Raw genomic sequence first — 57,671 nt, 5'->3', positions numbered from 1 at the left:
AAATGATCTTCAAAGTAACTTGTTGAACCTTCTGCGATCCAAAGTAGTTTAGAGTAATTCATATTCGTGTAATCGTACGGCACTAACCCCTGTGGGCGGTATGCTTTTACATTCCATGTATGAATAAATTCGTGTGCGGCTGTGCTTATAAAACCTAAGTAATCTTCTCGGCTACCAAATCGATCGCGTGGGCGTTGTATAATAGTAGAGTTTAAATGCTCAGTTGCACCACCCGCTCCCGACGTTGCATGTACCATAAATACATAACGTTCATACGGATAGCCATCCCAAATTACATTACCTGTCGCTACTAGCTTTTTCAGATCTGTAAGCATTAAATCTACATCGTAGTTACCATCGCCCCATACAACTAAGTCATATTCGCGGTCATCTACTTCAAATGTGTGTAATTGATTTATACCTGTTTCTATTGGCGAATCAACAAGCACATCGTAGTTAGCTGCTTTGAATGAATTTTTACCCTCTAAATTATCCATACCTGATACAGAACGCCATTTTTTAGGTATATCTAAATTGACTGTTACTGGCTCTTGACGAAACGACTCGCTAAACATAAAAAAGCCTGATGCATCAATAAATGCATGGCTGTCGTCAATATGACGGGCGCGTTTGCCTAGTTCATTTGCATACACTTGATAATCAACATTAACTTCTGTTGGCTTATTAAGATGTACACGCCATGTACTATGGTCAATTTTTTCCCACGTTAACTCTTTGCCATCTTCATCTTTTGCATTGAAGTAACGTACGCCATTGGCTAAGTTTAAAATTTCGTATCGCCCGGTACGCCAAGCAGGAAGTTTTACATCGATATGAGATTGTGCTGATTTTGGAAATTCAACACTTACATTACCCAAATGATGCTGTGGTTCAGATATTTTTAATTCGTAATTTACATCAGCAAAAGCTGAAGTAGAACATGCAGCTACAATCGATAAAGCTAATAACTTTTTCATAAAAACTCTTAATAGAAACTTAATTATTAGCTAGATTAACAAGCTCGGATTTAAATGTGAATTAAATACGATAAAGAGTCTTGTACATGAGTTTATACGCATTAGCTTACTAAAATTACTAAGTTTTTAGTTAGATAACTACACATAACAAAAATTTGTTGTAAACTGAAGATAATATAACTAATACGATGGCGGTAAGCTTAGGTGTCTGATAAATCTAACGCTACAGATAAGAAACTAAAACAAGCAATTGACGCCCGAATGGCTGTTGAAGACGCGCGTAAATATCAGGTGGACACTCTTTCTGATTTCTCAGCTAAATTATCATTGAGTTGTAAAGGCCTTGATACTGAATTAGACAATAGGCTTGCTAAGTTCAGGGCTGCACTCATTAAAGGTGTCAGCTTTGAAGATCTATCGCCATTGATAAGTGAAACAATTGTTTTATTAAAAAACCAAGAATCAGTGCAACTCTCCCAACAACGAGATTTGTATAGCAGCGTACAGAATGCTGGTAAACAACTGCAAAAAACAAAAGGGTTACCAGAGGATACACGTAGAACACTTCGCCATTTATTAGATCACGAAATTAATCAAGTGCACTCTACCCATGATTTTATACCTTTACTTGACCAACTAATTTCTTTTTATCATCAAACATTAAGTCTCAAACTAGAACCTGCGTCTGACGATGAATGTACTGCAACACCTGAGCTTGCACAAGAATTACTAAAATTAGCTAACGAATTAGTGTTGGAAGACGAAGCAACTGAAGAAATTAAATACATAAAAAATTGTATTACAGAAAGCGACACGTTAGATGCACTGTTAAAGGCTTCTATTAATATAATTAGTGTTATTGTAAAGAATATTAATAAAGAGCGTAAATCGGCACAAAGCTTTTTATCTTCTTTAAACCAAACACTTGAAGATTTACATCATTCGATTGTATCAACAAGTAAACACTCAAAATCGATGGGAGTTGAGTTTGATATTTTAAATAAAAACATTGAAAGTAAAATTAAAAATCTTAATGTGCAAACACAAAATGCAACTTCTATATCATCTTTAAAAGAGTTGGTTGATAACGAATTAAAATCGCTTAGTAAAGACTTTATTGCAAAAGAAAAACTTGAACGCACTGACAGAGAAATGCTGGTTTCTAGCTTTGATGAAATTAATGGTCGTATTGGTAGCCTTGAAAGCAAACTAACAAAATATAAAAAACGCTTAAACGAACAACGTTTTAAAAGTCTATTGGATAGTTTAACAAAACTGCCTAATCGTGCTGCATTTGATGAACGTTACAACCATGAAATACACCTATTTAATGTTCAGTCATCGGATGTCACTCTTGCGGTGATTGATGTTGACCATTTTAAATCCATTAATGATAGATTTGGTCATACTGCTGGGGATATAACACTACAAGTTATAGCCAAAGCACTACAAAAATCTGTTAGAAAATCAGATTTTATTGCCCGTTATGGCGGTGAAGAGTTTGTTTTACTTATGCCTAGTACTTCGCTCATAAATGCTACGGCCCCTCTTGATAAACTGAGGAAGATAATTAAAAGTATTCCTTTTAAATTTAAAGATAAACAAATTGAAATAACTATTTCTCTAGGTGTTACTCAGTTAAAGAAAGGCGATACACCTATAATCGCTTTTGACCGAGCAGATGATGCTCTTTATGAAGCGAAAAATACAGGTCGGGATCGTCTTTGTATAAGTAAATAATGTGATATTTTTATTTTAAATAAAAGATATCACGAAGTGGTAATTTACATAAAAGAATAGTAAGGAGAACGCCGATGCTAATACAATTAAACCCAACTGGGGTTTTAGATTTATTGTCACAACTAGAAGTTGATTTATTAGAGCAATCATCCACTAGCGAGCGCTATAAACTATTTAGAAATTGTGCACTTGCTGTGCTAAACGTAGGGAGTCATACGGACGCCAGCAACGAAATTTATGATAAGTATCAAGATTTTGATATACGCCTATTGAGCCGTGAACGCGGGATTAAAATTGAGCTTGAAAATCCACCCTTAACTGCTTTTGTAGATGGTGAGATCATCACCGGTATTCACGAACATATTTTCTCTGTTATCCGCGATATTTTATTTATATGTCAAAAATACGAAAAAAATCTTAAAGAACAAAAAGCCATTACTCATATGGTGTTTGACATGCTAAGAAATGCCGATGCATTGCGCGTAAATAGCGAGCCTAGCATGGTAGTTTGTTGGGGCGGACATTCTATTAATGAAGTAGAATACAAATATACTAAGCAAGTGGGATACGAATTAGGCTTACGCGGTTTAAATATTTGCACAGGCTGTGGACCTGGCGCAATGAAAGGCCCTATGAAAGGAGCCACCATTGGCCACGCGAAACAACGCATTAAAGATAATCGTTACTTAGGCTTGACTGAACCAAGTATTATTGCTGCTGAACCACCGAACCCAATTGTAAATGAGCTGGTAATTTTACCTGATATAGAAAAGCGTTTAGAGGCATTTATACGCACCGCTCACGCTATAATTATTTTTCCTGGTGGAGCTGGCACCGCAGAAGAGCTTTTGTATTTATTAGGTATATTGTTACATCCTGACAACGCAAAACAATGCATGCCTGTGATTTTAACGGGCCCAAAAGAAAGCGAAGCTTATTTTAAAGAACTGTGCGAATTTGTTGAAATGACATTAGGTAAAGAAGCGCTCAACAAATTTGAAGTAATTATTGATGACCCTAAATTAGTTGGACAAACATTAAAGTCAGCAATGACTGATGTACGCAATTATCGTAAAAGCGAAGGTGATGCGTATTACTTTAACTGGACGCTAAAGATTGATAACGATTTTCAGCAACCTTTTGCACCAACCCATGAAAATATGGCTGGTCTTGATTTACACCTTAATCAACCAAAACAGTTATTAGCAGCTAATTTACGACGAGCATTTTCAGGAATTGTTGCCGGCAATGTAAAAGACGAAGGTATAAAAGCGATTAAACAAAATGGCCGTTATATTTTAAGCGGTGAACCCGCTTTGATGAAAGATATGGATAAACTGCTTCAGGCATTTGTTGACCAAGGACGTATGAAACTCCCTGGTAGTAAGTACACTCCATGTTATGAAATAAAAGCATGAGTTTAATAATTTGAAACCACATTTACTTCTTATAGATGCGCTTAATCTAATTAGGCGCATTTACGCGGTTGACGTAAACCAAAAACACCACAGTGATGATCAAATGATCGAAGCATGTTGTGCTAGAGTAGCTCATGCATGCAAAAAACTACTAAACACTACCAACGCCACGCATGCTATTGCTGTGTTTGATGGTGACAGAAGTTGGCGTTACCATTTCTATAAAAATTACAAACATTCACGCTCGCCAATGCCACAAATTTTGAAAGATGCATTAATACATTTCAAAACAGCCATTGAAGAAACAGGTATTGTAGTATTTGAACCGATTAATGACGAAGCTGACGACATTATTACCACCCTTGCGTGCAAAGCTGCAACGAATAATGTAAGCAACACAATTGTATCTACTGACAAAGGTTTCTTACCTCATTTAGGTCAATACATAACTATTTATGATTACTTTAAAAAGCAATATCTTGATGAGCACAGTATAAAAGAACGTTTTGGAGTTCAACAAAGTAGGTTAGTAGACTTTTGGGCACTCGCTGGTGATAAAACCAATGATATTCCAGGCGTAAAAGGCATAGGGATAAAGTCGGCTCAACAACTTATTAATAATTATAATACTGTTGAGCAAGCGCTAGAAGATAAATTACTAAGCCCAAGTATTCATAAAAAGCTAGAAGCAAATATGGATATGTATGTAATCTCAAAACAACTGGTTAGTTTACGCACGGATATAAACTTGGGTTTTAGTTTAAAGCAATTAAGGCTTAGTTAGTCGCATGTTTATAGCGTGTGCTAATTACAATACGTATACTATTATTAGATTCTGTGACCAGAGTAAATAATGTTGAAAAAGTTTTTTAGGTATTTAATTCTAGGTTTAGGGCTATATGCGCTAATAGCAACATTGGTGATCACTTTTTATAAAGATGACCCCCAAGCGATGATTTGGCAAGACCGCGAAGCATTTAATAAACGTTATATCGAAAAGCTTTCACTAGAGCAGCCTACTACTATTAATAGTGTACTTGACTACTTAGGCAGCCCAGATCTTACTTTTGCAAAACGCAATAGTGATGAAGTACTTCAAATCATTTTTTATCGCACGCAACATAAAACGTCCGATGGCATAACAACCATAGATGAATGTACCGGACTGTTATTTAAAAATGGTCAACTTATTTTGTGGGGGCCTAGTGCTTATAAAAAATATCAGGATTAAAACTAGGTGAAGGCATAATGAATGAGCCTATTTCTGTCAAACTAAACCAATTACTTGAAAATACAAAACTATTTTTAACTTTATATAATGTAAAAAAACAATGGCAGACAGTCTACCCTGCAGTATGTAAACTTTCTGAGCAATACAGAGAATTATATGAGCAATACCCTGTAGCTTTACAAGCTAGGTGTGCTGTATTTAACCCTAAATATAGTTATTCTGTTAATTTGGTTATCAATCAATGTGTTTTAACCGCTGCTTTGTGTAAAAGCCAGCAATACAATAATCAGCTTAGTGAATTATATATCTGTGCTGCACTTGTTGATCACTTATGTGTGGGTGAGCAACTAAACAAGCTTTCCAAACAGTTAAAGTTTAGTGATAGTGATAAAAGAATATGGCAATTACGCCACCAGCTCACCGCTAAAATAATCTTAACTGGCGGTGATTCAGCAAAACCAATAACGCAAGTTCTTGCAAAACTAACTAAGTACAAGCAAGCATTAGTCACTACACCAAAAATAATGCTTTATGATGGTGGCATTACGCTTGTTGCTATCGCTAATATAATTGCAATGAACATTACTTATAGCCCTCCTAAACAACATATTAGTCTTTTTAAAGCTCTTGGCGATTTATATATACGTACACCTAACCTATTTGCGCAACAGCTAATAAAATTTTTAATCGCACATATAGGCCCATTATTACCGGGTAGCCGAGTTATATATAATGATCAATTAATGGTGTATTTGGCCAGCGACAATCAGCAGCGTCATATACTAATAAACGTCGAGAATAAAAATAAAATAGCGTGGTATAGAGTCAAGGCATTGCTAAACAGCAACGCTATCCAGTGGCAATCAAATGATTCACGTATCCAAATTAGTGTATGGGACAGTGAGCATATAACTTCCACTGCCAATATACTAAATAATGGGTCGCTAGCTTTGATAGAGTTAATTAGTCGTCTTAAGTTGCAGCATGAATACAGCTACAAAGCGTTAAGCCAAATTATGGCGCCTTATCCTAATGTAATAGAAAATCTATGTGAGGCTGTAAAACCTTATAATAATGAACATCAAGCGGCTAAAAGTTTGAAACATAGTCTATCTATGGTTGGTTATTTTAACGCCCCTGCAATTATTCAGCGAGTTATATTTGAGCAACTGGTTAAGGTAACTCCTCACCCTTTACAACAATTTGTTTTAACGCGACTAGAGTGCATAGTAGAAATTATTGCTCTATTGGTTAGTAAAAATAAAATGATTCAATTTGAACATATCGCACTTCCTCTCTATGGCTATGCTTATTTTTTATTAACACAATGCAGTACACATATATCTAGAAAAATAATGATTGATGAAACACCTAACACCACATTGAATACGCCTATTAGTGCCTTTTTTGGTGTTAGTTCATTAGAAACTGAGCAGCTAAAAGCACAACTTACATTACTATTAAGTGATAACCCTTGGGCAATCGCATTATTGGAAGCTGAACATCTTCCAAAAAAGCAGCTCAACGAACGCAGTAAACTATGGGTAGCAATAAAGGCGCTTACACAAACCGTATTTAAACCGCAGCTAAAGCTAAGCACTTGGCAACAGCAAATATTAGATCAGCAATTAACTACTCAAAAATGGGAAAACCATCACTTATTTAATGAACAGCTCCAAGAGCTTGCCTTATCTAATACTATTTAATACCAATCCGTAATAATACTTAATCAATTTGAGGGATTAAACCTGACGCTAACTGCGTTTAATCTACTTGCAATAAGCAAGCTAATGACGCGCAAATTCGCCTTTTTTCATTGAAAATCTCTGGCTAGAAAAATAATTTTAAATATCATTATGGTTCAATATGTTAGTAAATATCTTATATCTGTGTTCAGGTTATTTAGTCTTTTTATTTCCATTATAAATACAATTTATACCCAGTATTTGTAGTATAAACTGGCAAAATGGGCGATAAGTTGGTATAAATGCGCCCTTACAATTTTCAATCCCATTCACATAAATGACCTAACAAGCTGTTACTCTCTCAGAGTAATAATTTATGTGCAAATCAAAATCTTTAAAGGAAAAGTCAATGGCCAAACAAACCATCACAGTGATCAAAGGCGACGGCATCGGTCCGAGCATTATCGACTCAGCACTTGAAATATTAAAAGCCGCAGGTTGCGACTTTGATTATGAATTTGTTGATGCAGGCCTTGCAGCACTTGAAAAAACAGGTGAGTTACTTCCGCAAGAAACGGTTGATACCATTGCTAGAAATAAAATCACATTAAAAGGTCCTTTAACTACGCCTGTAGGTGAAGGTTTTACGTCTATTAACGTAACGCTTCGTAAGCAATTTGGTTTATACGCTAACGTACGCCCAGTTAAATCATTTGTTGGTACTAAAGCGCGTTACGACGATATTGATATCATTACTATTCGTGAAAACACCCAAGGTATGTACTCAGGTGCTGGCCAAGTAGTAAGTGAAGACGGAAATGAAGCACAAGCAAAATCGATAATTACGCGTGAAGGCGCAGAAAAAATCGTAACTTTTGCATACGAGCTAGCGGTACGCGAAGGTCGTAAAAAAGTAACTGCCGTTCATAAAGCTAACATTTTAAAATCAACATCTGGTTTGTTTTTAAAAGTAGCACGTGAAGTAGCAGAGCGTTACCCACAAATTGAATCAAATGAAATGATTGTTGATGCAACATGTATGAAGCTGGTAATGACACCTGAAGAGTTTGACGTAATTGTTACGACTAACTTATTTGGTGATATTTTATCTGACCTTTGTGCTGGTTTAGTTGGCGGTTTAGGTATGGCACCTGGTGCTAACATTGGTGAAGACGCAGCAATTTTTGAAGCTGTACATGGTAGCGCGCCTGATATTGCAGGCAAAAATCTAGCTAACCCAACATCTGTAATTTTAGCATCTATTCAAATGCTTGAGCATTTAAATATGGGCGATACAGCAGAGCGTATTCGTAGTGCTGTTGCTGATGTAATTAAATCAGGCGACCGTACAACTCGCGATTTAGGTGGCAGCCACGGTACAACTGATTTCACTCAATCAGTAATTGACCGTTTATAATTAATATTTGTTATTAATTTAAAAAGCCCGCTAATTTAGCGGGCTTTTTTATGTTTGCTAACTACGTTTATACTAACCTAGTGTATTTATGCAAGTTAGTATTAAACCTAAATAAGCCCAAAAGTAGTAATCCTAATAAACCTGAAAGTGATCCGCCACTTGACCCCGAACTACTTTGTTGTTTTTGCACAGTAGCAGATAACTCTTTAGTAAAAGTATCATTGGTTTGAGTATCAGTAACATTCAACGTTACGTTGTATGTCCCGTCAGTTTGATAAGTATGTATTGGGTTTTGTAAATTTGATAACGCACTGCCATCACCAAAATCCCAACTGTAAGTATAACTATTAAAGCCGCCGGTTACTTGGGCATTAAATTGTGCGCTTAAATCACTAACGGTAGCGTTTGCGTTTATGCTAAGCGGAACAGTTGCAGTTACATCAATCGCTTTAGTTTGCTCCGTGCCTTCGTTATCCGTCACTGTAAGCGTTACTTGGTAATCACCAGAGTATAAATAATTATAAGTAAGCGATTGCGTCGTTAAAGTACTTCCATCCCCTAGCTGCCAATTATAAGTATACGGTGCGACCCCACCTGTAAGCGAAGCCTCAGCTGTTAAAGTTCCTTGGTTTATTTCATATTCAATTTCATTTACAGATAATGGTTCAGCTAGTGTAACTTGAACTACAGCTACTTGATCTGAAGTACCATTACTTGCCATAAACTCAACGTTGTAAGTGCCATAGTCTTGGTATTCATGAGTAGGGGTTAACTCTATGCTTGAGCTACCATCATCAAAATTCCACGTAAATGTATCCGAAGGCGTGAGTGCAAAACCTTCTACATTAAAATTAACGGTTAAACCTGTTTTGGTAAAATTAATACCCTTAGTGACATCGTAATTAAGCTCTACTTCTATGTCTTCACTATCAGCTGACTGATTTATAATATTAAACCCAAAACCAACCTGTGGAAGCATAACACCCGATGGTTTTTGCGCTGAAAAGCTATAATCGTTTTTATCAGTGAACTGGGTGATAGCTGATAAATCATCATCACCTAACCCTGCCCTTTGTTGGTATAGACTAAAAGCAGCATCACGTATTTGAATTGCTGAAGCAGCCGGAGTTTGCGTACTGCCTTTATTTATTGAGCGCTGATCGGCATCTACCACTAATGCAAAACCACTGCCTGGATGCTCGGTAGTATTATTATCTGCTTGAGATTCATTGCTGTACCACAATAATAACCCCGGTGAGTACTGCTCTGCTTGTAAGCTACTGTCAACGTCTGTGTATGAACGCAATTGTAAATAGTAATGTGATGGTGATGCATATGTGTAATTACCAATTTTTTCAAAGCCATTAAACTCAGTGTTAACTTGATCTTGTGCATTATTTTGCCAAATTAAAGTATCACTTTGCTCAATGCGCATATCATCAACAACAAAACCATAATAATGTGTGTTCGCATCTGTTATGTATTCAATTTTTAAATCAATTGTTTGCCCAGCATAAGCTGATAAATCAAATTTATGGGTTAAATAGCCGTTAGGTTGCTTAGCATCACTATTAAGAAATGAATCACCTGAGATATATGGGCCAATATCACCGTAGTATGGATTAAGCGCTTGCGTATAATTACTCGCGATTGGCTCGCCATTTACTTTTACTTGAACTAAATCGTAATCGCGCTCAATACTGTAATAAGCAATAAAGCTTAAAGTAAGTGTCTCAGTTGTGCTTGGTAGCGCTATTGTATTCGCTAAGCTGTTGCTAATATTGTCGCCCGTATTTGAATAGTATTGAAAATCACCTTCTACTGGAGCCCTAAATTTTTCGAGCCTTGGTGGCAGTGTTATTTTTATTTGATTTTGCAGTTGTGAAATACTCGCAGTATTAATTAATGTTTGCTGTGAGTTAGCCTCTATCTCATCCATATCAAGCGTAAGCTGGTTAACCCAGTTACCCCGGTATCGTTTTTGTAAATACTCAAGCGCATAAGGACTAAACATAACCGGCTCTGAGCCTCTTGGCGAACCAGCCCAACTTCCTGTCGACATAACTGACCAAGACGCGACGGGTTCACCTACCGTGTTAGATTGCAAGTCGTATTCATCCAATAATCCTAAGTCATGTCCAAACTCATGCACTACCACACCAATCCCTGCATCAATAGGGTTAATGGTATAACCAAAGAGCTTAATATTGCTGCCTGCAATCTCGCTCGGCCCGCTATTTTCATCAAACACATAGTAGCGGTGCGACCAAATAGCATCGGTGCTTAGGTAACCGCCACCTGCTTCCTCACCAATACTTGAATGAAAAATCATTACATGGTCAATGATGCCATTAGGTTCATTAACAATACCGTCGCCATCAATATCATCTAAATCGGTTAAATCATAATCCGCTAAATTAATATTAAACTTTGCAACCGCCTTCTCCACAGCCTCTTTAATTAAAGCGGGTGCATTTATATCCCGTGTACTGCCTTGGCGCTCACCATATATTTTTGCATTGCTATCAGCGGTTACCCAGCCATATACCTGTCCGTTAAAGTTTAAGCTGTTCCCCGAAGCCACTTTATAATAATCAGCAGCCGTTTTTAAGCTTTGTCCATCAGGGCCCGTATAACCTTGAGTATTAAAAAGCATTTGCTGATAGTGCTCAGTTGAATATTCAGCGTAAAACATGTCGGTGTCTTGCTCTACAAGCTGATTGTCGTCATGTTTTAGATCAGGAAAATCAATTAAGATAGCTAACACTTTTACATCATTAACACTTTGATCTGGCACTAGTGACGTTGAAAAAGCAACCTGCTGTTTATTTGTGTTTGAAAAAACGTTAGAGGAGGATTTAAATTGCCTAAAGCCATTTTTAATTGAGTGACTGGCAGCTTCTTTATTACTCATATATGACTTAAATGAACTATCTAACTCACTTGAGGATATTTGGTCTCTTTTTTTAAGCCAATATAAAATACGTTCTTCGTTAGTTATACCAACATCATGCGGACTTATATTATTAGCTGCCACTATTGGGCTTAATAGCGTAGTTAAAAGCGCAATTAACATCACTTTTTTCACTGTGTTTTCCTCAAACATAATTATGTAGTAATCATACCTAATAATAGGAATTTAAACAGGCGATAAAAACATATAGTTAACATATGCAATAAAAGTTAATGGTCTCTCACTATTTTTATATCTAAAATCGAACCCACAACCTAAAGTGCATAATTTCTGCTAGTAAACTCAGTTAAACACAGAGTTTCTGCAGATTTAAATTAAAAAAAGCCACAAAACGAATTTAAAATGCAAAAAACCGCTTTCAAGGTTGACATAAAGGCTCAAAACCCTTAAAAATAAACCTATACAGAATTTTTAATTTAAAAGCAGTGTTTTGCTAAGTAGAGTAAAAACTATGAACACACACATTAATCTTTTAGTCGTACTCGTACTGGTCTTAGTTATAAGCCCAGCGGGGATGTATTAAAAGGTGATACTGCTTTTTAAAAACCCTCGCACTACGCGGGGGTTTTTTTATGCATAAAAAGCGCACAGAGGAATGAGGATGAGGATGAGCAAACAAGAATATAATGGTTCTGAACTAGTTGTTCAGGCATTAAAAGATTTAAAGGTTAAATACATATTTGGCTACCCCGGTGGTTCAGTATTAGATTTATACGATGCACTTTTTCAACAAGATGATATTGAACACATACTCGTGCGTCACGAGCAAGCTGCTACGCATATGGCCGACGGCTATGCACGAGCAACTGGTGACGTGGGTGTTGTGCTTGCAACCTCAGGCCCTGGCGCTACAAACTGTATTACAGGTATTGCAACGGCCTACATGGATTCAATTCCTATGGTTGTATTATCAGGCCAAGTACCTACAAATTTAATTGGTGACGATGCATTCCAAGAAACTGATATTGTTGGCTGTTCTCGCCCTATAGTTAAACACAGCTTTAATTGTAGAAGTGCTAAAGACATCCCTGCAATACTCGCTAAAGCCTTTTATATAGCCAGTACAGGTCGTCCAGGCCCAGTTGTAGTTGAACTCCCTAAAGACATGCTAAACCCTGCGATTAAGTTTGAATACGAATTTCCTCAAACAACAGAACTTAGAACCTACAGTCCTAATACTAAAGGTCACTCTAAGCAAATTCGAAAAGCTGTTACTGCCATTTTAGAAGCTAAAAAGCTTGTTATTTATTCGGGTGGCGGCATTGTTATTTCAAACACGTCAGAGCAATTAACACACTTAGTTGAATCGTTAAATGCGCCAATTACAAACACACTAATGGGATTGGGTGGTATTTCAGGTGTGCACCCTAACTTTGTCGGTATGTTAGGCATGCACGGTACACTAGAAGCAAACAAAGCAATGGCTAACGCCGATGTTATTTTGGCATTAGGTGCCCGATTTGATGACAGGGTAACTAATAATGTTCAAAAGTTTTGCCCTAATGCCACAATTGTACATGTAGATGTAGACCCAACCTCTATTTCTAAAACAATCAAAGCGCATATTCCCGTTGTGGGTTGCTTAGCAACGGTGCTGGAGCAACTACAAGCAGGTATCGATAAAAGCCCAATTAAAATCGACCGCAGCGCACAAGAAGATTGGTGGCGTCAAATTATCAGCTGGCGCGAACAAAAATGTTTAAGCTACAACACTGATAGCGAAAAAATTAAACCACAAGCCGTTATAGAAGCTGTTTATAAAGCCACTAATGGCGATGCTTACGTAAGTTCTGACGTTGGTCAGCACCAAATGTTTGCAGCGCAATACTACCCATTTAAACATCCTCGTCAGTGGATAAATTCAGGCGGCCTAGGCACTATGGGCTTTGGTTTACCTGCTGCAATGGGTGTAAAGCTAGCCTTTGCGGATAAAGAATCTGTATGTATTACAGGTGATGGCTCTATTCAAATGAATATCCAAGAACTATCTACCTGTTTACAGTACAACCTTGCGGTAAAAGTTGTATCACTTAATAACCGCTCTTTAGGTATGGTACGTCAATGGCAAGATATGGTTTACGGCGGACGCCATTCATCATCTTACATGGATTCCCTCCCTGATTTTGTTAAGTTAGTTGAAAGCTACGGACATGTAGGTATTCAAGTAAATACGCTTGATGAACTACAACCTGCAATTGACAGGGCGATGAGCATAAACGACCGCTTAGTCTTTTTAGATATTCTTGTCGACGAAAAAGAGCATGTATATCCAATGCAAATTAAATTAGGTGGCATTGATGAGATGTGGTTACGTAAAGGAGTAAAAGCATAATGCGTCGTATTTTATCTATATTATTAGAAAATGAACCCGGTGCTCTATCACGTATTGTTGGGCTTTTTTCACAACGTGCATACAATATTGATAGCCTGACTGTAGGTACAACTGATGATCAATCATTATCGCGTATCACTATTACCACCATGGGTGATGACCGTGTTGTTGAGCAAATAACAAAGCAAGTTAATAAACTTGTTGATGTATTAAAGATTATAGATTTAACCGAGATGAGTCACATCGAACGCGAGCTTTTATTAGTTAAAGTATTCGCGCAAGATGAATCAACCCGTGCTGCAGTAACCCGTGTGGTCGATGTTTTCCAAGGCGCTATTTTAGATATGGGACGTCAAAGTTACAGCCTACAACTTGTTAGTAGCACAGATAAGATAGAATCATTTTTAGATACGTTGCGACATGAAACTGACATTATTGAAGTTGTGCGCTCAGGTGCTGTAGGCATAGGAAGAGGCGATAAAGCCTTAAAAGCATAACTTACCTATAATTAAGCCATTGAAATTTGGCTTTTTAATAGATAAAAAAAAAGGGCTAATTAGCCCTTTTTTTATTTAATTTGTTAAACCTATTAAGGGTTTACTTGGTCTTTAAGACCTTTACCTGCTTTAAAGCTTGGGATAGTTGCTGCTGCGATTTGGATCTCAGCACCCGTTTGTGGGTTACGGCCAGTGCGAGCTGCACGTTCTTTTACTGAGAAAGTACCAAAACCAACTAACGCTACTGAATCACCTTCTTTTAAAGAAGAAGTTACAGCACCGGTAAACGCGTCAAGAGCACGAGTAGCGGCAGCTTTAGAGATTTCTGCATCAGTAGCAATTTTTTCAACTAATTGAGCTTTATTCATTGTTAGATTCCTATTCGTTATTATTTTGCCTTCGCAAATCCTATCTTTATGCATTTTTAAACAGTTAGCAACAGCAAATTGCATTTTTTGTTTAAAATCTTCAAAAACACATAAAATTTAAATAATTCTCGGTAAAATACAGCATGTTGAGTTAACAACAACTTAATTTAAGTACAATTTTGGTGCAACTTAGGCAACATAATAAACTATATTTTTTCGATAACTAAGGTCACTTCCCCGACCTCGACACCAAACTTAACAATAGATGTGCGGTTTATCAAGCGCGTTTGTGTAACCAAGTACATCCAATCGTCAAAATTAACGTTTAAAGTGCTGTCATCATATGCAAGTTCAACATTATAGTTCCAATGAAATACACTGCCATTACTTTTCCCTTTAGCTACACCAATAACATCATCAGCAGTGCCCGTTAGGCTGTTATCGTTATTAAGCGTTACTTTCCAAATACGTTTTTGTGTTTCACCATCATCGTAAACAAAATCTTCCTCAATAACGCCCTGGTTACCATCCCACGTTGCATTCATATCAACAACCAGCTTGCGGGTCAATTCGCCCTTAAAGTCTTGTACAACGCCATAGGCTTTTAAATTTCCACTAAAAAATGTTTTAAAGTCGAAATTTGGCGATGTGTTTTTATAATGTTCAACATTTGGCGCTGAACAGCTAATTAAAAGTAGAGCTGATGAGCAGATCAATGCTGTTTTTAACGTGTTTAATATATTCATATTAATTCCCTAATAGTTGCTTTCGTAGTTTTGGCTCAGAGGTTTTTTCATCAAGCCAAATAGCTAAAAAGTCACTCGAAAATTGAGGTTCATCAATTTCACCCATTTTTTCATCATTATGATAAAAAGTGCTCATACCTTGCTCATTTGTCACTAATGTTAGTGAGTCACCCTTTTTTATATCAGGCCAAATAGACAATAATTTACTGTCATATTTATCAGCTAGCTCTTTTTTTCCAAGATGTTCCCACTGCTCATTTGTTGCTTTAACTATTCCTTTAGCTTCAAAGTCGCGTAAATAGGTAAGCTTAAACTTAATAGGATGTGTTCCTGCGCTGTAATTACCTGAAGGGGTAAATAGCACAGCGTCATATACATCCCAAAATAAATACTCCATTCGTGCTTCGCCTACTTTATTGAATTGTGTGTTAGCTAAAACAATTGAAGTTGTAAGCAAATAAAAAGTAACTGCCTTTAGTAAAGATTTCAAAATAAGCTTCCTTTGAGTCAATGGGTAATGTTACGAAATAGAAATTATGGAAGATCAGCGATTGATAAATAACTTGATTTTTTGGTTTATAAAAAGAATAGCAGTAAACACTGTAGACCAAAGCGCCCCGTAAACGAGCCAGAATTGCCATAAAGGGAACCCTAAACTTATTACTTCAAAGCGTGCTCCAGCCCAATAACTTGCTGGCGCAAAAGCCATGCATACTAAAAAGGCCTGCCAAAGTTTTAACCTACCTAAAAAGATCATTGAGGTGTTTAAAGAAAGTAATAATGCAACCCATAAAAAGGCGAGCCATAGAGGAAAGGGATAAACTTTAAATTCTAACAAGCCTAACTTTACCGCTATAAACTCTAACAACATTGCTAAAGGTAGGGCTTTAATTAGTAGTAAGGTGTCTTGTTTTTTCTGCTTTGACAAACAAAACATTAAAACAATAATTAATCCGCTAAAAAATAGCGAATTAGCCTCAAGCAGCAATGATAAAAACCACACTGCTTGAAATAAAAAAAAATTAATAACCGAGCGCAATATCATCGTTATCGCTCATAAACCTCGGTTTACGTGCCATTAAATGCACTGTGCTTGTAGCTCTAGCTCTAAACGCACCTTCGCAATAAGCAAAGTAAAATAACCACAAGCGATAAAAGCGTTCATCAAATTTTGAACGGTCCAAATCTGGCCAGCTTTTTATAAAACGAGTTCGCCAATCTGCTAATGTTCGTGCGTAGTGAGCACCAATATCATTAACAGTATGAATTACCATGTCGGTATTATTTTTAATCTGCTCACTCATTTCGTTAAGTGATGGCAAACATCCGCCCGGAAAAATATACTGTTGGATAAAGTCAGAATTTTTTAAGTAGTGCTTATAACGCTGATCGCCAATAGTTATAGCTTGTATGAGCATAGCACCATCATCTTTCAACAGTTCACCACATTTGGTGAAAAAGCTAGGTAAGTATTCATGGCCCACCGCTTCTATCATTTCGATAGAAACAAGCTTATCGTACTTGCCTTTTAATAGTCTGTAATCGAGCTTGAGTAACGTTATTTTATTTTCAAGACCAAGCTCAATAATTTTATTTGCTACGTAATCGTGCTGTTCGTCAGATATCGTTGTTGTTGTAACATGGCAATCATAATGCGTGGCTGCATATATAGCAAAAGCCCCCCACCCTGTACCAATTTCAATTACTGAGTCATTTTTTTGAAGCTCAACTTGCTCACAAATGCGTTTAAGCTTGTATAGTTGAGCCTCTTCAAGTGTCGCTTCTTTTGTAGGATATACAGCACTTGAGTAAAGCATTTCTTTACTTAAAAATGATTCGTACAAATCATTACCTAAGTCGTAATGAGCAACAATATTCTTTTTAGATCCTGATTCAGAATTTTTATTTTTTATATGATTGAACCGGTGTGCGACATTGCTAAAAAATGCGAATTTTTTTTCAAACTCATCGAGTTGCTTTTCGTTTATAGCAAATATTTCTATAAATGAAGTTAAGTTGTCACAAGACCAGTGACCCAAAATATACGCTTCACCAGCGCCAACGCTCCCAGATAATGCAAACGCTTTATACATAGCTTTATCATTAACTGTAACAGTTGCTTTTAGTTCTGAAGATGAATCCCCAAAAATAGTTCTTTCGTTTCCCTCAATCAAAACTATTTGACCAGTTTTAATTGACGAAAAGGCTTTAGTTACTAATTTTTTATATATGTTAGTTAACCAACTAGTGCTTTGTTCACAATTTAAGCTCGACACTTTATCCATTAAAATACCTATTTATTGTTCTAACTATCTGTATATGTTTTATGGCCTACCTGAGTGACCTAAAAAAGGCACTCGCTTTATAAATAACTTTAGCGCTTGATGGTAAATACCTTTAAATATCGACCACGTCATGGCCGGAAAACGTTTTAGTAACTTACTGACTTCTTGATTAGTAAGCTCTGCACGTTTCAAACGAAGTGTTGCATCAAATAATAATACTTCATCTCGTTTATTTTCAATATGTATCAATGTTTTATCAGGCGACTGTCGAATATGCCAATGATAGTTCATATCTAAATTCATAAAAGGTGATACGGAAAAAACCTTCTTAAAGTTCACTTTTTTTTCTAGGGAGACTAAATAGTAATGGCGTTCATTCCACGGTGTATTACTTACTTCAGCAATCATATACGTAAAGCTATTATCGCTATTACCAAAAAAGTAAAAATTAACAGGGCTAAAATAAACCCCTAAACAGCGTAGTTGCCCAAGCATATAAACATGAGTAAATGTTTCCTTTATACCTAATGAAGAAAGTTGCTTATGAGCACGTTCAATAATGGGAAATTGGTCAGAAGCTGATAAACTTTGAAGGTAATCTGCCTCGTTAAACTTTAAGGCTTTTAAGCCTGATGTACCTAAGTTTTTATGTACACCATTTAATTGCTGAGGATTGTTTAGATCGACCCACATCATATACAAAGGATAGCTAAAACGATGTTCTTTAACAGCAAAACGGCGATGTTTTACATCGCCTAAATAAACTGCACTAGTCAAATTCGACCCCAAGCTGTTTAGCCACATCTACACCACTGTGTACACCATCTTCATGGAAGCCATTGTACCAATAAGCACCACAAAAATAACTATTATTGTTCCCATCAATACTGTGTTTTAATTTTTGAGCAGCAATAGATTCTTGGTTAAATACAGGGTGATGATAGGTAAACTCGCGCAAAATTTTACTTTGGCTTATTCCTTCAAGATGATTAAGCGTTACACAAAACTGTGTATCCGATTGTATACCTTGCAAAATATTCATTTGGTAAGTAACAACAGCTGCTTTATCAGTGTTGTTATTAAGTAGGTAGTTCCAGCTTGCCCATGCCGCTTTTCTATCTGGTAAAAGGTTTGTATCGGTGTGCAGCACCACTGAGTTCTCAGTGTAAGCAATTGCCCCCAATACTGACTTTTCTTGCTCCGTAGCATCACCAAGTAGTGCAAGCGCCTGATCTGAATGACAAGCAAATATTACTTTATCAAATTTACTTTGCTCACCATTGGCAAACTCTATTGTTACTTCATCATTTTGACGCGTAACAGATTTAATATTTGTATTGAGGTTAATTTTGTCGGCAAAGCCTCTGATCAGCGGCTTAATGTACTGACGAGATCCTCCTGGTACTACATACCACTGTGGTCTATTGGTTACATCTAAAAGCCCATGATTAAAGAAAAACTTAACAAAAAACTCAACGCCTACGTTTTCCATTTCTTTAATACTGGTAGACCAAATAGCCGCGCCCATAGGAAGAATATAATGGTATTTAAAAAAGTCGTTAAACTGGTTATCGTTAAGCAATTGTCCTAATGATTGTTCAGATTGATAGTCACCTTTTTCATGCATTGCTTTGCACAGTTTGTTAAACCTAACAATGTCGTACAATAAACGCCAAAATTTTGGTCTGAAAATATTACGGCGCTGTGCAAACAAACTTGTAAACGTATGGCCATTATATTCAAAACCAGTGGCTTCGTTGTGAACACTAAAGCTCATTTCTGTTTTTTGTTTATTGACACCAATACGCTTTAGCAGTTTTTCAAAGTATGGGTAAGTTCGGTCATTAAACACAATAAAGCCTGTGTCTATTGCGTATTTGATGCCGCTTACATCAACATCAACTGTTGCAGTGTGGCCACCTATGTAATCATTTTTTTCAAAAATGGTTACATCATAATGTTTGTGAAGCAAATGCCCACATGTTAAACCAGATACACCAGTTCCTATTATTGCTATTTTTTTCAACGGGCTAATCCTTTTGCGATTCTAAGCCAAAGTGGGAGTGGTAAAATACGTAATGCTTTTAATATAAGTGTAAAACGATAAGGGAAATGAACGTCTTTGCGGCGTTTTTGAATACCCTTAATCATGTAGTCAGCGGCTTTTTCAGCCGTAACGGCCATAGGCATCGGGAAATCATTTTTACTAGTGAGCGGGGTTTTTACAAAACCTGGATGAACTAAAGTCACATCAACATCATTTAAATCAACAGCTAAGCTTTTTGCTAAGTAACTTACACCCGCTTTTGATGCACCATAAGCTTCTGAACGAGGTAGCGCAAGATAAGTAACACTTGAGCTAACTAAAACAAGCTGGCCGCCTGGATTTATTTTAGGAAGTAACGCCTCAAGGCAATACCCCATAGAAAGTAAATTGACGTTTATTACACGTTCAAATAATGCACTATCAAAATTTCGCGCATCATCTATATATTCACAGTTACCGGCGTTTAAAATAACTCGATCAAAATGAGGAAAGCCAATAGTAGACTCTTTTATATCTTGCAGGTTAGTTGCATCAAATTTACAAGCTTGAATATTGTCGTATTTAGCAAGCTCGGCGAGCTTTTCACTATTACGTCCGCAAGCTATAACAGTGTCTCCTAGCTGCGCATATTTAATTGCTAGCTGCTCGCCAATACCTGATGTAGCACCCGTTATAAGTGTGATCATAATTAACCTGTCCTTTTATCAATTAGCTTTATAACGCTACCAAGTAAAGGAATGTGTTTGTATAACAACTCGCCCACATTAAAGTAGTCTCTGTGCTTGATAATTTTGCCATCTTTAAAAATAAGCTTGCTATGACCTTCTACCGAAATAGTTTTACCTGATGAGAGCTTTGGATGTGCATAATGCATAGTCCAATAAATAAAAGCATTGTTACCGCTATTAAACGAATCACTAATATCAAACTGGCAATGCTTAACATTGCTGTATAAATTAGCAAAGTACCTGCGCAATTCTACAATGCCGTTAATTTCATGCATCGGATCTATAAACTGTATGTTGTCGCAGTAAATATCACTCAATAAATCAAGATTAGTGCTATTAAGCTGTTGGTATATTTCAACAAATTTATCTACTGGTAACTGGTTATCCATATCACACCTTAAATGCAGCAAGTGCACGTTCTCGTGCCGCTTTATGATCAACTATTGCTGGCCAGTAACATTCCTTATCTTTGCCTGTTGCGGCTAAATAAGTGTGTGGAAAATGAATGTGTTTATCTGGCACGTTTTCAAGCTCTGGCAAATACTTACGGATAAACTTGCCCGTTGGATCAAAGCGCTCGCTTTGTCTGATAGGATTAAAAACTCTAAAATAAGGCTGAGCATCACAGCCCGTACTTGCAGCCCACTGCCAACCACCATTATTTGAGGCTAAATCGCCATCAATTAAGTGCTGCATAAAAAAGCGTTCACCTTCACGCCAGTCTATTAATAAATGCTTAGTTAAAAAGCTTGCAACAACCATTCGTAAACGATTATGCATCCAACCGGTTTGCTTAAGTTGTAGCATTGCTGCATCCACTAACGGGTAACCTGTACGCCCTTCGCACCATGCTTTAAAATCGCTTTCGCTTTTACGCCACACTACAGCGTTATACTTTTCGTTAAAGTTATCGCCACGCGAAAGCTTCGGAAATTCAGCAATTAAATGCCTGTAAAATTCGCGCCAAACAAGCTCGTTAATCCACGTAAACGTTTTGCTTTTTGATGTAGTTAAAATATCAGGATAACGCTGCTGAATATTAATAAGCAGTTGCTTTGTGCTTACAATACCTAGTGCTAAATACGGGCTTAAACCCGATGTGCCTTTTACACTGGGAATATCACGCTGGTCGTCGTAACTTGTAAGTTTGTCGCATATAAAATTATCAACTACGGTAGAGAGTGTTTCGTCGTCAACCGGCCACTTATCTGAGCACCCATCATTTTTTAGTAAATCACTCTCGTCAAATTCAATAGGGTCAGAAGTTAAAGGCCATTGTGGCAAACTAAAGTGTGTATCTTGATACTGCTTTAACCATGCACGTTTAAATGGAGTAAACACTTTATACATTTCATTACTTTGATTTTTGACTGAGCCTGCAGGCGCAATTAAATCACCTTCGTACAAAGTAAAAGTAATAGAAAGCTCATCGCATTTATGCAAAATTGCTTTATCGCGGTTTACTTCATTAAGCTCATATTCTGTATTAGCAATTACGTGTTTTACATCGTTTGCTTTACAAAAGTTAATAAGCTCGCGCGTACAATCACAAAAGCTAGGCGCTTCAATAATATGTAAAGTAATACCGTAATCAGCAAGTTGTGATTGAAGATAAGTAACTCGGCGCTTGAGTAAGTCAATCTGAATAGGCGCAGCTTGGTGTTGTTGCCACTGCTTTTCAGACACAAAAAAAATGGCGTGTTTAGCGCCATCATTTAGCGCTTGAATTAACGCTTCGTTAGAAAAAAGGCGCAAATCGCGCCTAAACCAAAATAATGTATCCATTAAATACCAAATCGTAGTTTTAAATCGTGAGGGTATGGGTTAAAAAACACTTGTTTTTCGAGGTACTCATTTGGATGAACTTTCAAGTGATGCTTTAACAAGGTAAGTGGTACATACAATGGCACCAATCCTTCGCGGTATTCATCTATCGCATCACGAAGTTCTTGTTTTTCAACCTTCGATAAATCAGTTTTAAAGTAGCCTTGTAAATGCATTAGCGTATTGCAATTATTTCTGCGAGAAGCTGGCTTTTTAAGACCTGTCATCAAACCTAAAATATATTCATCAGCAACTGCATTTATATCGTCACCTACAAACGTTCCAAGCAGGTTACCCAAATCACGATAAGCTTGGTAATTATGAGCCATCAACAAATACTTATACTGAGAGTGAAATTGAGTAAGCTTGTGAACCGTAAGCGGCTCTTGTACTAACTTTTGCCAGTTTTTAAATACGTAAATTCTCATTACAAAGTTTTCACGTAAATGAATATCGTTTAAACGCCCGTTTTCTTCACATGGCAATAATGGGTTGTGCTTCATTATTTGCTCAGCAAAAAAACCAACGCCTTCTGAGGTATTACCCGTGCCTGCTTCATTGTATATTTTAATGCGTTCCATACCGCAACTTGGACTTTTCGCGCAAAATACAAATCCACTCAACTCTTTAGCTTGTTCTGTTGCAACTTTTTTACCATATTCGGTAAGCTGCTGACCTACTTCGCCAGTGCCATCTGGGCGACATACTTTAATAGTGTCGCCCACTTTAACTTGGCGAATAGTTGGGCGAGGTATCGGTAAACCAACAGCTACTTCCGGACAAAACCGTGTGTATTCAACGTGTTTACCTAGCTCATCCATACAAAAATTTGATTTTTTATGACCCGTATCAAATCTAACTTTTTCGCCTGCTAAACAGGCGCTTATACCTATTTTTATTATATCTGTGTGCATATATTCTCTTAGTAAATCAAATTACCTATTGGATTTAGTAACTTGCTGAAGCCCTTATTAAAATGTAGCGCACTACTGACAACTGTAAAGCACAAACACCCGTCTTTCGTTAAAGGTGTATGCTGATGACTACCATCTTGCCATATAAAGTCGCCTGGTACGTAACTACCATCTTCGTCACTAAACTCACCATCTAAGAGTAGAGTAACTTCAAATCCAGTATGCGTGTGCTCTGGTATTTCACCACCCGCATCAATGTGTAACAGGCTAGAACGTAGCGCACCATCATCAAGCGAAACTCGAGATCGCGCTAACTTACCAACTTGTGTAAATTTACTATGAGAAATACGCGTTAAAGCACGTGGAAGCTGGTAGTTATGTTCATTTACTTTAATAGAAACAGGCTCTACCTCATAAACTTCGTCGATAGAATCATCAGATGTGATCATATCAAGAACATTCAATTCAAAGTCTTCAAATAACTCAGATTGCTCTGTTTGAACTGTCTCAAATTGGACTGGCTCTTCACTAAATAACGCGTCTGCATTACTTGCTTCAATTTTAGCGACTTTAGCTTGGCACACAGGGCACATATCTACATGTATAGAAACGGCTAAACTCAGTGATGTAGCAAGTGATGCATCGCAATACTGTGTCAGTAAAGTTTCACTCGGGTGATGTTTAATCATGCTGATCTCCCATTTCATTACGTAATTTTTGCAAGGCCAAACGTAACCGTGATTTTACCGTGCCTACTGGAATGTTAAGTTGATGTGCAAGTTGCTCTTGCGACATATCTTGAAAATAAACGCCTCTTACCACTTCACGTTGAGCGATTGGTAGCTTGTCTAAATAGCGTTTAATTTGCTTGTCTTCTAAATGATCACTGTATTCGTGATGTGTATCTTGTGATTCGTTTAATAACGGCCAAATATCTTCGCTTATGTTTTCTTCTTTGTTACTTTTCATTTTGCGAAGCATATCGAATGAAGCATTACGCATAACGGTATAAACCCACGTAGTCGCTGCACCTTTATCACTGTGATACAAATGTGCTTTACGCCAAACAGACGTTAACGTCTCTTGAACAAGCTCCATTGCTTGAGCTTCAACACCAAACTGCTTAATTCCAAAGCGTTTAATTTTTGGCGCAAAATATTCAAATAAATAGGAAAACGCTTTTTTGTCGCGTGATTGCGCAACGTCTATAAGCGCTTGCATGAGCTCTTTACTCGGCGTTTCTGGCATGGCAGTGTACTTACCTGTATTAGGTTCACAACGTGGTGACTGTTGTTGACTTACCATAATAATTTATCCCGTTATTGCTTTTGTATTAAGTAATACGGGCAATAATTAATTTAGGATCATAAAATTTAGGCAAATTCGTTATTAATCACAGTATGGAGGAAATTCAGTAAGTTATCAAAGTTCGTTTCAAACGCAAGTTGCTGTTTTTTCTCGATAGAAATAGGCAGGAGCTCAAGCCAACGTGCTGCAATCCAAGGCAACTTGTCAAAATGAGTTTTTTTGTACAGTAAACTAAGTTCCGGATTACTTTCAAAGACGTTTAAAAGCGCATCATGTAATAGGTAATGTTTGCCAATTGAGTTGTTAATGTCCTTGTACCAATAAGGCGTCTTACAAGGCGATACCAGCCCATGTCGCAGTTCGTCTTCGTCTTGGTAAGCATCATTAATTTGCACGTTTTTAGATGCATATACATCAATTAATAATACATCGTTATCGTCTTGATCAAAATCGATAATATCAACAAGACAACCTTGCGCACTTATATTAAAAGGCGTGTCATGCTCGAATGTACAAAGCACAAACCCTGTATTATTTTTTAATGCGTTTTTAACCATATTTAAATAGCGAGGCTCAAATATGCGTAATCGCGTATAACCTTCAGGTAACATAAAAATGGGTAATGGAAAAATCGCACGTTTCATAAAGTCTACTTATTTCAAACACTCTGCCTTTACTTACGTGCGCTTTTGCTAAGTCGATCAGCTTTGCATGAATCGAATTAATTACCTACTCCACCATTGGTTAAATATTAAACCAGCTCCCCATGCTTTTTAGTACTTGGACTGAGTAATATGCACTTATCATACTGGCTACTGGCGCTAACATTAAAGCAAATAACCCAAATTCACTGCTCATCGTTTTAATCCTTTAAATGGTTTATTTAACGTTTTTAACACTCGCGTCAGTATTTTTAGACGCAGTATTCTCGGTTAAAACAGCCTCATCTAATATTCCAACTAAAACAGTTTTAGCATCAAAATAAAGCGTTTCTTTTAATGACTTTTCAAGTTCGAATGTTGTTTGCTTAACGTAGCTTGTTACACTTTGAGCTAATATATCAGTAACATCTAGGTCCACTTCTGTTGCGTGTACTTGCGCAGAACCTAATACTAATAAACTTGCCATAGCGATTTTAATTGAATGTTTCATAATGGTATTCCTTGTTTGTATATTGTTTGATTAGACGAAGTTATATAATCAAGGGTTGTGCCAACATGAAAATAAAAATTAAAGTATTGTAATTAAATAGGTTTTTATAAATTTAATTAATTTCAAAAATTCACACTCTATTAATCTAACCACTTAATTTTATTTTTTGACCAATATTTGGTTAATAATTAAGATCTATTTACCCACGTTAATAAAAGTCACAGTAAATACATTTAGCGTTTATAAAAACGTCATATCTAAACGTTAAAGTTCCATTACTATAAATAATTGAAAAGTGCAGTATGTCTATCTTATCTCGTCGTGGTTTTTTAAAAACATCAGTAGCCAGTGTATTTACCGTTGCTATTTCCAGCGCTATAACAGGCTGCGCTCAAACACTAGCTGACAGACCATTATCAGCAATTGAGTTTAAGCATGGTGTTGCCAGTGGTGATCCACTAAGTAATGCTTTAATAATTTGGACGCGAGCCACAACCTCTCAACCATCTTCCATTGCGACTGTTTCATGGGAGCTGGCAAGTGATCCTGATTTTAAAAATATATTACGCAGCGGTTACGAACAAACAGATAAAAGCCGCGACTTTACTATAAAAATAGACGTGCAAGATCTTGCACCAAATACCGAATACTTTTACCGTTTTATGGGTTTGCAAACACAAAGCCCTATAGGCCGAGCTAAAACACTGCCAATAAGTAATGTTGAACAAATAAAAATGGCTGTTGTGTCGTGCTCAAACTACCCTGCTGGGTACTTTAATGCCTACACTGATGCCGCCAAGCAAAAGGATTTAGATGTAGTACTGCATTTAGGAGACTATATTTACGAGTACCCAATGGGTGGATACGCCACTGATAATGCTGAAAAAATTGGCCGCCAATTAGCTGCCGATAACAGCGGTGAAATTATTACTTTAAGCGACTACCGCAAACGCTATGCAATTTATAGAACAGACAAAGGCCTACAAGCACTTCACGCAGCAGCGCCTTTTATTGCAATATGGGATGACCACGAAGTTGCTAATGATACATACAAAAATGGCGCGGAAAATCACAACATTAATGAAGGTGACTTTTTTAAGCGTCGCGCAGCGGCTATTCAAGCCTATTACGAATGGCTGCCAATTAGACCGCCTATGGGCGAACAAAGCCCGCAAATATATCGCACGTTTGATTTTGGTAATTTAATAAGCTTACACATGCTAGATACGCGCGTAATAGCACGCGATAAACAACTCGCTTACAGCGACTATAAAAACCCCGAGACCAAGCAAATGGATATTGCGCGCTTTGTCAGTGATTTAAATAATCCAAAAAGGCAGTTACTAGGTAACACACAACTAAACTGGCTCACGAGTGCAATAACTGAGTCAAATGCAAAGTGGCAAGTATTAGGGCAGCAAGTACTCATGAGCAAAATGTGGCTGCCTACTGAAATATTCTCGCAATCCGATCGCACTAAAATCCCGCTGGTATTAAAAGAGCTTGTTGCCATTAAAAAAGCCGTGTTAGCTAATAAAGCGGTAACACCCGCGCAACTCGCACGCGTAAATACTTTAATGCCTTATAATTTAGATGCGTGGGATGGTTACCCAAGCGAGCGCGAAGCATTATACAAAAGCGTTACCGCATTAAATAAAAAGTTAGTAGTGGTTGCAGGTGATACGCACAATGCGTGGCATGGCACATTAAAAAATGCAAAAGGCGAAAGTGTGGGAGTAGAATTTGCAACACCTGGTGTTACATCCCCGGGTATGGAGCATTATTTAGCGCTTAATACAGCACAAGCAAAGCAGATGGCTGACTCGCTTTCATTGTTAATAAACGACTTAAACTATTGTGACTTATCACACCGTGGGTATATGTTACTGACTATTACTAAAGAGCAAATCACAACCGATTGGCGCTATATAGATAACATAAACTCTCCAAGCTACAACATTGCTGCTCAACACCAAAGTGTCTATAAGGGCTAACATTTTGTATAAAAAGAGAAGGTAAACACATTATTTACCTTCTCGTTTATTTTATTAAACGCGCTTAATTACAACTATAAAGAAGCGTCCACGAAGCATCACTTCCTGGAAGGCTGTTTGTATACCAATTTGCACTGTATGCATTGCCTTGATATTGTATTTTGTCGTCGGTGTTATTGTGTGTAAATGGACCGGCCGAATAATCCTTTTTCACCCAATTAGGGTATGTATTAATACCATTACAATCGGTTGAACTCACAACGCTACATCCATTTGCATCAACATTTGTACCAGCGGGTGTATCTGGGCACTGATCAATATCATCATTCACTCCATCATTATCCGCATCACTTTGTGGTTCAACTACTTCAACAGCACAACCTACATCATTAACAGTTTCCCCTGCAGGTGTATTTGGACATTGATCAACACTATCGCTAATACCATCAGCATCGGCATCAGTTACCGCACAACCAATACTATCAACCACTGTATCGGCAGGAGTATTATCACACTGATCAAGGCTGTCACTTATACCATCGCCATCAGAGTCTAAAGCAACGGTACTGCCACCCCATCCAGTGAGTATTTCTTTAACTTTAGTGCCTGAAGCGGTTAATGAATTCCAACTGCCGCCAGGGGTGAATAACGAAGCCCCTTCGTTTTTATCATTAATAGACCAGTTAGCGTGACTAATATTGTTTGTTTTAAAAAATGCCATCCATGCATCTGTTTCATTAGCATTAACACCACCATTGCCATCAGCATTAACTGTCCCCCACTCTGTAGCAAACAATGCAATACCGTTGTCGAGTGCTGTTTGCGCTTTATTTCGATATGATTGTCCGTGCGTGCCAGCATAAAAGTGCAGAGTGTAAGCAATATTGGCGCGATCTATCGGATCTTGTGATGCCACATCAACGTCTTGAGACCATGTTGGTGTACCAACCACAATTAAATTATCAGGATCGATTGCTCTAATTTTATCAATTACAGTTTCGGCGTAAGGCTTAATATCGTTAGCCCATGAAATTTGTAACGGCTCGTTATAAATCTCATAAATAACATTATCGTATTGCCCATACTTTGTAGCTACGTCTTCAAAAAATCGAACGGCAGTAGCCTGATCTGTATGTGCTTCATGGCTATGAAAGTCAATAATAACGTACATATCTTCGCTAATAGCAGCATTTACAACAGTATCAAGACGGCTCATATTCCCATCCCAGTCATAATTTAAGCTACCACCAGCACTTGACCCATGGCCTATTGCCGCGCGAATCAATGTTGCATTAAATTCAGACTTAGCACGTGCTACTGTTTCTGCGGTATAAAATTTTTCAGCCCCCCACCCCGTGTTACTCCAGAATAAGCTGGTACCTGCAAAGCTCGTATTTTCACCACCAGCAAGAATTTGATTACCGCTAACCGTTAATTTCTCAACAGCGGCATTAGCCATTGTTGAACAACCTAATAATAAAGCTAACGATAAGCTCGTCACTTTAAAGTTCCTTTTGTTGTGATTAATTAAACTGTTATTCATAATATTTCCTTAAATTGAAGTTATCAGTCGTCATTTCGCTGATGTAATAAAGTAAAACCGCAAAAAAACAATACAAAATAAGTGTCATTTATATTTTACGTAAGTTAAAAGTACCAACTTATTATTAACATTAACTGAACAAAAAATTCACGAAGCACTGCCGTGAATTAGGAAAAGGAGAATAAAAGGCATGTTTAACGAAGTTCGAAGATTTTGTCGGGGATATATTGTTTTTTACACTTTTTTTACATTAGGTAAAAATAAAATGTTTAAGTAGAGTAAATAGGTAGCCATCGATTAAGAAACACCACCTTGCATACATTTCAGTCAATTATATTGGGCAACACCTTACGTCCTAAACGATAGGCATCTGCAATACTCAATACCCAAATAACAATCATTAAAGGCACATACTTATATTCAGCGAATTGGGCGCAGGCGTCAGAAGGTTGTTGCGCGGCTTTTAGAATGGCCGTAACCGACATAGGGATTTTTCCGTGTACAATTTCATTTGCAGTACACTGTGCAATCGCAAATATATCTTGAAAGGTTAAAATTAAAAGAACAGAAAATACCCCCGCAAAAATAGCGCCTATAAGGTGTTTTTTTAAAGAAAAATGCCCCGCTCCAGGATAAACAATGGCGGTAAGTAAAGCAGCTTTAAGATCTGGTTTCATATTTATCCAATATAGAAATTACACTTTTTAAAGTGGTCACATAAAAAAGCCACTTTGCAGTGGCTCAATTAAAATATCAAGTAGTTAAATGTATTATTGTCCGCCAAACCCGAGAGTTAACTCAATACCAACAAAGCGAGGTGCTCCTGCAACAAATGTTGGGTTGCCAAATCCTCCTCCAGTATTACCAGCATCAACTAAGTACTCTTTATCTAATAAATTACTGGCAAATACACTAACAGCCCAATAATCACCACTCGCAATTCCTAAGCGCGCACTGACTAATCCAAGCCCTGGTTGGCTAATATCTAAGCCTGATATTGGCGCATTTGCTGGCTCAAAAAACACTTCAGAGCGGTAGCTATATATTAAAGAGCTCGTTAAATTAAGTGAGTTTGACAATTCTGTTGAATAAAACAGCCCCGTACTAAATGTCCACTCTGGTTGTAATCTAAATTTATTGCCTGCGAGGTTACCGTTATTACTGTCATCATCTATTTCAGCATCAAGGTAAGCCGCATTGGCAAATATCTCAAACTCATTATTAATTAACGCCCTTACTTCAGCCTCTGCGCCAACATTAGTGGCAGAGCCCGCATCTGCAGAAAACGCAACGCCTTCATCATCCTGTAACGTAACCTGAAAGTTAGAGTAATCTTGATAAAATACAGCGACAGAGTAATCTAAACGCCCGTCAAGTGCTTTACCTTTAATACCGGTTTCGTAGTTCCAAATAATTTCCGCTGGAACTTCTGATATTGAGGCTTCGACATTCCCTTGTTCATCGTTAGCCGAACTTACTTCAAGTACTTCCGAACGACGCCCTTTTGAAACAGTCGCATACATATTTGTAGTAGGGTTTATTATATAAAGCGCATTAAAACGTGGCAGCCAATCATCATAATCAGCATCGCCATAGAATGTTTCACCATTAGTATCAACCGTAAACAATGGCGCTTGCGTCAAAACACTATTGGGTGCAGCAGAGCTATAACCACTGCGCTTTTCTTCTTTTATATAACGAAGACCCGCTGTTAACTCCAGTGCCTCAGTTGCAGCATAAGTTACATCAGCAAACGCTGAGTACGCTTTGTTTTCACCATAGTTTGTAAACTCTAATGAATATGGCAACTCGTTTATTGCACCACCTGTTAATGCTGGCGTTAAAATATTAACGCTACCATCATTATTAATACAAGGAACACCTGAGCCCAATACACCTAAGCAATTTAAGAATATAGACTCCTCTGTACTAAATGGAATACGCTGGCTACCATCTTCTTCAAAGTAACTCACACCAAAAATACTAGTAAACTTATTCTGCGTATAAACAGCGCGTAATTCTTGGCTAAATTGATCGCCCTCAGCAGCTTCTGCAAATTCTAAAAACCATGCCTGCGTACCATCAGCATCAAACACTTCTAAAGAATCAAAGTTACGCCCTGCGGTAATTGAGGTGATTGTTAAATCGTTACTTACATCCCAATTTACAGTCAAATTTAAATCGTTAACTGTGCGCTCCACACCTAAGTCTTTTTTTCCAAACACAGACTCTGCATACGGACTACCTGGCATTTCAACAAAGCTATATGGGCTTGTATCACCACCGGTTGGTGCATAAAGCCCATTTTTAAAAGATGTACCCGAGTCATCATTTTTTTCATACGTATACACCAAATCAATCGTTACATCGTCACTAGGTGTAATACGTAAAGACGGACGATAAGAAAAACGCTCAATAGCATGCATATCATCTTGCTTAAACCCAGCCGGGTTTTGGGAGTTACTATCTCCTGCAATATTTTTTATAAACCCATCACGTTCACGATAAGTAAAAGCAACACGGCCTTGCATTAAATCATTACCACCCGTTACAAAACCACTAACACCTTTGGCCGAGTAATTACCAACGGATGCTTTTAATTGAGCCGAAAAATCTTTTTCTGGTTTACGTGTTGCTACACTAATAGCCCCCACAGAAGCTGCTGTTCCAAACAGTGTTGCTTGTGGTCCCTTAACAACTTCAATTCCTTCTACATCAAAAAGCTCAAAGTACGAGCCACGAGAGCGTGATACATCTGCTCCGTTATAATAAATAGACACACGAGGTGATGATTGAGACGACCCACTATCAGACGTAATACCACGAATTACAAAGCCCGGGTTGTTAGGGCTTTGCTCTTGAATAACAAGCCCTGGTGTTATTTCAGATAAAGTGTCGAGTTCGCCAATACCTAAGCTTTCTAAAAAGTCGCCATCGTAGGCACTTATTGTTACAGGCACATCTTGTATTGATTGCGCACGCTTTTGAGTAACAACCACTATTTCATCAAGTTCTTTATTTATGGTTTGATCTGCAAAACTATTTGTTGATGTAACGCAAATCATCGCCACAGACAATTTAGTAAGTTTAAGAAAAGGCCGTGTTTTTAATTTATTTTTCATGTTTTTCACTGTTCGTCCGGTTAATTGTTTTTAGGAATTACCAGTAATCTAACGAACTATTACGACTTTTTTACGTCTTATTAATTACGCATTGGTTAAATTGATGTTTCAACTTTATGAAAAACAATAAATTATTGTATTCATATAAAAATTATAATATTGAAAAACTCAGCGTACACTTGTACACTAAAATTCATTCAAATAGTGGTAGGATCTGTTATGTCGTTAGAAGCGCCCTATTCTAAAAAAGAAGAACAACTAAACGTAATTAGCCATGCACTTGGTATTGTATTTGCCGCATTTGTTATGTGGGATTTATTTAGCCAAGCCACCAGCACTAAAGCGTATATTAGTACTGTAATTTATGGCAGCAGTCTATTTGTACTATTTTTGTCATCCACTTTGTACCATGCCAGTATTCAACCGCGCTTAAGAGCCTTTTATAAAAAGTGCGATCACTGCGCCATATACTTATTAATTGCCGGCACCTACACTCCCTTTTTATTAATCTCATTAACCGGTGCTTGGTCATGGGCAACACTTGCATTTATTTGGACTGTGGCACTAGCAGGCGTTGCATACAAAGTATTTGTAAAAAACGGTAATAAAAAAATATCACTCGCCACCTACTTACTCATGGGTTGGTTTGCACTGGCTATTGTTTATCCGCTTTATTCAAGTGTTGATGTAAAAGCACTTTACTGGCTACTTGCCGGCGGCATTTTTTATAGTTTAGGCACTTTTTTTTACAGTGCTAAAAGCACCCAATTTAGCCACGCAATTTGGCACTTATTTGTTATTGCAGGGTGTGTTTGCCATTATATTTCAATTAGTAATTATGTTTATTGAGCTGGTATAGCCAATTAATATGGTCTGGTTTGAGCGAATAGCGGACACTAAAAAGTTAAATTTATTCCTACACCTTTGAGTAGGAGCCTAATTTTGTACGATAACATTATTAACCGCCTTTCTGAGACAAATTAACATGCTTGATTCCTAGCTGTTTTAATTACATGTTTACAAAGGTAATTATTGGTGAAATTATCAGAGTATGTAATATACGCCATTTTGGTGTGTTATAAACTACCAAAACGGTGTGCAATAAGTTGTTAGCAAACCGTTATAAACGGCCTCATCAATATAGGAAGTTAAATGTATCGTTTTCTTGTAATGAATAAGATGTTGTCTGTATTTTTTTTCATTAGCGTATTCACTATTACTTTATTTGAATTTATCTGCGCAGATCAAGTTGAAATTTTTGCTGGAGGAGCAAAACTCGCTAACGTTTCTGTAAATCTATCATTGGCATATATGTCTGCCTTTATTTTTTATATTGTAATAGCCTACTATCCTGAAAATAGTAAAAGAAAACATTTATCTGAACCGATGCTCATAGGTTGGATCTTAAGAAAACTTGAAGTTGAACTCTGTTAATGATCAAATAGTTACGCCAATAAAAACATGACTAAAAACAGAGTTCACATGCAGATTAACCAAGTTTCAAACCAATTAAAAGCCCTTATCTCAGAAAAACACCTCATTGAGCTTGCAAAAACCTCTGGATTTCAAGTTCGACACCGTTGCCTGTCGATCGTTTCTCTGCTCAAAGCCGTGTTTAAAAGCTTATCTTGCCTGCAAGACGCTAACTTGTCAGATATCCATCAAAACTTGCGAACGCAGGCTAATTGCACGATAAGTTATAAACCCTTTCATAATCAAATTCGAAAACCAGCCTTGACTGAGCTTGTCCGTGAGCTCGTTATTCAAGCGATGTCTAAATTGACTGTAAACACGCTGGATAAAACCTTTTTTACCCAGCGAGGAGTACAGCGAGTGTTATTGCAAGATGGTTCTTCATTTGCTCTACATGATGAATTAGCGCAGGTTTTTGCTGGTCGTTTTACTGCTGTAAGTCCTGCCGCAATTGAGTTGCACGTTACCTATGACCTATTTAATGAACAACCCTGCGAAATAGATATTCGTCCTGATGTTGAAACTGAGCGCGCCTTTTTACCAGGTAGCCACACACTTGAAGATACGTTATTACTTGCTGATGCTGGGTATTTTGACTTAGATTACTTTGAGCAAGTAGCTCAAGATGGCGGATATTTTTTGATCAGAGCAAATAAAAACATTAACCCAATCGTTACATCAGCTTATTGCGCGGGTATAGAACTTAAAGAAAAGAACATTAAAATCAAAACGTTACTCGATAAATTCGCAAGCCAACCACTTGAATTAACAGTACGTTGGAAGAAAAATGGGCCCGAGTACAGGCTTATCTATTTACCGAATGAAAAGCGCCCCGTTTTCCTTGTTACTAATTTAAAAGAGGCACAGTTTAGCTTTGACGAACTACTCGATATATATGCAACTCGTTGGCAAATTGAGTTGTTTTTCAAAGAACTAAAGTCATGGAATAACCTTAAAGGGTTCATCACACGAGATCCTCATATTGCCGAATCATTGGTTTGGCTGAGCATACTGCAAACACTTATCAAGCGTTTTATCTGCCATAGTGCAGCGGGTATGTTTAAGTGTGCGATCTCGACATTTAGAGCGAGTAAGTGCAGTTATCTTTGGTTGGATGATATTCTGGATTGCATAGAACAAACACGGTGCAGCCATAAGATACATCGTGTATTTGAGCTACTAGCGGTAAATTGTAAGCGGCAAAGCATTGAGAAAAACAATGATATTTGCCGTTTTAAGATAGGAAGTCACACGGTCTGTGTTCCTTAAGAACTAAGCTATGAACCGATGCTAAGAACCAAAAATATAAGAAGCTTCAATATTCAAGGGAGTATTTTATTCTTTTGTTTGTCGTTGTTAAGTATCGGAGTTATTGTTGGTTTTACTATAAAAGCTAATTCGACCACTCTCGATGCTCTTTATAAGGCATTCGGTGTAATCTCGGGAATTGGTACTTTGCTTACCGCATTAATCGCTTCTTTAGCTTTGTATACATGGAAGTATCAATTTAGCCACGGTGAAAGGTTTAAGGCATTCAAAAAACTTGAGGAAATAGCTCTTGATTGTATCAGTGCAATTGAAGTGTACAGGGGTGTTTATGAAGATGAGCATCTCTCAGGTAATACACGTTGCTATTACGATGATCACAACAAGGCAAAGAATAAGAGCCGTGATACTTTTAGAGAATCTATAGAACGGTATCGTAAAGATGTAGATTTTGTTCAGTCTTTACTTACAAATGAGGAGCTAACAGAATTCGAGTTTACCTATGGTAACTTTAACTCAAAAGTTCATGGCATTCTGAACAGTGTTTCACAATCATATGAATTTAATGGCGAAGAACAGCATAAAGAATTACTTATTGTGGAAAAAGACATATTGGAATTGAAATTAAAAGTAAAAGAGCATTTCCGACAATTCAGAGGTCGCTGATATTTGCTAACAAGGCCATCAAGTCGGATTCGTAACAGTTGGCTACTTTACCAAAGATAATAGAAAACTTAGTAAGAGTAATATTTTAGGTAATTTGTTAAAACTATATAAAGCAGAAAAATGAGCGTGACAACAACAGAAGTATTCGTGATTAGCGCATTTTAAGATTGTTATGTGTAATGGAGTATACAGAGTATGAATATCGGAATATACATATACGATGATGCAGAAGTTCTTGATTTCTCTGGACCATTTGAAGTTTTAAGCACTGCAAATCGTTTAGGCAATAAAAATTGGAATGTATTTTTAGTTTCTGAAAAACCTGATGTTGTACAAGCTCGTGGTGGTTTTCCAGTGCACGGACATTTCTCATTTGAGACTCATCCGAATATTGATGTGCTTATAGTTGTTGGAGGTATACATACAGGGGAAGTTAAAAAGCCTACTGTAATATCTTGGATTTCGAATGTTGCTAGTACATCAAAAAGAGTCGCATCTGTCTGTACAGGAGCGTTCATTTTAGCTGAAGCTAATTTACTAAATGGTTTAACAGTTACAACGCATTGGGAAGATATAGCCGATCTCAGTGCTACCTACCCCAAATTAAATGTTGTGAGTGATCATCGTTGGGTCTCTCAAGGTAAATATATAACTTCTGGTGGCATATCAGCTGGAATTGATATGAGTTTACACTTAGTGTCAGAACTATCGACATTAAATTTAGCTGAGCAAACAGCTAAGCAAATGGAGTATCACTGGCAAAAATGCACATAACAACAGGCTAAGTCGTCGTAGTCAGCAAGTGGCACTTACCTGCCAATAATAGTCATATCACTCCCACCGACACTCACGCATATTTACTTTGTCATTTTTAAACAATACGCCTTCTGATAATAGCTTTTCGCGCTGTTCTTGGTATTTTTCGCTACCTTCAGGGAATGATATTTTACCTTGGCTATTCACTACCCTGTGCCAAGGTATAACCGAGTCGTTTGGCATCATTTTTAATAAGCGCCCAACCAACCGTGAGTTTTGCGGGTAGCCCGCAAGAGCTGCAACTTGCCCGTAGCTTGCCACTTTACCTATTGGTATGCCTGCGATAACAGTATAAATAAGTGTTTCTTTATCAATATCAGCGTTCATTTAAATACGCCTCACTAAGTACTTTAAATTGCTCCCAAATAGTACGCGCTACAGGTCCGTGGTGCACTGCATGTTGTCTAAAGGCTCTAATTTGTGCGCTAAATTTATGCTCTCGGTCAGTTATGTGTATTTCTTGAAGTAAGCCTGCTTTTATTTCAGGAGCGCAGTGTTCTAGGCTCATCATTGCCCAACCTGCACCTGAGAGTAAAAACGATTTTAAGGTCGATACATCATCAATTTTCATCATGGCCGAGCCTTTTGAGTACGATAGCCTGTCACTGTCGATACTCAAGTCACTTTCAAACATGGCTAAACACGGATACGTTTGTAGTTCGCTATAGGTTAGCTTTTGAGGAAATACGCCTTTAGCGCTGACAATGCCAATATCGAGCCTGCCTATAGGTACGCTTTCTAAATCGCCTGTCGCATGGAATAAATCAAACCACGGGCCAATACCTAATTCGGCTTGCCCATTATTTACTTGCTCTAACGAAATAAAGCGCTTCCCGCTTGTTAAGCTAAATTCCGTGCTGGTAAACAACCTAAAAATATTACTTATGATCTCGTTGTAACTTTGCATATGGCAAAGTTGTTCGTAACAAATTCTAAATTGGGGCTCATTCCCGAGTGCTAATTCTTTAGCAAGCTGTGCTAACTCGCCGTTCGCATGCAGGAGTTGCTGCGCCTCGCGGTGAAAAATACGCCCTTTTTCAGTAAGCTGTAATCGGTACTTACTTCTATCTAGTAACTCAAATCCTATTTTTTCTTCTAGTTTTTTAATAGCAAGTGTAAGCGCGGGCTGCGTTTTATGTAACTTTAATGCGGCTCCGCTTAAGCTTGCGCTTTGCACTATGGCATCTAAAATTATTAATTGATTCAGCTTCATATACCGCCCTGCAACATTATAAGTAAAACTTATTGAGTTTCTAAAATTTAATGATTTTTATTTTATATGTTTGCAGCGTATGCTGCACTTAATTATTTTGCCATCACTGCAACGGAGAAGACATGAAACTCTTTCGTCTATGTTTATTAACAACGACCTTACTTAGCTTAATAGCCTGTTCTGAGCCAGAACAACAAGTTAAAGAAGAGCCCATTCGCCCTGTTAAATTATTCAACATAGGTCATGATTCTCAAATTAACATTCGCAGCTTTCCTGCTGAAGTTGTTGCAAACCAAGGGTCATACCTTGCTTTTAGAGTAAATGGCGAGCTTGTAAAATTTCCTGTCTTAGCAGGCGAACATGTAGAGAAAGGCCAACTATTGGCAAAGCTCGATCCTGAAGATTTTGAATTGCAATATGATGATAGAAAAGCTAGGTATGAACTTGCAAAATCTCAACTTAACCGAATAGAACAATTATTTGAAAAACGAATTACTAGCCAATCAGAGCTCGATAAAGCAACTGCTGATATGCAAGTTGCTGAATCAGCATTTAAAATTGCACAAACAAACCTTGAGTACAGTGAATTACGTGCTCCTTTTAGTGGCATCGTCGCTAAAGTATTTGTTAAAAACTTTGAAAATATTCAAGCGAAGCAAAATATATTACGTTTAGAAACCCGCGATTTAATGGACGTTGAAATACAAGTTCCTGAAAAAATAGTTGCACGCTTTAATAAAGGCACTAGCTACCAACCTACTGTTAAATTTGACGGTTACGACGACAAAGAATACACCTTAACGATAAAAGAATGGGATACGCAGGCAGACCCTGCAACACTTACTTATAAAGTTGTTTTTTCTCTGCCTGTACCCGATGACTTTAATTTACTTGCTGGCATGACAGGCAGTGTACTAATTGATTTGAGTAAAGTAACTAACTCACAAGTTGCTTACACAATTTTACCTATCGAATCCGTTTTTTCTGATCCCCAAGAAACCATTAAAAACAATGCATATGTTTGGCTTTACGACGAGCAAACAGGTCAGGTTCATAAGCAAGCGGTAGAAATCGGTCAACTTCATCGCGACGGCATTGAAGTACTAAGCGGCATTAAAGAAGGTCAAATAGTTGTGGCTGCGGGTGTACACTCAATAAAAGAAGGAATGAAGGTACGCGCGTGGAATAAAGAGCGAGGCTTATAACAATGAGCTTTGCACAACTCTCCATAGAAAAAAAAGTAATCAGCTGGATGTTTACGTTGCTACTATTAATTGGTGGTAGCGTATCGTATTTTGATTTAGGGCAATTAGAAGACCCTGAATTTACACTCAAAAAGGCCATGGTTATAACCATGTACCCAGGTGCTTCACCGCAACAAGTTGAAGAAGAAGTAACCTTCCCTATCGAAAATGCGATTCAGCAATTACCTTATGTCGATTATGTAACGTCAATTTCATCAAATGGAAAATCGCAAATTACAGTAGAAATGAAAAGCACCTACCGTAAAGAACAACTGCGACAAATATGGGATGAAATGCGTCGTAAAATTAATGATCTCTCCCCCTCATTACCTACTGGTGTCTACCCAAGTATAATTTTAGATGATTTTGCCGACGTATACGGTGTGATGTATTCGGTTACAGGCGATGGCTATTCGTATGATGAACTTAAAGATTACGTAGACTATTTAAAGCGCGAGCTGGTACTTGTTAAGGGGGTTAGTAAAGTTACCATTGCTGGAGAGCAGCAAGCACAGGTTATGGTAGAGATATCGACTCGTAAATTAGCGCAATTAGGCATAGCTCCTAGTCATATATTTCAACTTTTACAATCGCAAAACACGGTATCAAACGCGGGTAAAATTCGCGTTGGCGATGAATCAATCCGTTTTCATCCAACGGGTGAGTTTAAAAATGTAAAAGAGCTTGAAACGCTACTGATTTCAAAAACAGGCGCAAGTGAGCTAATTTACTTAGGTGATGTAGCCAAGGTACACAGAGAATATGCCGAAGTACCAAGTAATATTATTCGCTACAATAATGAACAAGCATTACTAATAGGTGTGTCATTTACCTCTGGTGTTAACGTGGTTGATATAGGCAAGCATATAGATGAACACTTGGCATCGCTTGAGTATCAACGACCACATGGCATTGATATTAGTTCGGTGTACAATCAACCTAAAGAAGTTGAAAAGTCAGTTGATGGGTTTATTATCAGCTTGGTTGAAGCTATTGCGATTGTAATTGTGGTTTTGCTTTTGTTTATGGGACTAAAAAGCGGCATTTTAATTGGTGGTATTTTACTACTGACCGTACTAGGTACGTTTATATTTATGAAGTTGTTTGCTATCGATTTACAGCGCATATCGCTTGGGGCACTTATTATTGCACTAGGGATGCTGGTTGATAACGCAATAGTAGTAACCGAAGGGATACTAATCAACCTTAAACGTGGCCAAACAAAACTCAAAGCAGCAGTTAATATTGTTGAACAAACTAAGTGGCCTTTACTAGGTGCAACAGTCATTGCGGTAACCGCGTTTGCACCAATAGGTTTAAGCTCTGATGCCAGTGGTGAATTTGCCGGTAGCTTATTTTGGGTGCTGTTTATTTCGCTTTTATTAAGTTGGATAACAGCTATTACATTAACGCCATTTTTTGCCAATTTGATGTTTAAAGAAACTCAATTCAAAGGCGAAAATGACCAAGAAGATGAAGACCCATACAAAGGCTTTATTTTTAATGGCTATAAGGCTGTATTAGATTTTTCTCTACACTTTAGAAAAACCACGCTTATATTAATGGTTGTTTTACTGTGTACTGCGGTTGTTGGTTTTGGCTCTGTAAAACAGTCATTCTTTCCTGCCTCTAATACACCTATGTTTTATGTAGATTACTGGCAAGCACAAGGTTCTGATGTTCGCTCAACCCTTGAGGGAGTTAAACAGCTTGAGGCGTTTTTACAAAAAGAAGAACTCGTTGAAGAAATAACAAGTACCACAGGGCAAGGCGCACCGCGCTTTATGCTTACCTACGCGCCAGAAAAGTCATACCCAGCTTATGGGCAATTGATTGTTCGTGTTGCCGACAGGGAAGCTGTTGCCACTATAATGCAAAAAGTCCGTGATTATTCAAATCAGTATGCGCTTTCTGCACAACTTAAAATTAAACCAATGGAAATAGGCCCTTCTACCGATGCCAAAATAGAAGCCCGTTTTTCGGGCCCTGATCCTGTTATTTTAAGGCAACTGGCCGCTAAAGCCGAAGAACTGATTGGTAACGATGATGGCGCATACAATATTCGTAATGACTGGCGCGCACGTACCAAAATGATTCGCCCACAGTTTAACGAACAAAAAGCACGCCGCTTAGGCATTAGCAAATCAGACTTGGATGATATATTACTCACCAGTTTGTCAGGTAAGCAAGTAGGTGTATATCGTGATGGTACGCAGTTGCTGCCTATTATTGCACGATCCCCAGCTAACGAGCGCTTAAACGTAGAAAGCGTTCACGACCTTCAAATATACAGCCCAGTACTTGGTGTATTTGTACCAGTAACCCAAGTAGTAGACGAGTTTATTGTACAATGGGAAGACAGCCTAATAATGCGCCGCGACCGTAAACGTACTATTACTGTGATGGCCGATCATAATGTACTCGGCGATGAAACCCCAGCTAAACTATTTGCGCGTATTCGCGGCCCAATAGAGAATATGGAACTGCCACGTGGTTACCAACTGGAATGGGGCGGCGAGTTTGAGTCATCAAGCAAGGCTCAAAAAGCAATATTTGGCTCTTTACCATTGGGTTACTTAGCTATGTTTGCAGTAACTGTATTATTATTCAACTCAGTTAAACAACCTTTGGTAATTTGGGCAACCGTGCCTCTTGCTATTATTGGCGTAAGTGCAGGGTTATTGATTATGAATACACCATTTAGCTTTATGGGTTTGCTTGGTTTGTTAAGCTTAAGCGGTATGTTGATCAAAAATGGGATTGTGTTGGTCGATCAAATAAATCTCGAATTAAGGGAAGGTAAATCGCCTTATGAAGCCGTATTTGACTCTGGTGTGAGTCGTGTACGCCCAGTTGCTATGGCCGCTATAACCACTATTTTAGGTATGATCCCGCTGCTATTTGACGTGTTCTTCCAGTCAATGGCGGTAACCATAATGTTCGGTTTAGGCTTTGCCACCATACTAACCCTCATTGTAGTGCCAGTACTTTACACGGTTATATTTAGAATTGATTACGAACCGCGTAAGTAGTTAAACATCTAATCGGTTAACATAAAAAATGCCACTGGCTCAAGGTCAGTGGCATTTTTATTTAATACCGATGAAAAAAGAAAGGCCACATATTGAGTGGTTAATAAATTAGCCGCAACACTTTTTGTATTTTTTGCCACTACCACATACACAAGGTGCGTTACGCTCTGGTACTTTATCAAATACTTGTGGTGTTGACTTGCTAAGCGCAAAGTCTAGTTCGCGAATATCTTCTGGTACGTCTGCTTTAATTCCAATCGAAGCAAACAGCGAATGATCTTCTAGTATTGCTTCTATTTCTGATTGTCGTTCAGCTGAGTTTACAATTAGCGTTAACGGGTGCAACTCTGTGCCTACCTTTGCAGTACGATTTGGCGCAAATCCATTACTGTTATTTTTACCCATTATATCGGGCTTACCCATAAAGAAAAACTTTGACATGCTACTTCTATAACCTTTCTACATTATTAAGACGGCGCATCTTAACAGCTTACCCAACATATAACTAAGTGTACTTGTTAATGCACAATATAAATTAGGCTTTAGCGTATATACGCCTAATATAACGACATAAATAAGCTATTTAATGGATTTAAAATAGAGATTTAGACAAACCTTAAATTCGTAATAGAGTGAAATTACGCTGACTCAACTTAGAGACATTTTAGTATCTAATATCAATCCGTAATAATACTTGATCAATTTGAGGGCTTAAGCCTGACGCTAACTGTGTTAAAAACTTCTGATATACGACTGCATCGATGCAGAAGGTAGAGCAATGCAGGGGCAATTACTGATAACAACTAAATAAGAAATTTTTGCCTTGTTATCGACACTATTTTCTTACCTCAAAATAACACACTTAATTAAGCTAAGTGGTATAACACCACCACTTAGCTGCACATTATTTTTTTAAACTGAGAATACGGCCTGAGCTTGGTTGTGAGTCTGATTTAGCATTAGACGAGTTGTTCTCTTTAATACTTTTTGGCTTACCAACATACGTGGTAGAACGCTTTTGATAAGGCGCTTTACTGCGCTCATTTTTGCGCTCGCCATTAGCATTACTACGCTCAGAGTTGCGACTTGAATTTCGCTCAGTACTACGCTCGCCACTTTGTTCGCCTTTATTAAAACGGCGAGGATTTTCACCCTGAAAATCACGTTTTTTGGGAGCCGACGGCGTATTATTTTCTGATTGTTTGTTAGCATCAAGCGAATGCTCTTGGGTTTTACCTGAGTCAGAAATCGAGTCGTTTATTTGCGCCATTTCAGTATCAGACAAATGACGCCACTGCCCTACCTTTAAACCTTTTAGTGTTACGTTCATTATACGTGTGCGCTTTAACATAACTACTTCGTAACCTAAATATTCACACATGCGGCGTATTTGGCGGTTTAAACCTTGGGTAAGTACTATTTTAAATTCTTTAGGGCCACTTTGCGTGACTTTACATTCTTTAGTGACGGTATCTAAAATAGGCACGCCATTGGCCATTTTTGTAACAAACTGACGATTAAGCGGTTTATCCACCGTAACAACGTATTCTTTTTCGTGATTATTGCCCGCACGCAAAATTTTATTAACGATGTCGCCTTCGTTAGTTAAAAATATAAGCCCTTCAGACGGTCTATCTAAGCGCCCTATTGGAAATATACGCGTAGGATAGTTAACTGCTCGTATAATATTACTTTGAATTTTACTTTCGGTAGTACACGTAATACCAACGGGTTTGTTGTAAGCGATATAAACGCGCTTTGGTGTGGCTTTAAGTGGCTTGCCATCAATTAATACAACATCGGTAGCGGCTACTTTTACGCCCATTTCTGGAGAGTAGCCATTAACGCTGACACGACCCTGCTCAATATATTTATCGGCTTCGCGGCGTGAACAAAATCCTGTTTCACTAATAAATTTATTTAAACGTTTTAATTCGGTCATGGCACTTATAGCGTAGTAATTTTTAAGGCGAGTAGTGTAAACCACCCACACTATTTTTTCGCCCCTAATTTAGAATTTATAGGTGTTTAAGCATTAATTTTTGCTTTCGTTAATTTACGCCATACAAATTCAAGCGGGCCTTGGTTAAAATAGCGGCTGTATATAAAGGTAAATATGAGCTGCATTACAACTAATGCCGTTGCCAGCACCCAGTAATCAATACGATCAAAACCGAGCACCCAGTGTGTAAATAGCACTTTATATAACAATAGTTGCATGAGTGTTTGGCTAATATACAAGGTAAATGCTAAGCGCCCTGTTTGCTGAATAAGCTTGCCAACGTGTGCGCTGTTATTGCAAAATTTAACAATTAAATGAATATACAGCGTCGCCATTCCAAGTGCCGCAAACATATTTATTAACTCTTGTATGGCATACATAAAGCCACTACTGTATTGCGAGGTATAGAGCCTAAATGCACTCAAGATCGTGGTTGCAATAACGATTGTTACTAGCTGTTTTGTGCTTAAGCCTTCACTAAATACCCCCTGTTTATACAAGTAAATACCAATGAGCATAATCCCTGCACACATCCACAAGGTCATTATCGGCACTATAAATACCATTAATGCATTCATACCGAAATTAGAAATAAAATAATCAAAATAATGTGGGCTATATAAAGAAATAAAATCTTGAGAGTCGCGATAAATAATATCCACAGGTGCACTATACATAACCAGCCCAGTGGTGATGCCACACAGTAAAATAAATGCAAGACCTCGCCTCAAAAGTAACGCATTATCGCTTTGTAGGTATTTCAGAGTAAACCAACCTGAAATGCCATAAACAAATAAAATATCACCAGCCCAAAGTAAAAACCCATGCGCTAAACCAAACAGTATTAACCAGTAAAGCCTACTTTTTAACTGCACATCAGACTTATAACGTTGCCATTGAATATAAAGCCCAGCCCCAAACAGCAAACTAAACAGCGTTCTAAAACGACCGTCTACAAATAAGGTACTAAAAATATAAATAATAGAGTCACTAACAGGGGCATTACTGTGCGCAATGTAGCCTAATTCAAAAACACCAAAAGCATAGCTATTCATGTAAACTAAGCCCAGTACAGCTATGCCACGAATGAAGTCCATATTGTAATTGCGCATTAAAGCTAGTGTCCGTTAAATATTGTTCTTATAGCTGTCGGCCCAATTGACCGACTGCTGGTAGAGTGCAGGCAGTATAGCATTGTCTATATTCAACAAAAGCCCAGCTTGCTCTAACGCCCACCAGCTTCCAGTTTCGTATGCTCTAACAACATTTAAAATATAGTAAAGGTTATTTTTATCATTTAATAATGCAGCTTTTATCTCATCTGGAAAAGGCAGCTTTTCAACGAGTAAGCTCATCGGTTGATCAAGTATTGCATCAAGCAATGAAAATAAACCGGTTAAAAAAGCCTCTCCAGTTTGGCTCTTTGCTACATTTTTTGCTAAAAGCTCACAAAAACGAGCACGAACAACGCAAACCTGCATTAGCTCAGCAGGCTTTTTTCCTGCTGTATGAGCGGTAACAATAAGGCTCACAAACTTTTTAAGACGATCATGCCCTAAATAGACAAGTGCTTGCTTTAATGACGATATTTGACTTTGTATAGGAAAAACACCACTGTTTATTAAACGCAGTAGTTTATATGCAAGGGCGGCATCTAGCTCAAACAACCCAGATATAACTTTTATATCTGGGTTTGGCTTCATTATTTCAGCATAAATAGCGACAACTAACCCATAATTATAATCGATATCGTTTTGCTTGATCATAGTGGGTTTTGCAAAAAAATAACCTTGGAAATAATCAAACCCCATATCAAAGGCTAATTTATAGTCGTCTTGAGTTTCTATTTTTTCGGCTAATATTTTTATTTGTTTATGTGCTTGCAGCTTTTTAACGATGGGTTGTATTTCGTTAAGCGGTGTCATTCTTATATCAAATTTTATTAATTTGACGAGCTTTAAAAAACGATCCCACTGTGGTTTATACACAAAATCATCGAGTGCGAGTTTATAATTACTATGAAATAAACCTCGGCATAGTTCGTAGTTATCATCGTTTGGCTCAATGGTTTCAAGTAGTTCGATTACAACATCTTGGCAAGGCAAAAAAGCGCATAAGTCGAGCTTCAATGATTCAGGACCAATATTAATGAGTGCTTTTTTACCTGATGTAATATGGCGAGTACCTAAGTTAAGTTGATTCTCCATAATAAGACGAGCGGTCGCTTGGCCTTCTGCAATATCAGGAAAATAATTTTTAGGGCTATCACGAAAAAGTAGCTCGTAAGCTACTACATTTTGACGACGATTAAATATTGCTTGCCTTGCAACAAATACAGACACATTACCTACTTCTTGTTTTTTATTTCAGACTAAGTCATTAAACATTAAAGCGATACAATTGTCACTGAACTTTGCAAAGCACGTAATAATTTACCTATATAAGGTTGTTATATAAGCAGTTGCGATTTGCGTCCATGAAAAACGGGCTTGCTCAGCACCCTTTTTTACTTTATGCCACTTTTGAGGTTCTTGCTTTTTAATTGAGAGTGTTTCGTCTAAACAGGTGATTAAATTACTAGTTTGAATGACTAATGTGTCGCCACTAAAACTAAAACCATTTTCATTATGCTGAACGGTGTCTTTTAATCCGCCAACACTATGCACCAAGCAAGGCTGTCCCGCTCGCATTGCCAGCATTTGACTTATACCACATGGCTCAAACGAACTTGGCATTAAGAACAAATCACCTAGTTGATACATTAAATCACCAACACCTTGACCATAACCTTGCAAAAATAAAAGGTTAGAATTGCGTGCCATTGCTTTAGTAAAAAGACTTTCAAGTTCTTTGTCACCCGAACCTAAAACAATGAATCGACCACCGTATTTATTAACTAGTTGGCAAACGTTATCAATCGCTAAAGTACCGTTCACCTGCTGGCACAACAACAAGACTTTTTGCTCTGTAAGTCGGCCTACACTTGTTACTAATGGGCCATTATTTGCTGCTGCTTTAAATTGCTGTAGTCGCTGGTGCGCAATATAATAACCACTTTGAAGCTGTTTATCGTTACTCATCCAGCTAAATAAAGTGTTCTCTATTTTTTTATATAAAGTATTTAAGTCTGCATTTTCATTTGTTAACTTAGGATACTCACAGCCATTTAAAATACCAACCAGCTTGCCTTGTTCTGCCGCATTTTGCAGATCTTGCTCAAGCCCTTCGCCGCCAAAAAAACCATGTTCATAATTACTTGGTTTAAGTACTTCTTGGCTATAGGTTGGTGATACAACATGTACTTTATCGCATAGGTTAATGGCACTGCGCATTGGGTTAAAACAATGCGGGTAACGTGGATCACATAAATGTTGACCGTTATAACTAAGCGAAGGAAACCATGCTTCTAGACTCGAGTCATCGTGCTTAAAAGGCCTTATTCCCTGCAGCGCTATGTTATGTACAGTGTAGGCTATATGTATGTTATTTAGTGCGCTATAACGTGGCTCAAATTTAATTAAAACGGCAACACACGCGCTGTGCCAATCATGCAAATGTAATGCATTAGGGCGTGTAAGTACCCCTTGTAATAATGCCTCACAAACTGCGGCATTAAATAAAGCAAACTTGGTTGCATCCGTGGCAAATGGCCTACCGGGTGCATCGTTGCAGTAAACAGTGCCAGATTCACTAAACAATGGGTGGCTAATAACAATTTGGCTGACATTACTTTGCGTTTGTCGTACTTTAAAAAGTGTTAAAACATGTGGCTGTGCATTAAAAGCAACCGTTACTTCACCGAGATAAATACGCTCAATAAACGCAAAGCCGTAATCAGGAATAACAACATCTACAGTTACACCTTGCTCTGCCAACGCCTTTGGTGCATCACGCACTACATCAGCTACTCCACCTACTTTAGCGCCTGGTAACGCGTCGTTCTCTGCTGCAACCATTAATACATGCATTAATTTACTACTTCCTTTAACCTAATTAGCCTGCTCAATAAAGAGCAAGCCTTGTTGTCATGCTTAAAATTAGTTAGCTAGTTTATTTAAGCTAACTTTTTATTTTCATTTGCTTGGCGCGCAAGCTTTTTTGCAAGCTCAGTGAGCATATCACGGGTCACGAGTACGATGCCTTTTTTAGACACTCTAAAGCCATTGTCTTCATCTGTCTTACGATCAAAACCAATTTCTAGTCCTGCTGGTATCTCACAGCTTCTATCTATTATCGCCCGCTTAATTTTGCAGCCTCTATTTATAATTGCACCAGGCAATATAACTGACTGCTCTATCTCGCAAAATGAACGAATATGTACATTTGAAAACAATAAAGACTTTCTAACAGCAGAGCCCGAAATAATACAACCACCAGAAACTGTTGAGTCTAAGGCCATTCCGCGCCTATCATCGTCATCAAAAATAAATTTAGCGGGCGGTAATTGTTCCTGATAGGTCCAAATTGGCCACATCGGATCGTATAAATCAAGTTGCGGCTCAGGCATTACCAGTTCCATATTAGCTTCCCAGAATGAATCTAGTGTACCTACATCACGCCAATAAGGTTGCCCTTCTTGGTTTGGATCTCTAAATGGGAAGGCAAATACGTTATGCTCTTCTATTATCGCTGGAATAATATCGTGGCCAAAATCGCGACCAGAGCCTTCATTTTCAGCATCTTTTTTGAGCTGTTCGAACAAAAATTCGGTGTTAAATACGTAATTGCCCATTGAAGCTAAACACGTACCTGGCTTACCAGGTACTGAACTTGGCATTGCAGGCTTTTCGTCAAAACGGCAAACACGATTTTCCTCATTAACGGTCATTACACCAAAGGTATCGGCGGCTTCTTCTACGGGTACTTCGATGCAACAAACAGTCATGTCGGCGCCATTTTCTACGTGCTTAGCTAAAAGAGCACCGTAATCCATACGATATACATGATCGCCCGATAAAATCATCACATATTTTGGTAGTTCATGACGAATAATATCTATATTTTGAAAAACAGCATCGGCGGTTCCACAATACCAATCATCGCCTTGACGCTGCGATGCAGGTAGAATTTCAACCGACTCTCCCAATTCCTTTTTAAAATGCCCCCAAGCACGGTTAACGTGCCTAATAAGTGAATGAGACTTATATTGTGTGGCAATACCAACGCGCCTAACGCCTGAGTTAATACAGTTAGATAACGGAAAGTCGATTATTCGATGTTTACCACCAAAGTAAACCGCAGGCTTTGCTCGCCAGTCAGTCAGTTCATGCAGGCGTGAACCGCGACCTCCAGCCAGTATTAGTGCGTAAGTTTCTCTGGTTAGGCTGCTTATATAACGATTTTCGTAGTTGGGCATAATACTCTCTCCATTTAGTTTTTGCTGTTAGTGGTATGACTTTTAGTTGTCGTTAAGTCTGTTGCACTAATGTTGAGGGGTTCTAAATGCCAAATGTCGTCACTGTATTGGCTTATGGTTCTATCACTTGAAAACATGCCACTGGCTGCTGTATTTAAAATACTAATTTGTGTCCAGTAGGCTTGATCAGTGTAGGTCTTCTCTACTTGTTTTTGAGCATCAACATAGCTTTCAAAATCATGCGCGACCAACCAAGGATCGTTCGGGCTCTTAATCGCATTGATCACGTCATCAAATAAGCATGGTTCGAATAAATTAAAATGGCCACTTTCTAAAAGCTGCATTACGTTTGCCAAGTCACTATTTTGTGAAATTAAATGCTCTGGATTATAACGTGATTTAATATCATCAATTTGATGTGCTTGAGCACCAAACAAAAAGAAATTATCAGCACCCACGGCATCTCTAATTTCAATATTTGCGCCATCAAGTGTACCTATCGTCAATGCACCATTCATCATGAACTTCATGTTACCTGTACCTGATGCTTCCTTACCTGCGGTAGACACTTGCTCTGACAAATCGGTTGCAGGGCAAATAACTTCCATTGCTGTTACGTTATAATTTGGTAAAAATGCTACACGTAAATACGGTGCTGCTAATGGATCTTTATTAATAACCTCAGCCACATTGTTGATTAGCTTAATAATTTTTTTAGCCATGTAATAGCCTGGCGCTGCTTTACCACCGAGTAATACACAACGCGGAACAAGCCCTTGCGTATCACCGCGACGAATACGGTCATATAGATGAATTACATGCAACACATTAAGTAGTTGGCGTTTGTATTCATGAATTCGCTTAACTTGTACGTCAAACATCATCGATACATCGAACTCAACACCGCAACGCGCTTTGACTAAATCAACAAGGCGTTGTTTGTTTTCGCGTTTAGCTGATTGCCACTGAATATGAAAGGTTTGGTCATCAAAAAATCGACGTAGTTGACTAATTTGTCTAAAATCGCCTACCCAATCGTTACCAATTTTTTCACTAATTAATTTGCTTAGAATAGGGTTGCAGTGAGCAAGCCAACGACGTGGTGTTACGCCATTTGTTTTGTTATTAAACTTATCTGGCCACAGTGCATAAAACTCTTTAAACAAGCCTGCTTTTAGTAACTCAGTATGAAGTGCCGCGACTCCATTTACGGAGTAACTACCGACTATTGCTAAATAAGCCATACGAATTTGCGGCTCATCACCTTCTTCAATAAGCGATAGCGCTCGCTGTTTGTTAACATCCCCTGGCCACTGCTGTGCAACTTGGGCTAAAAAACGTGCATTTATCTCGTAAACTATTTCTAAAATACGCGGTAATAACCTTGCAAACAAAGATACTGACCACTTTTCAAGTGCCTCAGGAAGTAAGGTATGATTTGTATAGGCCATTGTTTTAGTAGTAATTTGCCAAGCATCTTCCCAATCAAGTTCGTAATCATCAATTAAAATGCGCATCAGCTCTGCAACAGCAATACTTGGATGCGTGTCGTTTAATTGAAACACATGAAAATCAGAAAAATCAGAAAAACTCTCACCGTGTTGTGCAACCCATTGATCAACAATATCTTGAATACTCGCAGACGATAAAAAATACTGTTGGCGTAACCTAAGTTCTTTACCATTTTCGCTACTGTCGTTTGGGTAAAGCACCATAGTAATTTGTTCAGCTAGATTTTTTTGTGCTACAGCTTCTGAGTAACTACCAGCATTAAACTCAGTTAGATTAAATTCATCTGTCGCTTCTGACTTCCACAGACGAAGTGTATTAACAATATTATTTTTATAGCCAGGAATTGGTACATCATAAGGCACAGCTAATACATCGTGCGAACTCATCCATTGACGATGCTCTCGGCCATATTTATCTGTATAGCTTTGCACATAGCCACTAAACTTAACGCGCTTTGCATGCTCTGGAGCACTCAGTTCCCATGGATGTCCTTCACGAAGCCAGTTGTCGGGTTGTTCTATTTGATTTCCGTCATTTATAGACTGATTAAACATACCGTATTCGTAACGAAGGCCATACCCAATGACAGGCAGGGCCAAACTTGCACAGCTATCTAAAAAACAGGCCGCTAAACGCCCTAAACCACCATTACCTAGCCCTGCATCATGTTCGGCATCTTCAAGCGTTTCGACTGTTGTACAATATTCTTGTAATGCAGAAGCAACTTGATCATCTAAATCTAGATTTAAAATAGCGTTACCCAGTGCTCGTCCCATTAAAAACTCAAGAGAAAGATAAGCCGTTTTACGGCGCTTTTGCTGTCTAATTTGTTGATTGGTTTCTCTGCAACGAGCAACAAGTCGATCGCGAATAGTGAGCGCTAATGCATGATATAAATATAACTGTGATTCGCCGACCTTATCTCGGCCGAGGGTGTAATAAAAGTGACGTGTTAAATCATCTTTTAACGTACTTTCATCAATAACAGGGCCTTCTTGCCAACCCTTTACTACACACACTTGTTCATCTTGCTTAGCCATGACCTACTTCCTCTAAATTTGAACTGAAAACCCAGCTACTTTGTGCAGAAATTTCAACCATCGCATCGTTGTTACTACTTACAGATGCATTATTTACACTTGATAAAACCATTTGCCAAGGCGCACTTATTGGAGATTGCGGCAATTGGCAGGAAATTACTTTTTTACTCGCATTAAAAATTATTAAAAGTGCATGTTTATTTTGCTTATCGAGCAAGCTGTACATTAAAAACTGACGCGTATTTTCATGCCAATGCGCGTCAGTCATAGTTACACCTTCTTCGGTAAACCACCTAACTGTAAAGCGCTCATCAATATCATCTAAAAACACACTGTGTTTAAACGCACTGTGGGCACGTCTTATTTTTAGTGCATCGTCTATAAAACGAGTCAATGTATGATTTAATTGTGAGTCTTTCCATGCAAGCCAACTGGTACGATTATTTTGGCAATAAGCATTATTATTTCCCCCTTGCGAGTGCGCTATTTCACTTCCAGATGAGAGCATAGGAACTCCTTTGGACAAAATAAGCGTAAGCAAAAAGTTTTTTTGCTGTTGCAAGCGAAGCGCTGTTATTTTGGGATCATTTGTAAATCCCTCTACACCACAATTAAAAGAATGATTAGCGCTGTGACCATCTCGATTTTGCTCACCATTTGCCTCATTGTGTTTTTCTTCGTAACTAACTAAGTCAGCAAGCGTAAAACCGTCGTGACTCGTTATAAAATTTATACTATTGAGCGGACCGCGCTCACTGTGCTCGAAAATATCAAATGAGCCATGTAAACGTTTGGCAACGGTGGCAATAATGCCTTCTTCACTTTTCCAAAAACGCTTTATTACATCACGATATTGGTCGTTCCATTCACGCCAAGGTGCCGGAAAAGCGCCTAACTGATAGCCACCAGGGCCTATATCCCACGGTTCACTAATAAGCTTTACTTTGTTTAAAATAGGATCTTGGGCAACCGCTTGTAAGAAAGTATGAGAAGCGCTAAACCCAGATTGAGAACGCCCTAAAATAGTCGCCAAATCAAACCTGAAGCCATCAACTCCCATTACTTCAACCCAATAACGAAGACTATCGAGTACAAGTTGTAATACACGAGGGTGGTCAATATTAATCGTGTTACCGCATCCAGTATCGTTTATATATAAATCTGGTCGATCGCTTACAGTGCGGTAATAAGCTAAGTTATCAAAGCCTCTAAGTGACAATATTGGGCCATCATTACCGGCCTCTGCGGTATGGTTGTAAACAACGTCGATAATAACTTCAATGTCGGCCGCATGAAGCTCTCGCACCATTTGCTTAAACTCATTTATATCGTCTTTAACCAAGTAGTCATTATGAGGTGTAAAAAAGTTAAGCGTGTTGTAACCCCAATAGTTTTGCAGCCCTTTACCCGTTAAAAATTGTTCACTAATAAATGAATGAACAGGTAAAAGTTCCACAGCTGTAATACCAAAGCTCTGTAAGTGTTCAATAAAACTGGGATGACTTAGTCCTAAAAATTTCCCTTGTAGGTACTTAGGAATTTCGGGATGACGGCACGTTGCTCCTTTCACATGGCATTCGTATATAACCGTATTTGACCATCTATGGTTTGGCTTTTTATGCGCGTACAACACAGGTGCTGCTACTTTTGACTTAGGTATATCAATCGCATTATTTACGGTGCTTTTAGTGCCGATTGGCATTTGCCCATAATGACGCTCACTCCAAGTAAACTCACCAAATAAGTCTTTTGCGTAAGGGTCTATTAATAGTTTGTTTTCGTTAAACAATTGACCGTGCTTAGGGTTATATTCACCCTCTACTCTAAAGCCATACAAAGCACCTGTATTTAAAGGAAATATATGAATACTCCAAATGCCGCCTTCGTTAATGCTCATTGCCACCTTTAATATTTCTGAATGGCCACTTTTGTCAAATAAACATAAATAAGCTTGAGTTGCTTTTGGCGCATAAAGTGCAAAATTTACACCGCCGTCAGTAACACTTGAACCTAAGGGTTCAACTTGGCCGTGAGTGACTTCAAATTGATTACTCATCTTCGACCTTTTGTAAATAAATAGTAGTTAAACCACCAATGGCAATAGAAATGCTTTGAGCGAACCCATGATTAGGGCTGTCGAAGGTAGTAACTATCTTTGATTCGTTTTGTGTAACGTCTATCCCTGAGCCAAAATAATCGGTTTCATCTGTATTTAAAATTACTTTATAGCGGCCTTTATTTGGCACACCAATGACGTAATTTTGATAAGACTCTGGAGTGAAATTAGCTATAACAACCACTAAATTTCGTGCATTTTTGGCATACCTTACAAAACTTAAAATACTTTGATCGTTATTGTTGTTATCTATCCAATCAAAGCCTGCTGCACTTGTGTCAAGTTCGTACAAAGCAGGTTGATTTTTATATACATGATTGAGTGTTTTAATTGTTTGTTTTATACCATTGTGACTTTGATGCTCTAATAAGTGCCAATCAAGCGAATGATCGTGGCCCCACTCAGTGCGCTGAGCTATTTCACAACCCATAAACAATAATTTTTTACCTGGATGCGCCCACATAAACGCATAATAAGCTCGAAGGTTTGCGAACTTTTGCCAATCATCCCCTGGCATTTTTTCAATAAGTGAGCCTTTGCCATGCACTACTTCGTCGTGACTCAATGGCAGTATGAAGTTCTCACTAAAGGCGTATACCATCGAAAAGGTTATTTCGTGATGGTGGTGCTGTTTGTAAAGCGGATCGCGTTGCATATAGTGCAAACTATCGTTCATCCAGCCCATATTCCATTTATAGCCAAACCCTAAACCGTTATGCTCAACACTTTGTGTAACACCTGGCCATGCAGTTGATTCTTCGGCTACCATCATGATGCCAGGGTTGTTTTTATAACTTCGTAAATTAACCTGCTTTAGGCACTCGATTGCACCAAGGTTCTCACGTCCACCATAACAATTAGGGATCCATTCACCTTCTTTACGGCTGTAATCTAAATACAACATTGAAGCCACTGCATCTACTCGTAAACCATCAAGCCCAAATTGGTGTAACCAATACATTGCATTAGAAATCAAAAAGCTTTTAACTTCAGGGCGATCGTAATTATAAATATAGGTATTCCAATCGGGATGAAAACCTTGACGCATATCGGCATGTTCGTACAAATGAGTGCCATCAAAACGATGCAAACCATGCGGATCACTTGGAAAATGCCCAGGTACCCAGTCGAGTAAAATACCTAAATTTGCTTTATGGCATTGCTCTACAAAATATTTAAAACTGTTATAGTCACCAAAACGGCTAGTAGGTGCAAATAAACCAACGGGTTGATAGCCCCACGAGCCATCAAACGGGTATTCACTGATAGGCATAAGCTGTAGGTGGGTGAAATTCATTTCAAGTGCATAGCTAACTAGCTTGTCAGCAAGCTCTACGTAACTTAAATAACGATTATTTTCAGCGCGTTGCCATGAGCCTAAATGCACTTCATAAATACTAATTGGTGCATCAATATGGTTACGCTTTTGTCTATTTTTTAAGGCCTGTTCATCAAGAATTATAGGTTCTGGTTTGTATTGCAATACACTGGCAGTACCGGGGGCTTGCTGCATTTTAAACGCATATGGGTCTGCTTTTTCAAACACGTCTCCACTTTGTGCGGTAATTGCAAATTTATAGCACATGTCAGCTTTAAGGCCTGGTATAAATAATTCCCATACACCACTTGCAGGATGAAAGCGCATAAAGTGACGATTAGCTTGCCAAAAATTAAATTCACCAATAATTGATACACTTGCTGCATTTGGCCCCCACACACAAAAACGCACCCCCTCTACATTTTGTTGAGTGCTAAAATGTGCACCAAAGTGTGAGTATGCATGCTCTAAACTACCTTCGTTAAATAAGTACATTGCCTGTGTATCGAGCGCAGTGTCAAAACTGTATTCATCGTAAAACGTAACGGCTGTATTTGTGTATTCAACATCACATTGATATGGCGCGCTTGGCAATGTTTTTAGCTTTGCAATAAACAAATCACTTTGCTTGTATCGCACCGCTTTTATTTTTTTACCGCCAAGGTTAATTACAACATTCAACGCAGTGGGTAAGTAAAGTCGTAACTCTGTGTCTGTGTTTGTTAGTTTATGTGCCCCAAGAAAGCTAAACGGGTCTTTAAAACGACCTGCGCTTAACGCTTGTACTTGATCATCATAACTATTAAAAGAAGATCCAATATTATCTACTGCTGAGCTACTCATTAACCTTTCCTTATTGAATCTATTGCAGCTAACAAAGAGGCATTTTTACTAAAAATCTCTTCGCAAGTGTGTGTTAAAACACGCCGCCAATTGGGATACTCGGTATCAGTTCCTGGAATATTCACACTGTAAAGCTGCTCATCTAAATCATCTATTTGCAGCGCAAGTAATCGTGATTGCGACTTTGCTAAACATAAGGCAAGTGATTTATAAACGTCCATTGCATTAGCTTGTAGGTTAAGTTCATTTGTTTGATTGGCATTAATAAAGCGCAATAATCGCTCTTGCTCTTTTACACGTTGGTGGGTTAAGTCGTTGCATTGCTGCTCGTTAATTAAACTGTATTGCTGCTTTATATCTAAATCATCGTGTTGCCACCAGCCCATAAAAGGAGGCACATCGTGATTGGCAATCATTAATAAGCAACGTGATGGTAAATCGTTAACCAATAAAAATTCATCATCGTGCTGTTTTTCAAAATAAAATAAGCTGTTACAAAAAATACCGCTAGAGGCTAAAGCATCTCTTACCTCAGGGGGACTACACCCAGATCTTCGCCAATAACAATACTTTGATTAATATGCGATTCAATTTTTAAAATTGCGAGTAAATGCTCAAACGGATAATAAACATAACAGCCATCTTGTTTACCATTCGTTTCAAAACACCACCATAAACGCCTAATAGCCATTACATGGTCAATTCTGAGACCACCTACATTTTGCATATTTGCGCGAATAAGTGAGCGATAAAACTCGAAGTGATTATTGCTAAGACTGCGAGGATTGAGTGCCGGAAGCCCCCAATTTTGACCTGCTTCAGCCCATGGGTCTGGCGGGGCACCAACACTTGCCTCTTGGCTAAATAATGATTGCTGATTTTTAAATTCGGCCCCATCGCCAGCACACCCAACAGCTAAATCGTTGATTAAACCAATAGCCATTCCCAGCTCTATACAACTTTTTTGACAAAGTGCTAACTGTAAATACGCTTGCCACTGCAAATAATAGTCAAACGTTAAATTATCTGATTCAAGGGTATTTAGCGTACTTGTATGAGTGTTACAAAATGCTGTAAACGCTTGTCGACGCTCATTACTGGCAGTTAATTCAAACTGACTATAAAGCGCTTTAAATAACGTATATTTAATACGACTTACGTTTTCGTAATTTATAAATTGATCATTGCTTTGCATGAGAGAAATAACATCATCACTTTGCATTAAAGCATTTAGCTCTGCATTGTTATTAGCGTCGTCACATAAATCAATGGCAATATATAAAGGGTTTAGCAAAGCACGACTGTTAGGGCTATAAGGACTTGCTCGCTCTGGCATATCGGCAAATAATAAATGAAGTGGATTAAGTAAAATATAATCCATGTTTTGCGCACTACATAAATGAGTTAACGATAATAAATCGCTAAAATCGCCAACACCTAATAGCGCTTTATTTTTTAAAGTATAAAGCTGA

At 38.0% G+C, this 57,671-nt stretch carries 47 protein-coding genes and 1 pseudogene (2 of these 48 only partly in view); 16 read left to right on the top strand and 32 right to left on the bottom strand.

What is annotated here, in order from left to right:
* A protein-coding gene (locus AOR04_RS21085) for a M61 family metallopeptidase (RefSeq protein ID WP_096794596.1) crosses the window boundary here: on the bottom strand, positions 1–977 show its 5' portion. The gene continues 811 nt to the left of window position 1, outside the view; only the first 977 of its 1,788 coding nucleotides appear in the window; its start codon is at positions 975–977; its stop codon lies off the left edge, out of view.
* A gap of 204 nt (positions 978–1,181) precedes the next feature.
* Between AOR04_RS21085 and AOR04_RS21080 the strand changes: the two genes are divergently transcribed.
* The 6 genes from AOR04_RS21080 to AOR04_RS21055 all read left to right on the top strand — a co-directional run bounded on the left by AOR04_RS21080 (position 1,182) and on the right by AOR04_RS21055 (position 8,468).
* Positions 1,182–2,717 (top strand): GGDEF domain-containing protein, encoded by a 1,536-nt coding sequence (locus AOR04_RS21080; RefSeq protein WP_096794595.1) that lies wholly within the window; start codon positions 1,182–1,184, stop codon positions 2,715–2,717.
* A 74-nt stretch (positions 2,718–2,791) separates the two neighbouring features.
* The gene (gene ppnN, locus AOR04_RS21075; RefSeq protein ID WP_007376311.1) at positions 2,792–4,135 is read left to right on the top strand and encodes a nucleotide 5'-monophosphate nucleosidase PpnN; all 1,344 of its coding nucleotides are present in this window, start codon (positions 2,792–2,794) and stop codon (positions 4,133–4,135) included.
* Between the two features lie 10 nt (positions 4,136–4,145).
* The gene (gene xni / locus AOR04_RS21070; protein WP_096794594.1) at positions 4,146–4,919 is read left to right on the top strand and encodes a flap endonuclease Xni; all 774 of its coding nucleotides are present in this window, start codon (positions 4,146–4,148) and stop codon (positions 4,917–4,919) included.
* Between the two features lie 69 nt (positions 4,920–4,988).
* The gene (locus tag AOR04_RS21065; RefSeq protein ID WP_007376313.1) at positions 4,989–5,366 is read left to right on the top strand and encodes a DUF3192 domain-containing protein; all 378 of its coding nucleotides are present in this window, start codon (positions 4,989–4,991) and stop codon (positions 5,364–5,366) included.
* Positions 5,367–5,383: 17 nt separating this feature from the next.
* The gene (locus AOR04_RS21060; protein WP_096794593.1) at positions 5,384–7,072 is read left to right on the top strand and encodes a hypothetical protein; all 1,689 of its coding nucleotides are present in this window, start codon (positions 5,384–5,386) and stop codon (positions 7,070–7,072) included.
* 388 nt (positions 7,073–7,460) lie between these two features.
* A complete protein-coding gene (locus tag AOR04_RS21055; protein ID WP_007376316.1) occupies positions 7,461–8,468 on the top strand; it encodes an isocitrate dehydrogenase in 1,008 nt (335 codons plus the stop codon).
* A gap of 67 nt (positions 8,469–8,535) precedes the next feature.
* Here AOR04_RS21055 and AOR04_RS21050 read toward each other — a convergent pair whose 3' ends face one another.
* The gene (locus AOR04_RS21050) at positions 8,536–11,556 is read right to left on the bottom strand and encodes an immune inhibitor A domain-containing protein (protein WP_096794592.1); all 3,021 of its coding nucleotides are present in this window, start codon (positions 11,554–11,556) and stop codon (positions 8,536–8,538) included.
* 493 nt (positions 11,557–12,049) lie between these two features.
* Here AOR04_RS21050 and AOR04_RS21045 point away from each other — a divergent pair, with 493 nt between their 5' ends.
* Entirely contained in the window at positions 12,050–13,774 is a 1,725-nt protein-coding gene (locus tag AOR04_RS21045; protein ID WP_096794591.1) for an acetolactate synthase 3 large subunit, read from the top strand.
* Positions 13,774–14,271 carry an acetolactate synthase small subunit gene (ilvN, locus tag AOR04_RS21040; protein ID WP_007376319.1) on the top strand — a complete coding sequence of 166 codons (498 nt, stop codon included), beginning with the start codon at positions 13,774–13,776 and terminating at the stop codon, positions 14,269–14,271. The genes AOR04_RS21045 and ilvN overlap by 1 nt, the downstream gene beginning before the upstream one ends.
* A 92-nt stretch (positions 14,272–14,363) precedes the next feature.
* On the opposite strand, the gene AOR04_RS21035 is transcribed toward ilvN, so the two are convergent.
* From AOR04_RS21035 to AOR04_RS20965, 15 genes are all read right to left on the bottom strand, one after another.
* A complete protein-coding gene (locus AOR04_RS21035) occupies positions 14,364–14,639 on the bottom strand; it encodes an HU family DNA-binding protein (protein ID WP_002962474.1) in 276 nt (91 codons plus the stop codon).
* A 206-nt stretch (positions 14,640–14,845) separates the two neighbouring features.
* Complete coding sequence (locus AOR04_RS21030; RefSeq protein WP_096794590.1) at positions 14,846–15,385, bottom strand: DUF3833 domain-containing protein; 540 nt, start codon at positions 15,383–15,385, stop codon at positions 14,846–14,848.
* Position 15,386: 1 nt separating this feature from the next.
* Positions 15,387–15,875 (bottom strand): chalcone isomerase family protein, encoded by a 489-nt coding sequence (locus tag AOR04_RS21025; protein WP_096794589.1) that lies wholly within the window; start codon positions 15,873–15,875, stop codon positions 15,387–15,389.
* A 54-nt stretch (positions 15,876–15,929) separates the two neighbouring features.
* Positions 15,930–16,430: a DUF2878 domain-containing protein gene (locus tag AOR04_RS21020; protein WP_096794588.1), complete on the bottom strand. Its 501-nt coding sequence runs from the start codon at positions 16,428–16,430 to the stop codon at positions 15,930–15,932.
* Positions 16,408–17,670 (bottom strand): SAM-dependent methyltransferase, encoded by a 1,263-nt coding sequence (locus tag AOR04_RS21015; protein ID WP_096794587.1) that lies wholly within the window; start codon positions 17,668–17,670, stop codon positions 16,408–16,410. Before AOR04_RS21015 ends, AOR04_RS21020 begins: the two co-directional genes overlap by 23 nt.
* A 39-nt stretch (positions 17,671–17,709) precedes the next feature.
* Complete coding sequence (locus AOR04_RS21010) at positions 17,710–18,447, bottom strand: DUF1365 domain-containing protein (RefSeq protein ID WP_096794586.1); 738 nt, start codon at positions 18,445–18,447, stop codon at positions 17,710–17,712.
* Positions 18,440–19,696 (bottom strand): NAD(P)/FAD-dependent oxidoreductase, encoded by a 1,257-nt coding sequence (locus AOR04_RS21005; RefSeq protein WP_096794585.1) that lies wholly within the window; start codon positions 19,694–19,696, stop codon positions 18,440–18,442. The genes AOR04_RS21010 and AOR04_RS21005 overlap by 8 nt, the downstream gene beginning before the upstream one ends.
* Positions 19,693–20,403 (bottom strand): SDR family NAD(P)-dependent oxidoreductase, encoded by a 711-nt coding sequence (locus AOR04_RS21000; protein WP_096794584.1) that lies wholly within the window; start codon positions 20,401–20,403, stop codon positions 19,693–19,695. The genes AOR04_RS21005 and AOR04_RS21000 overlap by 4 nt, the downstream gene beginning before the upstream one ends.
* A 2-nt stretch (positions 20,404–20,405) precedes the next feature.
* Positions 20,406–20,834 (bottom strand): nuclear transport factor 2 family protein, encoded by a 429-nt coding sequence (locus AOR04_RS20995; RefSeq protein ID WP_096794583.1) that lies wholly within the window; start codon positions 20,832–20,834, stop codon positions 20,406–20,408.
* Position 20,835: 1 nt separating this feature from the next.
* On the bottom strand, positions 20,836–22,230 hold the full coding sequence (gene phrB / locus AOR04_RS20990; RefSeq protein ID WP_096794582.1) for a deoxyribodipyrimidine photo-lyase: 1,395 nt from the start codon (positions 22,228–22,230) through the stop codon (positions 20,836–20,838).
* Positions 22,230–23,183 carry a YbgA family protein gene (locus AOR04_RS20985; protein WP_096794581.1) on the bottom strand — a complete coding sequence of 318 codons (954 nt, stop codon included), beginning with the start codon at positions 23,181–23,183 and terminating at the stop codon, positions 22,230–22,232. The genes phrB and AOR04_RS20985 overlap by 1 nt, the downstream gene beginning before the upstream one ends.
* Positions 23,184–23,191: 8 nt before the next feature.
* Complete coding sequence (locus AOR04_RS20980) at positions 23,192–23,872, bottom strand: ChrR family anti-sigma-E factor (RefSeq protein ID WP_007376330.1); 681 nt, start codon at positions 23,870–23,872, stop codon at positions 23,192–23,194.
* A complete protein-coding gene (locus AOR04_RS20975) occupies positions 23,865–24,488 on the bottom strand; it encodes a sigma-70 family RNA polymerase sigma factor (RefSeq protein WP_002962457.1) in 624 nt (207 codons plus the stop codon). The genes AOR04_RS20980 and AOR04_RS20975 overlap by 8 nt, the downstream gene beginning before the upstream one ends.
* 68 nt (positions 24,489–24,556) lie before the next feature.
* Entirely contained in the window at positions 24,557–25,135 is a 579-nt protein-coding gene (locus tag AOR04_RS20970; protein WP_008137099.1) for an LON peptidase substrate-binding domain-containing protein, read from the bottom strand.
* A gap of 235 nt (positions 25,136–25,370) precedes the next feature.
* Entirely contained in the window at positions 25,371–25,643 is a 273-nt protein-coding gene (locus tag AOR04_RS20965; RefSeq protein WP_007376333.1) for a hypothetical protein, read from the bottom strand.
* Between the two features lie 302 nt (positions 25,644–25,945).
* On the opposite strand from AOR04_RS20965, the gene AOR04_RS20960 reads away from it, so the two are divergent.
* Positions 25,946–27,637: an alkaline phosphatase D family protein gene (locus AOR04_RS20960; protein WP_096794580.1), complete on the top strand. Its 1,692-nt coding sequence runs from the start codon at positions 25,946–25,948 to the stop codon at positions 27,635–27,637.
* Positions 27,638–27,701: 64 nt separating this feature from the next.
* Here AOR04_RS20960 and AOR04_RS20955 read toward each other — a convergent pair whose 3' ends face one another.
* From AOR04_RS20955 to AOR04_RS20945, 3 genes are all read right to left on the bottom strand, one after another.
* Positions 27,702–29,180: a cellulase family glycosylhydrolase gene (locus AOR04_RS20955; protein WP_096794579.1), complete on the bottom strand. Its 1,479-nt coding sequence runs from the start codon at positions 29,178–29,180 to the stop codon at positions 27,702–27,704.
* 323 nt (positions 29,181–29,503) lie between these two features.
* Positions 29,504–29,857 carry a hypothetical protein gene (locus AOR04_RS20950; RefSeq protein ID WP_096794578.1) on the bottom strand — a complete coding sequence of 118 codons (354 nt, stop codon included), beginning with the start codon at positions 29,855–29,857 and terminating at the stop codon, positions 29,504–29,506.
* Between the two features lie 93 nt (positions 29,858–29,950).
* The gene (locus tag AOR04_RS20945; RefSeq protein WP_096794577.1) at positions 29,951–32,302 is read right to left on the bottom strand and encodes a TonB-dependent receptor; all 2,352 of its coding nucleotides are present in this window, start codon (positions 32,300–32,302) and stop codon (positions 29,951–29,953) included.
* 219 nt (positions 32,303–32,521) lie between these two features.
* On the opposite strand from AOR04_RS20945, the gene trhA reads away from it, so the two are divergent.
* The 5 genes from trhA (at position 32,522) to AOR04_RS20920 (ending at position 36,481) form a co-directional block, all read left to right on the top strand.
* Positions 32,522–33,151, top strand: a complete 630-nt coding sequence (gene trhA / locus AOR04_RS20940; RefSeq protein WP_096794576.1) for a PAQR family membrane homeostasis protein TrhA — start codon at positions 32,522–32,524, stop codon at positions 33,149–33,151.
* 303 nt (positions 33,152–33,454) lie between these two features.
* On the top strand, positions 33,455–33,736 hold the full coding sequence (locus tag AOR04_RS20935; RefSeq protein WP_096794575.1) for a hypothetical protein: 282 nt from the start codon (positions 33,455–33,457) through the stop codon (positions 33,734–33,736).
* A 48-nt stretch (positions 33,737–33,784) separates the two neighbouring features.
* Positions 33,785–35,044 (top strand): IS4 family transposase, encoded by a 1,260-nt coding sequence (locus AOR04_RS20930; protein WP_157770536.1) that lies wholly within the window; start codon positions 33,785–33,787, stop codon positions 35,042–35,044.
* Positions 35,045–35,062: 18 nt separating this feature from the next.
* Positions 35,063–35,707 carry a hypothetical protein gene (locus AOR04_RS20925; RefSeq protein WP_232525552.1) on the top strand — a complete coding sequence of 215 codons (645 nt, stop codon included), beginning with the start codon at positions 35,063–35,065 and terminating at the stop codon, positions 35,705–35,707.
* A gap of 195 nt (positions 35,708–35,902) precedes the next feature.
* A complete protein-coding gene (locus AOR04_RS20920) occupies positions 35,903–36,481 on the top strand; it encodes a DJ-1/PfpI family protein (protein ID WP_096794574.1) in 579 nt (192 codons plus the stop codon).
* 57 nt (positions 36,482–36,538) lie between these two features.
* Here AOR04_RS20920 and AOR04_RS20915 read toward each other — a convergent pair whose 3' ends face one another.
* Both AOR04_RS20915 and AOR04_RS20910 read right to left on the bottom strand, forming a co-directional pair.
* The gene (locus AOR04_RS20915; protein ID WP_096794573.1) at positions 36,539–36,850 is read right to left on the bottom strand and encodes an MGMT family protein; all 312 of its coding nucleotides are present in this window, start codon (positions 36,848–36,850) and stop codon (positions 36,539–36,541) included.
* A complete protein-coding gene (locus AOR04_RS20910; RefSeq protein WP_096794572.1) occupies positions 36,840–37,736 on the bottom strand; it encodes a LysR family transcriptional regulator in 897 nt (298 codons plus the stop codon). The genes AOR04_RS20915 and AOR04_RS20910 overlap by 11 nt, the downstream gene beginning before the upstream one ends.
* A gap of 122 nt (positions 37,737–37,858) precedes the next feature.
* Here AOR04_RS20910 and AOR04_RS20905 point away from each other — a divergent pair, with 122 nt between their 5' ends.
* Both AOR04_RS20905 and AOR04_RS20900 read left to right on the top strand, forming a co-directional pair.
* Positions 37,859–38,941, top strand: a complete 1,083-nt coding sequence (locus AOR04_RS20905) for an efflux RND transporter periplasmic adaptor subunit (RefSeq protein WP_096794571.1) — start codon at positions 37,859–37,861, stop codon at positions 38,939–38,941.
* A gap of 2 nt (positions 38,942–38,943) precedes the next feature.
* On the top strand, positions 38,944–42,012 hold the full coding sequence (locus tag AOR04_RS20900) for an efflux RND transporter permease subunit (protein ID WP_096794570.1): 3,069 nt from the start codon (positions 38,944–38,946) through the stop codon (positions 42,010–42,012).
* A 108-nt stretch (positions 42,013–42,120) separates the two neighbouring features.
* On the opposite strand, the gene AOR04_RS20895 is transcribed toward AOR04_RS20900, so the two are convergent.
* The 10 genes and pseudogenes from AOR04_RS20895 to malQ form a co-directional block, all read right to left on the bottom strand.
* Positions 42,121–42,453 carry a PBPRA1643 family SWIM/SEC-C metal-binding motif protein gene (locus AOR04_RS20895; RefSeq protein ID WP_096794569.1) on the bottom strand — a complete coding sequence of 111 codons (333 nt, stop codon included), beginning with the start codon at positions 42,451–42,453 and terminating at the stop codon, positions 42,121–42,123.
* 463 nt (positions 42,454–42,916) lie between these two features.
* Entirely contained in the window at positions 42,917–43,954 is a 1,038-nt protein-coding gene (rluF, locus tag AOR04_RS20890; protein WP_096794665.1) for a 23S rRNA pseudouridine(2604) synthase RluF, read from the bottom strand.
* 86 nt (positions 43,955–44,040) lie between these two features.
* Positions 44,041–45,111 (bottom strand): DUF418 domain-containing protein, encoded by a 1,071-nt coding sequence (locus AOR04_RS20885; protein ID WP_096794664.1) that lies wholly within the window; start codon positions 45,109–45,111, stop codon positions 44,041–44,043.
* 30 nt (positions 45,112–45,141) lie between these two features.
* On the bottom strand, positions 45,142–46,356 hold the full coding sequence (locus AOR04_RS20880) for an EAL and HDOD domain-containing protein (protein ID WP_007376348.1): 1,215 nt from the start codon (positions 46,354–46,356) through the stop codon (positions 45,142–45,144).
* A 90-nt stretch (positions 46,357–46,446) separates the two neighbouring features.
* Positions 46,447–47,982 (bottom strand): glycogen synthase, encoded by a 1,536-nt coding sequence (locus tag AOR04_RS20875; protein ID WP_096794568.1) that lies wholly within the window; start codon positions 47,980–47,982, stop codon positions 46,447–46,449.
* 86 nt (positions 47,983–48,068) lie between these two features.
* Positions 48,069–49,370, bottom strand: coding sequence for a glucose-1-phosphate adenylyltransferase (glgC, locus tag AOR04_RS20870; protein WP_008137132.1), 1,302 nt, complete (start codon positions 49,368–49,370; stop codon positions 48,069–48,071).
* Between the two features lie 14 nt (positions 49,371–49,384).
* Positions 49,385–51,922, bottom strand: coding sequence for a glycogen/starch/alpha-glucan phosphorylase (locus AOR04_RS20865; RefSeq protein ID WP_096794567.1), 2,538 nt, complete (start codon positions 51,920–51,922; stop codon positions 49,385–49,387).
* Positions 51,915–53,978 carry a glycogen debranching protein GlgX gene (gene glgX / locus AOR04_RS20860; protein WP_096794566.1) on the bottom strand — a complete coding sequence of 688 codons (2,064 nt, stop codon included), beginning with the start codon at positions 53,976–53,978 and terminating at the stop codon, positions 51,915–51,917. The genes AOR04_RS20865 and glgX overlap by 8 nt, the downstream gene beginning before the upstream one ends.
* A complete protein-coding gene (glgB, locus tag AOR04_RS20855; RefSeq protein ID WP_096794565.1) occupies positions 53,971–56,199 on the bottom strand; it encodes a 1,4-alpha-glucan branching protein GlgB in 2,229 nt (742 codons plus the stop codon). The genes glgX and glgB overlap by 8 nt, the downstream gene beginning before the upstream one ends.
* Positions 56,199–57,671: pseudogene (malQ, locus tag AOR04_RS20850) on the bottom strand (4-alpha-glucanotransferase); it runs 518 nt beyond the window's last position. The gene glgB and the pseudogene malQ overlap by 1 nt, the downstream one beginning before the upstream one ends.

Origin of the sequence: Pseudoalteromonas sp. 1_2015MBL_MicDiv, assembly GCF_002407505.1 — a bacterium.
Classification (GTDB): domain Bacteria; phylum Pseudomonadota; class Gammaproteobacteria; order Enterobacterales; family Alteromonadaceae; genus Pseudoalteromonas; species Pseudoalteromonas fuliginea.
Note: the sequence above shows the minus strand (reverse complement) of the source record. Positions and strands in the feature narration are given on the sequence as shown.

Excerpts from the sequence above, each read along its gene's own strand:
- AOR04_RS20925 (WP_232525552.1), top strand. The coding sequence starts at position 35,063 with ATGCTAAGAACCAAAAATATAAGAAGCTTCAATATTCAAGGGAGTATT.
- AOR04_RS20945 (WP_096794577.1), bottom strand. The coding sequence starts at position 32,302 with ATGAAAAATAAATTAAAAACACGGCCTTTTCTTAAACTTACTAAATTG.
- AOR04_RS20955 (WP_096794579.1), bottom strand. The coding sequence starts at position 29,180 with ATGAATAACAGTTTAATTAATCACAACAAAAGGAACTTTAAAGTGACG.
- AOR04_RS21045 (WP_096794591.1), top strand. The coding sequence starts at position 12,050 with ATGAGCAAACAAGAATATAATGGTTCTGAACTAGTTGTTCAGGCATTA.
- AOR04_RS20965 (WP_007376333.1), bottom strand. The coding sequence starts at position 25,643 with ATGAAACATTCAATTAAAATCGCTATGGCAAGTTTATTAGTATTAGGT.
- AOR04_RS20900 (WP_096794570.1), top strand. The coding sequence starts at position 38,944 with ATGAGCTTTGCACAACTCTCCATAGAAAAAAAAGTAATCAGCTGGATG.
- AOR04_RS20930 (WP_157770536.1), top strand. The coding sequence starts at position 33,785 with ATGCAGATTAACCAAGTTTCAAACCAATTAAAAGCCCTTATCTCAGAA.
- AOR04_RS20875 (WP_096794568.1), bottom strand. The coding sequence starts at position 47,982 with ATGCATGTATTAATGGTTGCAGCAGAGAACGACGCGTTACCAGGCGCT.
- glgX (WP_096794566.1), bottom strand. The coding sequence starts at position 53,978 with ATGAGTAATCAATTTGAAGTCACTCACGGCCAAGTTGAACCCTTAGGT.
- ilvN (WP_007376319.1), top strand. The coding sequence starts at position 13,774 with ATGCGTCGTATTTTATCTATATTATTAGAAAATGAACCCGGTGCTCTA.
- AOR04_RS20980 (WP_007376330.1), bottom strand. The coding sequence starts at position 23,872 with ATGATTAAACATCACCCGAGTGAAACTTTACTGACACAGTATTGCGAT.
- phrB (WP_096794582.1), bottom strand. The coding sequence starts at position 22,230 with ATGGATACATTATTTTGGTTTAGGCGCGATTTGCGCCTTTTTTCTAAC.
- AOR04_RS21000 (WP_096794584.1), bottom strand. The coding sequence starts at position 20,403 with ATGATCACACTTATAACGGGTGCTACATCAGGTATTGGCGAGCAGCTA.
- AOR04_RS20975 (WP_002962457.1), bottom strand. The coding sequence starts at position 24,488 with ATGGTAAGTCAACAACAGTCACCACGTTGTGAACCTAATACAGGTAAG.
- AOR04_RS21065 (WP_007376313.1), top strand. The coding sequence starts at position 4,989 with ATGTTGAAAAAGTTTTTTAGGTATTTAATTCTAGGTTTAGGGCTATAT.
- AOR04_RS20995 (WP_096794583.1), bottom strand. The coding sequence starts at position 20,834 with ATGGATAACCAGTTACCAGTAGATAAATTTGTTGAAATATACCAACAG.
- AOR04_RS20935 (WP_096794575.1), top strand. The coding sequence starts at position 33,455 with ATGTATCGTTTTCTTGTAATGAATAAGATGTTGTCTGTATTTTTTTTC.
- ppnN (WP_007376311.1), top strand. The coding sequence starts at position 2,792 with ATGCTAATACAATTAAACCCAACTGGGGTTTTAGATTTATTGTCACAA.
- AOR04_RS20985 (WP_096794581.1), bottom strand. The coding sequence starts at position 23,183 with ATGCACACAGATATAATAAAAATAGGTATAAGCGCCTGTTTAGCAGGC.
- AOR04_RS20905 (WP_096794571.1), top strand. The coding sequence starts at position 37,859 with ATGAAACTCTTTCGTCTATGTTTATTAACAACGACCTTACTTAGCTTA.
- AOR04_RS20895 (WP_096794569.1), bottom strand. The coding sequence starts at position 42,453 with ATGTCAAAGTTTTTCTTTATGGGTAAGCCCGATATAATGGGTAAAAAT.
- AOR04_RS21035 (WP_002962474.1), bottom strand. The coding sequence starts at position 14,639 with ATGAATAAAGCTCAATTAGTTGAAAAAATTGCTACTGATGCAGAAATC.
- AOR04_RS20970 (WP_008137099.1), bottom strand. The coding sequence starts at position 25,135 with ATGAAACGTGCGATTTTTCCATTACCCATTTTTATGTTACCTGAAGGT.
- AOR04_RS20950 (WP_096794578.1), bottom strand. The coding sequence starts at position 29,857 with ATGAAACCAGATCTTAAAGCTGCTTTACTTACCGCCATTGTTTATCCT.
- AOR04_RS20865 (WP_096794567.1), bottom strand. The coding sequence starts at position 51,922 with ATGGCTAAGCAAGATGAACAAGTGTGTGTAGTAAAGGGTTGGCAAGAA.
- AOR04_RS20885 (WP_096794664.1), bottom strand. The coding sequence starts at position 45,111 with ATGGACTTCATTCGTGGCATAGCTGTACTGGGCTTAGTTTACATGAAT.
- AOR04_RS21015 (WP_096794587.1), bottom strand. The coding sequence starts at position 17,670 with ATGGATAAAGTGTCGAGCTTAAATTGTGAACAAAGCACTAGTTGGTTA.
- rluF (WP_096794665.1), bottom strand. The coding sequence starts at position 43,954 with ATGACCGAATTAAAACGTTTAAATAAATTTATTAGTGAAACAGGATTT.
- AOR04_RS20915 (WP_096794573.1), bottom strand. The coding sequence starts at position 36,850 with ATGAACGCTGATATTGATAAAGAAACACTTATTTATACTGTTATCGCA.
- trhA (WP_096794576.1), top strand. The coding sequence starts at position 32,522 with ATGTCGTTAGAAGCGCCCTATTCTAAAAAAGAAGAACAACTAAACGTA.
- glgB (WP_096794565.1), bottom strand. The coding sequence starts at position 56,199 with ATGAGTAGCTCAGCAGTAGATAATATTGGATCTTCTTTTAATAGTTAT.
- AOR04_RS21030 (WP_096794590.1), bottom strand. The coding sequence starts at position 15,385 with ATGAATATATTAAACACGTTAAAAACAGCATTGATCTGCTCATCAGCT.
- AOR04_RS20920 (WP_096794574.1), top strand. The coding sequence starts at position 35,903 with ATGAATATCGGAATATACATATACGATGATGCAGAAGTTCTTGATTTC.
- AOR04_RS21055 (WP_007376316.1), top strand. The coding sequence starts at position 7,461 with ATGGCCAAACAAACCATCACAGTGATCAAAGGCGACGGCATCGGTCCG.
- AOR04_RS20910 (WP_096794572.1), bottom strand. The coding sequence starts at position 37,736 with ATGAAGCTGAATCAATTAATAATTTTAGATGCCATAGTGCAAAGCGCA.
- AOR04_RS21020 (WP_096794588.1), bottom strand. The coding sequence starts at position 16,430 with ATGATATTGCGCTCGGTTATTAATTTTTTTTTATTTCAAGCAGTGTGG.
- AOR04_RS21060 (WP_096794593.1), top strand. The coding sequence starts at position 5,384 with ATGAATGAGCCTATTTCTGTCAAACTAAACCAATTACTTGAAAATACA.
- glgC (WP_008137132.1), bottom strand. The coding sequence starts at position 49,370 with ATGCCCAACTACGAAAATCGTTATATAAGCAGCCTAACCAGAGAAACT.
- AOR04_RS20960 (WP_096794580.1), top strand. The coding sequence starts at position 25,946 with ATGTCTATCTTATCTCGTCGTGGTTTTTTAAAAACATCAGTAGCCAGT.